Source organism: Anoxybacillus sp. PDR2, from assembly GCF_009834045.1.
In the GTDB taxonomy this organism is placed as follows: domain Bacteria; phylum Bacillota; class Bacilli; order Bacillales; family Anoxybacillaceae; genus Anoxybacteroides; species Anoxybacteroides rupiense.
The window spans coordinates 595,686-653,356 of record NZ_CP047158.1 but is presented as its reverse complement, the minus strand read 5'-3'; the positions used below and the strand labels follow the sequence as shown (position 1 = coordinate 653,356).

At 41.5% G+C, this 57,671-nt stretch carries 51 protein-coding genes and 3 riboswitches (1 of these 54 only partly in view); of the genes, 20 read left to right on the top strand and 31 right to left on the bottom strand.

Annotated features, from left to right (window positions below; translation table 11 throughout):
• The 6 genes from perR to GRQ40_RS03035 all read right to left on the bottom strand — a co-directional run.
• On the bottom strand, window positions 1–332 hold the 5' portion of the coding sequence (gene perR / locus GRQ40_RS03060) for a peroxide-responsive transcriptional repressor PerR (RefSeq protein ID WP_044741722.1). 118 nt of this gene lie to the left of the window's left edge; the window shows 332 of its 450 coding nt (coding positions 1–332); it begins with the start codon at window positions 330–332; the stop codon falls past the left edge of the window.
• Window positions 333–566: 234 nt separating this feature from the next.
• Complete coding sequence (gene bcp, locus GRQ40_RS03055) at window positions 567–1,043, bottom strand: thioredoxin-dependent thiol peroxidase (protein WP_066145241.1); 477 nt, start codon at window positions 1,041–1,043, stop codon at window positions 567–569.
• Between the two features lie 103 nt (window positions 1,044–1,146).
• Window positions 1,147–1,545 (bottom strand): potassium channel family protein, encoded by a 399-nt coding sequence (locus GRQ40_RS03050; RefSeq protein ID WP_044741724.1) that lies wholly within the window; start codon window positions 1,543–1,545, stop codon window positions 1,147–1,149.
• Between the two features lie 348 nt (window positions 1,546–1,893).
• Window positions 1,894–2,679, bottom strand: a complete 786-nt coding sequence (locus GRQ40_RS03045; protein WP_044741725.1) for an ABC transporter permease — start codon at window positions 2,677–2,679, stop codon at window positions 1,894–1,896.
• A 4-nt stretch (window positions 2,680–2,683) separates the two neighbouring features.
• Window positions 2,684–3,475 carry an ABC transporter permease gene (locus GRQ40_RS03040; protein ID WP_044741726.1) on the bottom strand — a complete coding sequence of 264 codons (792 nt, stop codon included), beginning with the start codon at window positions 3,473–3,475 and terminating at the stop codon, window positions 2,684–2,686.
• A complete protein-coding gene (locus GRQ40_RS03035) occupies window positions 3,468–4,475 on the bottom strand; it encodes an ABC transporter ATP-binding protein (protein WP_044741727.1) in 1,008 nt (335 codons plus the stop codon). The genes GRQ40_RS03040 and GRQ40_RS03035 overlap by 8 nt, the downstream gene beginning before the upstream one ends.
• 123 nt (window positions 4,476–4,598) lie before the next feature.
• On the opposite strand from GRQ40_RS03035, the gene GRQ40_RS03030 reads away from it, so the two are divergent.
• Both GRQ40_RS03030 and GRQ40_RS03025 read left to right on the top strand, forming a co-directional pair.
• Window positions 4,599–5,894 carry a glutamate-1-semialdehyde 2,1-aminomutase gene (locus tag GRQ40_RS03030; protein ID WP_066145244.1) on the top strand — a complete coding sequence of 432 codons (1,296 nt, stop codon included), beginning with the start codon at window positions 4,599–4,601 and terminating at the stop codon, window positions 5,892–5,894.
• Window positions 5,895–6,560: 666 nt separating this feature from the next.
• On the top strand, window positions 6,561–11,036 hold the full coding sequence (locus tag GRQ40_RS03025; protein WP_159720745.1) for a glutamate synthase-related protein: 4,476 nt from the start codon (window positions 6,561–6,563) through the stop codon (window positions 11,034–11,036).
• Here GRQ40_RS03025 and GRQ40_RS03020 read toward each other — a convergent pair.
• From GRQ40_RS03020 to GRQ40_RS03010, 3 genes are all read right to left on the bottom strand, one after another.
• Complete coding sequence (locus GRQ40_RS03020; protein ID WP_370514198.1) at window positions 10,990–12,801, bottom strand: IS1182 family transposase; 1,812 nt, start codon at window positions 12,799–12,801, stop codon at window positions 10,990–10,992. The genes GRQ40_RS03025 and GRQ40_RS03020 overlap by 47 nt on opposite strands.
• 291 nt (window positions 12,802–13,092) lie before the next feature.
• Window positions 13,093–13,926: a cytochrome c oxidase assembly protein gene (locus tag GRQ40_RS03015; RefSeq protein ID WP_159720743.1), complete on the bottom strand. Its 834-nt coding sequence runs from the start codon at window positions 13,924–13,926 to the stop codon at window positions 13,093–13,095.
• Window positions 13,913–14,419, bottom strand: coding sequence for a DUF2243 domain-containing protein (locus GRQ40_RS03010; protein ID WP_159720741.1), 507 nt, complete (start codon window positions 14,417–14,419; stop codon window positions 13,913–13,915). Before GRQ40_RS03010 ends, GRQ40_RS03015 begins: the two co-directional genes overlap by 14 nt.
• Window positions 14,420–14,847: 428 nt before the next feature.
• Here GRQ40_RS03010 and GRQ40_RS03005 point away from each other — a divergent pair, with 428 nt between their 5' ends.
• From GRQ40_RS03005 to GRQ40_RS18915, 3 genes are all read left to right on the top strand, one after another.
• The gene (locus tag GRQ40_RS03005) at window positions 14,848–15,915 is read left to right on the top strand and encodes an FUSC family protein (protein ID WP_066146800.1); all 1,068 of its coding nucleotides are present in this window, start codon (window positions 14,848–14,850) and stop codon (window positions 15,913–15,915) included.
• A gap of 552 nt (window positions 15,916–16,467) precedes the next feature.
• Complete coding sequence (locus GRQ40_RS03000) at window positions 16,468–16,821, top strand: hypothetical protein (protein ID WP_066146797.1); 354 nt, start codon at window positions 16,468–16,470, stop codon at window positions 16,819–16,821.
• An 81-nt stretch (window positions 16,822–16,902) separates the two neighbouring features.
• Window positions 16,903–17,451, top strand: a complete 549-nt coding sequence (locus tag GRQ40_RS18915; protein ID WP_082741637.1) for a VanZ family protein — start codon at window positions 16,903–16,905, stop codon at window positions 17,449–17,451.
• A 500-nt stretch (window positions 17,452–17,951) separates the two neighbouring features.
• Here GRQ40_RS18915 and nikC read toward each other — a convergent pair whose 3' ends face one another.
• The 10 genes from nikC to fabL form a co-directional block, all read right to left on the bottom strand.
• Entirely contained in the window at window positions 17,952–18,851 is a 900-nt protein-coding gene (nikC, locus tag GRQ40_RS02990; RefSeq protein WP_159719353.1) for a nickel transporter permease, read from the bottom strand.
• Window positions 18,852–18,873: 22 nt separating this feature from the next.
• A complete protein-coding gene (locus GRQ40_RS02985) occupies window positions 18,874–19,848 on the bottom strand; it encodes an ABC transporter permease (RefSeq protein WP_221212082.1) in 975 nt (324 codons plus the stop codon).
• A 94-nt stretch (window positions 19,849–19,942) separates the two neighbouring features.
• The gene (locus tag GRQ40_RS02980; protein WP_159719352.1) at window positions 19,943–21,547 is read right to left on the bottom strand and encodes an ABC transporter substrate-binding protein; all 1,605 of its coding nucleotides are present in this window, start codon (window positions 21,545–21,547) and stop codon (window positions 19,943–19,945) included.
• A 56-nt stretch (window positions 21,548–21,603) separates the two neighbouring features.
• The gene (locus tag GRQ40_RS02975; RefSeq protein WP_159719351.1) at window positions 21,604–22,572 is read right to left on the bottom strand and encodes an ABC transporter ATP-binding protein; all 969 of its coding nucleotides are present in this window, start codon (window positions 22,570–22,572) and stop codon (window positions 21,604–21,606) included.
• Complete coding sequence (locus GRQ40_RS02970; RefSeq protein WP_159719350.1) at window positions 22,538–23,563, bottom strand: ABC transporter ATP-binding protein; 1,026 nt, start codon at window positions 23,561–23,563, stop codon at window positions 22,538–22,540. The genes GRQ40_RS02975 and GRQ40_RS02970 overlap by 35 nt, the downstream gene beginning before the upstream one ends.
• Before the next feature lie 493 nt (window positions 23,564–24,056).
• Window positions 24,057–25,880, bottom strand: coding sequence for an IS1182 family transposase (locus GRQ40_RS02965; protein WP_236546390.1), 1,824 nt, complete (start codon window positions 25,878–25,880; stop codon window positions 24,057–24,059).
• A 158-nt stretch (window positions 25,881–26,038) separates the two neighbouring features.
• Window positions 26,039–26,575: a nucleoside tri-diphosphate phosphatase gene (locus GRQ40_RS02960; protein WP_044741738.1), complete on the bottom strand. Its 537-nt coding sequence runs from the start codon at window positions 26,573–26,575 to the stop codon at window positions 26,039–26,041.
• A 218-nt stretch (window positions 26,576–26,793) separates the two neighbouring features.
• Window positions 26,794–27,057 (bottom strand): YgaB family protein, encoded by a 264-nt coding sequence (locus tag GRQ40_RS02955; RefSeq protein ID WP_044741739.1) that lies wholly within the window; start codon window positions 27,055–27,057, stop codon window positions 26,794–26,796.
• Between the two features lie 309 nt (window positions 27,058–27,366).
• Window positions 27,367–27,549 carry a gamma-type small acid-soluble spore protein gene (locus tag GRQ40_RS02950; RefSeq protein ID WP_044741775.1) on the bottom strand — a complete coding sequence of 61 codons (183 nt, stop codon included), beginning with the start codon at window positions 27,547–27,549 and terminating at the stop codon, window positions 27,367–27,369.
• A 250-nt stretch (window positions 27,550–27,799) separates the two neighbouring features.
• On the bottom strand, window positions 27,800–28,549 hold the full coding sequence (gene fabL / locus GRQ40_RS02945; protein WP_159719349.1) for an enoyl-[acyl-carrier-protein] reductase FabL: 750 nt from the start codon (window positions 28,547–28,549) through the stop codon (window positions 27,800–27,802).
• Between the two features lie 73 nt (window positions 28,550–28,622).
• Between fabL and GRQ40_RS02940 the strand changes: the two genes are divergently transcribed.
• A complete protein-coding gene (locus tag GRQ40_RS02940; protein ID WP_044741741.1) occupies window positions 28,623–28,844 on the top strand; it encodes a hypothetical protein in 222 nt (73 codons plus the stop codon).
• A 133-nt stretch (window positions 28,845–28,977) separates the two neighbouring features.
• On the opposite strand, the gene mutY is transcribed toward GRQ40_RS02940, so the two are convergent.
• The gene (gene mutY, locus GRQ40_RS02935; protein ID WP_080860173.1) at window positions 28,978–30,069 is read right to left on the bottom strand and encodes an A/G-specific adenine glycosylase; all 1,092 of its coding nucleotides are present in this window, start codon (window positions 30,067–30,069) and stop codon (window positions 28,978–28,980) included.
• Window positions 30,070–30,219: 150 nt separating this feature from the next.
• On the opposite strand from mutY, the gene GRQ40_RS02930 reads away from it, so the two are divergent.
• Window positions 30,220–31,200 carry a metal-dependent hydrolase gene (locus GRQ40_RS02930; RefSeq protein ID WP_066146779.1) on the top strand — a complete coding sequence of 327 codons (981 nt, stop codon included), beginning with the start codon at window positions 30,220–30,222 and terminating at the stop codon, window positions 31,198–31,200.
• 237 nt (window positions 31,201–31,437) lie between these two features.
• Here GRQ40_RS02930 and GRQ40_RS02925 read toward each other — a convergent pair whose 3' ends face one another.
• On the bottom strand, window positions 31,438–31,707 hold the full coding sequence (locus tag GRQ40_RS02925; protein ID WP_066146834.1) for a YfhJ family protein: 270 nt from the start codon (window positions 31,705–31,707) through the stop codon (window positions 31,438–31,440).
• Between the two features lie 121 nt (window positions 31,708–31,828).
• Here GRQ40_RS02925 and GRQ40_RS02920 point away from each other — a divergent pair, with 121 nt between their 5' ends.
• Window positions 31,829–31,984: a small, acid-soluble spore protein K gene (locus GRQ40_RS02920; RefSeq protein WP_066146776.1), complete on the top strand. Its 156-nt coding sequence runs from the start codon at window positions 31,829–31,831 to the stop codon at window positions 31,982–31,984.
• Window positions 31,985–32,128: 144 nt separating this feature from the next.
• Window positions 32,129–32,290, top strand: coding sequence for a YpzG family protein (locus tag GRQ40_RS02915; RefSeq protein WP_080860116.1), 162 nt, complete (start codon window positions 32,129–32,131; stop codon window positions 32,288–32,290).
• A gap of 39 nt (window positions 32,291–32,329) precedes the next feature.
• Here the strand turns inward: GRQ40_RS02915 and GRQ40_RS02910 are convergent, their stop codons facing one another.
• A complete protein-coding gene (locus GRQ40_RS02910) occupies window positions 32,330–32,644 on the bottom strand; it encodes a YfhH family protein (protein ID WP_159719348.1) in 315 nt (104 codons plus the stop codon).
• 169 nt (window positions 32,645–32,813) lie between these two features.
• On the opposite strand from GRQ40_RS02910, the gene GRQ40_RS02905 reads away from it, so the two are divergent.
• Window positions 32,814–33,497 carry an SDR family NAD(P)-dependent oxidoreductase gene (locus GRQ40_RS02905; protein WP_159720739.1) on the top strand — a complete coding sequence of 228 codons (684 nt, stop codon included), beginning with the start codon at window positions 32,814–32,816 and terminating at the stop codon, window positions 33,495–33,497.
• Window positions 33,498–33,886: 389 nt separating this feature from the next.
• Here GRQ40_RS02905 and recX read toward each other — a convergent pair whose 3' ends face one another.
• A complete protein-coding gene (gene recX, locus GRQ40_RS02900) occupies window positions 33,887–34,702 on the bottom strand; it encodes a recombination regulator RecX (RefSeq protein ID WP_236546389.1) in 816 nt (271 codons plus the stop codon).
• A gap of 86 nt (window positions 34,703–34,788) precedes the next feature.
• On the opposite strand from recX, the gene GRQ40_RS02895 reads away from it, so the two are divergent.
• The 5 genes from GRQ40_RS02895 to GRQ40_RS02875 all read left to right on the top strand — a co-directional run bounded on the left by GRQ40_RS02895 (window position 34,789) and on the right by GRQ40_RS02875 (window position 38,683).
• Window positions 34,789–35,709 carry a TIGR01777 family oxidoreductase gene (locus GRQ40_RS02895; protein ID WP_159719347.1) on the top strand — a complete coding sequence of 307 codons (921 nt, stop codon included), beginning with the start codon at window positions 34,789–34,791 and terminating at the stop codon, window positions 35,707–35,709.
• Window positions 35,710–36,039: 330 nt separating this feature from the next.
• The gene (locus GRQ40_RS02890) at window positions 36,040–37,167 is read left to right on the top strand and encodes an amidohydrolase (protein ID WP_159719346.1); all 1,128 of its coding nucleotides are present in this window, start codon (window positions 36,040–36,042) and stop codon (window positions 37,165–37,167) included.
• A 244-nt stretch (window positions 37,168–37,411) separates the two neighbouring features.
• Window positions 37,412–37,972, top strand: coding sequence for a GNAT family N-acetyltransferase (locus GRQ40_RS02885; protein ID WP_080860124.1), 561 nt, complete (start codon window positions 37,412–37,414; stop codon window positions 37,970–37,972).
• Between the two features lie 109 nt (window positions 37,973–38,081).
• A complete protein-coding gene (locus tag GRQ40_RS02880; protein ID WP_080860125.1) occupies window positions 38,082–38,210 on the top strand; it encodes a YfhE family protein in 129 nt (42 codons plus the stop codon).
• Window positions 38,211–38,494: 284 nt separating this feature from the next.
• Complete coding sequence (locus GRQ40_RS02875; RefSeq protein ID WP_159719345.1) at window positions 38,495–38,683, top strand: YfhD family protein; 189 nt, start codon at window positions 38,495–38,497, stop codon at window positions 38,681–38,683.
• A 194-nt stretch (window positions 38,684–38,877) separates the two neighbouring features.
• Here GRQ40_RS02875 and GRQ40_RS02870 read toward each other — a convergent pair whose 3' ends face one another.
• From GRQ40_RS02870 to metE, 5 genes are all read right to left on the bottom strand, one after another.
• Window positions 38,878–39,102 (bottom strand): hypothetical protein, encoded by a 225-nt coding sequence (locus tag GRQ40_RS02870; protein WP_159719344.1) that lies wholly within the window; start codon window positions 39,100–39,102, stop codon window positions 38,878–38,880.
• Between the two features lie 413 nt (window positions 39,103–39,515).
• Window positions 39,516–41,177, bottom strand: a complete 1,662-nt coding sequence (locus tag GRQ40_RS18840) for a LuxR family transcriptional regulator (RefSeq protein WP_159719343.1) — start codon at window positions 41,175–41,177, stop codon at window positions 39,516–39,518.
• Window positions 41,178–41,723: 546 nt separating this feature from the next.
• Window positions 41,724–42,446: an EAL domain-containing protein gene (locus GRQ40_RS02860; RefSeq protein WP_159719342.1), complete on the bottom strand. Its 723-nt coding sequence runs from the start codon at window positions 42,444–42,446 to the stop codon at window positions 41,724–41,726.
• A gap of 682 nt (window positions 42,447–43,128) precedes the next feature.
• Window positions 43,129–43,220, bottom strand: a riboswitch (cyclic di-GMP riboswitch).
• A 493-nt stretch (window positions 43,221–43,713) separates the two neighbouring features.
• Window positions 43,714–44,193 (bottom strand): acyl-CoA thioesterase, encoded by a 480-nt coding sequence (locus GRQ40_RS02855; RefSeq protein WP_044741750.1) that lies wholly within the window; start codon window positions 44,191–44,193, stop codon window positions 43,714–43,716.
• The gene (gene metE / locus GRQ40_RS02850; RefSeq protein ID WP_159719341.1) at window positions 44,168–46,510 is read right to left on the bottom strand and encodes a 5-methyltetrahydropteroyltriglutamate--homocysteine S-methyltransferase; all 2,343 of its coding nucleotides are present in this window, start codon (window positions 46,508–46,510) and stop codon (window positions 44,168–44,170) included. Before metE ends, GRQ40_RS02855 begins: the two co-directional genes overlap by 26 nt.
• Before the next feature lie 301 nt (window positions 46,511–46,811).
• A riboswitch (cobalamin riboswitch) is annotated at window positions 46,812–46,992 on the bottom strand.
• Window positions 46,993–47,454: 462 nt separating this feature from the next.
• Window positions 47,455–47,660, top strand: a riboswitch (cobalamin riboswitch).
• Window positions 47,661–47,846: 186 nt separating this feature from the next.
• Between metE and GRQ40_RS02845 the strand changes: the two genes are divergently transcribed.
• The 5 genes from GRQ40_RS02845 to GRQ40_RS02825 all read left to right on the top strand — a co-directional run bounded on the left by GRQ40_RS02845 (window position 47,847) and on the right by GRQ40_RS02825 (window position 52,649).
• The gene (locus GRQ40_RS02845) at window positions 47,847–48,089 is read left to right on the top strand and encodes a hypothetical protein (protein WP_159719340.1); all 243 of its coding nucleotides are present in this window, start codon (window positions 47,847–47,849) and stop codon (window positions 48,087–48,089) included.
• Between the two features lie 23 nt (window positions 48,090–48,112).
• Entirely contained in the window at window positions 48,113–49,219 is a 1,107-nt protein-coding gene (gene mmgD / locus GRQ40_RS02840) for a citrate synthase (protein WP_159719339.1), read from the top strand.
• A 96-nt stretch (window positions 49,220–49,315) separates the two neighbouring features.
• On the top strand, window positions 49,316–50,764 hold the full coding sequence (locus GRQ40_RS02835; protein WP_159719338.1) for a bifunctional 2-methylcitrate dehydratase/aconitate hydratase: 1,449 nt from the start codon (window positions 49,316–49,318) through the stop codon (window positions 50,762–50,764).
• Between the two features lie 93 nt (window positions 50,765–50,857).
• Window positions 50,858–51,802: a methylisocitrate lyase gene (gene prpB / locus GRQ40_RS02830; RefSeq protein WP_159719337.1), complete on the top strand. Its 945-nt coding sequence runs from the start codon at window positions 50,858–50,860 to the stop codon at window positions 51,800–51,802.
• Between the two features lie 628 nt (window positions 51,803–52,430).
• Window positions 52,431–52,649 (top strand): hypothetical protein, encoded by a 219-nt coding sequence (locus GRQ40_RS02825; RefSeq protein WP_044741756.1) that lies wholly within the window; start codon window positions 52,431–52,433, stop codon window positions 52,647–52,649.
• A gap of 147 nt (window positions 52,650–52,796) precedes the next feature.
• On the opposite strand, the gene GRQ40_RS02820 is transcribed toward GRQ40_RS02825, so the two are convergent.
• The 3 genes from GRQ40_RS02820 to GRQ40_RS02810 all read right to left on the bottom strand — a co-directional run bounded on the left by GRQ40_RS02820 (window position 52,797) and on the right by GRQ40_RS02810 (window position 57,583).
• Window positions 52,797–52,907 (bottom strand): methionine/alanine import family NSS transporter small subunit, encoded by a 111-nt coding sequence (locus tag GRQ40_RS02820; protein ID WP_159719336.1) that lies wholly within the window; start codon window positions 52,905–52,907, stop codon window positions 52,797–52,799.
• A 17-nt stretch (window positions 52,908–52,924) separates the two neighbouring features.
• Window positions 52,925–54,418: a sodium-dependent transporter gene (locus GRQ40_RS02815; protein ID WP_159719335.1), complete on the bottom strand. Its 1,494-nt coding sequence runs from the start codon at window positions 54,416–54,418 to the stop codon at window positions 52,925–52,927.
• A gap of 402 nt (window positions 54,419–54,820) precedes the next feature.
• Window positions 54,821–57,583 (bottom strand): dynamin family protein, encoded by a 2,763-nt coding sequence (locus tag GRQ40_RS02810; RefSeq protein WP_159720735.1) that lies wholly within the window; start codon window positions 57,581–57,583, stop codon window positions 54,821–54,823.
• Window positions 57,584–57,671: the final 88 nt, after the last annotated feature.

Sequence of the window (57,671 nt, the reverse complement as noted above, 5' to 3'; positions counted from 1 at the left end):
GGATAATGAAAATCAACAATCTTGCCACACCGCTCACAAATGATATGATAATGGTCAGAAGTGACAAAATCAAAGCGGCTTGATGAATCACCATAAGTCAATTCTTTTACAAGCCCCACTTCTTTAAAAACGCGAAGATTATTATAAACCGTGGCTACGCTCATGTTCGGAAACTTTCCTTCCAAAGCCTTATATATCTCATCTGCCGTTGGGTGTGACATGGAACGAACCAAATATTCCAATATCGCATGACGTTGCGGAGTTATGCGCACTCCTGTTTGTTTCAACGTATCAAGCGCTTCCTTTAACATTGAGTTTTCGGGCACCGCCATGCACCTCGCTTTCTTATTAAAAAAGAATTATTATTTTATAATTTTTATAATTAGTCTACCGCTATTTCATGCCTTTTGTCAATATTCCTATCATTAATATAGTATATAATCTTATTGAAGAATTTTTCACAAAAAAATAAGCGGAAATATTTTCCGCAAAACATCGTTTCATTTATGAGGAGGTATGCCCTACATTTTTAATATATTCTCCTTATTTTCTTTTGGCATGGACATTTACCTAGACCCCGATAAATTATTTATGTACCCCAAAGCTTCCTCTACATGTCCTTTTACTTTAACATTTCTCCATTCTTTAATTAAAATCCCTGACTTATCAATGACAAATGTAGAACGCTCAATGCCCATATATTCTTTTCCAAAGCTTCTTTTCAATTTCCAAACCCCATATTTTCCAGCTACCTCATGCTGCTCATCAGCTAACAGCAAAAAGGGGAGTTCATATTTTTCAATAAATTTTTTATGGCGCTCAACCGGATCTGTACTTATTCCTAAAATAACAGCCTCTAAGCGGTTAAATTGTCCATGATAATCCCGAAAGTCGCATGCCTCAGTTGTGCAGCCCGGCGTCATATCTTTCGGATAAAAATAGAGCACCACATATTTTCCGCGAAAATCAGAAAGAGATACTGTTTTGCCATTGCTTGCCGGAAGCAGAAAATCTGGGGCAAGCTGTCCAATTTCAAGAACCATCTGCTCTTCCTCCATCTCAATTTTTATCAATGTATCGCTAGACCAACAGGTTTCGTTTTCAATCTCTTATTAGCGTAGCGAAAAAAAACGAATGTTTCAATGTTCATTTTTTATTCCCATCAATAACAAAACGAGTAATAAATGTAGCTGGCATAATATACCCTAATAAAGCTTCGACCACCGCAATCCATTTCCCAATTCCTACAGGAACAATATCGCCATAGCCGACAGACAACAATGTCGTAGCACTTAAATACAAGCCATCGAGTAAAATATGACCAAATCTGTTGGTCTCCTCTTCAATATTTCTTGTAAACACATTGTATCCGTTTATTTGCATCCACGCATATATCAGTCCAAACCCCAGCATCATTGTAAAATATAGTAAGAGCAGCGCAACAAAATTTTCCGCTGAGATATATGGCTTTCTTTTGGATTGTGCTACCCACATCGAAGCAATGCTTGCGTATAAAATAAATATAACGGCACCTAATACTAACATCGCAATCACCCCATACATATCTATACATGGATATGTGGGACAAAAAAGAGATATTCCATCCGCATACTTGCGCTTATATCTAACATTTGTACGGCCCTATTGTTGTTTTGAATTCTCGTTATTCACTTGACACAACACCGATTTCCCAAAGAATCAATGGGTTTCAGCAATCAAGGGCTCATCTCTACACTATGCGTCCCCCCATAAAAAACATAAACATCCAAAAGTGACCTACGTCTAAACAGAGCAGAATTCCTCTCCTTGCTTCCATATGATACACTCATCCGCCTGCGGCTTTGTTTTTTTATAAACTAAAAAAGACAGGAACCATGCGATTCCTGCCTTTTATTAATTTCCAGCTCCACGATACCGTTTGATACCTGCGTTCCATAGCAAAAGGGCTAAAACAAAAAAGGCCACTCCCATGACAGGGGTCAAAAAAGAGTACACATACCATTCTTTTTTGCCAAGAAAATAAGCAGATGGATACACTCCCACAAAAGCGAATGGCAGAACCCATGTTAATATATAACGAATCACGCGATTATAAATATCAATGGGATACCGGCCATAGTTGCTGATGTTATACATCATCGGCATAATTGAGCTTCTCGCATCAGACCAAAAGCTGATGGTCGCCAGCGCAATAAAAACACCTGCATATATGAACATTCCACCAATCACAAATAATAGAAAGATCGGGACATCATACCAGTGGAAATCTAGATCTAAACGCGATCCTGCATATCCCATAATAATGAAGCCTGTAACTGCTCCAAGCAGCGATTCAAGCTCCATTCTCTCCAATATAATTTGAAACAAACTGTGCACAGGACGTGTCAATACACGATCCAGCTCTCCGCGCACAATGTATCTCTCATTAAAATCCCAAATATTAAAAAAGGCACCAAATAAAGCGAAAGGCACTAGAAAAAAACCATAAATAAAAATCATTTCATCCCGCGTCCAACCATGCAGCAAATCTGTATGACCGAAAACGACAAGAATAAAGATCAAGTTCACAGCTTGAGACATAAGATCGGAAAAAAACTCCACTAATAAGTCTGTACGATACTGTAATTTCGTTTTTATATATTGTGCCATATATTGAAAAAAGACAGATAGATAAAACAAGCCATTACCCCCCTTGAATCACAAGCCGCTTTTTCGCTGCCTTCCAAAGCATATAAATAGGAAATAACAGCACTACACTCCAAATAACTTGAAACAGTAGCCCATTCACAACTGCCTGTCCTTGAAAGCTTTCAGTGAAAATCATGCTTGGAATATAGCTAATCGCTTGGAATGGAAAGTATTTCATGATTTCTTGCGCCCAATCAGGGTAAAAGCTAATTGGTAAAATCAGACCCGAAAATAAATCAATAATAAATCTCTTTGCCCTCAGCAATCCTTCATTATTCAGTGTAAAAAACGCTATTACTCCCGCAAGTAAATTCAGCTCTGAATTAATAATAAAGCTCAGCATAATAGATAGTCCAAAATACATCCATGTATGGATATCAGTTGAAAAATGAAGGGGTAAAAGCAAGGCGGTAATCACGACTCCGGGAAGCGAAAGAAATAACAAGCGGAAGATCCCTTCCCCCAATCCTTGCATCGTCTTCATGCCCAAGTAATTATACGGACGGATTAATTCCGTTGCGACTTGTCCTTCTCTAATTTCCATCGCAATTTCTCGGTCGATGTTATTAAAATAAAAAGCTCTAGCCATCCATGATATGGCTACATAAGTGGCCATTTTTTCAATAGACATCCCTTGAATCGACGATTTCCCGCTATAAATCGCAGACCATAGAAAATAATACGCTCCGATATTAATGCAATAAATAAGAATACCTGTATAATAGTTGGTTCGGTAAGCCAGCATCATCAAAAATCGAATGCGGATCATTTCCATATATTTATCCATGCGCAACACCTTCTTCATAAATGTTGCGAATGATTTCTTCTGTAGAGATTTCATACAAATTCAGGTCCTGAATCTCATAATGGTTCACAATACAGCTGATAATCTCTGATACATGGGCTTTCGGTACATGTGCAATCCAACTGTTGTCTTGTTCTCCCCTACTCCACTTCACACCCCAAGCAGCCGTTAAGGGATGCAGCTCTGCAGACGTAATTTCTTGAGAAAATGTAAACTGAATTTGCTTTCCTTCTCCCCAATTTTCTTTTAAGCGCTGGAGTGATCCATCATAAATGATTTTCCCCTCATCGAGCATAATCACGCGATCACACAATGCTTCAATATCCGAAATATCGTGGGTTGTCAATAAAATGGTTGTATTATATTTTTGATTAATTTCTTTTAAAAACTCACGAATCTTTAATTTAACTAATACATCTAAGCCAATTGTGGGTTCATCCAAAAATAAAAGCGGGGGATTATGAATAAGGGCAGCGGCCAATTCGCAGCGCATTCGCTGGCCAAGTGATAATTTGCGGACAGGCTTATCGAGCAGCGGACCGATATCTAATGTTTCAATGACATGCTCCATATGCTCTTTATAATCACTGTCAGATACCCGATACACTTTTTTTAGCAAACGAAACGATTCCTGTACGGCAATATCCCACCACAATTGCGAGCGCTGGCCAAAAACAACTCCGATCGTTCGCACAAACGCTTCTCTCTCTTTATGAGGATTCATTCCATTGACGCTTACTTTTCCAGCTGTCGGCGTTAAAATCCCTGTCAGCATTTTTATCGTCGTTGACTTTCCAGCGCCGTTTTCTCCAATGTATCCCACCATTTCTCCTTGGTTCACTGTAAACGAAATATCATGAACCGCCTGAATGATTTTATAATTTCTTGTAAATAAATCTCGAAATGCTCCCATCAGCCCGGAGCGGCTTGAATAGGCTTTAAATTCTTTGCGTAAATTTTCAACTTCAATTACGTTCCCCATACTTCTCTACCTCCACATAAGCAATAGTTTATCTAAAGTCAAAAAGAGAAACAAATGGTATGCTCAAGTAAATATGTTAGAATAAGAAGCGGTAAAGAAACTCTCGTAGGAGGCTTTTGAAATATGCAATTTACAAAATCTGAACAACTTTATGAAGAAGCTCTGCAACATATCGTCGGCGGTGTAAACAGCCCTTCCCGCTCTTACAAAGCGGTTGGCGGAGGGGCTCCTGTCGTGATGGAACGCGCACAAGGGGCTTACTTTTGGGATGTAGATGGCAATAAGTATATTGATTATTTAGCCGCATATGGCCCCATCATTACGGGACATGCCCATCCACATATTACAAAAGCCATTCAACGCGCGGCAGAAAACGGGGTGTTATACGGAACACCCACTCCTTATGAAATTACATTTGCCAAAATGTTGAAAGAGGCCATTCCTTCATTAGAAAAGGTACGCTTTGTCAATTCCGGAACTGAAGCAGTGATGACGACAATTCGCGTTGCGCGCGCCTACACGGGAAGAGATAAAATTATGAAATTCGCCGGTTGCTATCATGGACACTCAGATCTTGTTCTAGTCGCTGCTGGATCTGGCCCTTCGACATTAGGTACTCCTGACTCTGCTGGCGTGCCACAAAGCATTGCTCAAGAAGTGATCACTGTTCCTTTTAATGATATTGGCTCATTTAAACAAGCAATGGAAAAATGGGGGGAAGAAGTTGCAGCCGTTCTTGTTGAGCCGATTGTTGGAAATTTCGGCATTGTTGAACCGAAGCCAGGATTCCTTGAAGCCGTGAATGAAATCGCTCATCAAGCCGGGGCACTCGTCATTTACGACGAAGTTATTACGGCATTCCGATTTATGTATGGAGGGGCACAAAATTTGCTGGGTATTGAGCCTGACTTAACTGCACTTGGAAAAATTATCGGCGGCGGTCTTCCAATCGGAGCATACGGCGGCCGGAAGGATATTATGGAGCAAGTTGCTCCGCTCGGTCCAGCATACCAAGCTGGAACGATGGCCGGCAACCCCGCGTCTATTCTTGCTGGAATCGCCTGCTTAGAAGTATTGCAGCAGGAAGGGGCATACGAGCATCTTGACCGGCTTGGGGCCATGCTGGAAGAAGGCATTCTCTCTCATGCAAAAACACATGAGATTCCCATTACCATTAACCGCCTAAAAGGAGCTTTAACCATTTATTTTACAACACAAAAAGTGGAAAATTATGAACAAGCACAACAGACAGACGGAGATATGTTTGCTAAATTTTTTAAATCGATGTTAAAACAAGGGATCAACCTTGCTCCTTCCAAATACGAAGCTTGGTTTATTACACTTGCCCATACAGAATCAGATATCCAATATACGATTCAAGCAGTGGAAAATGCATTTAAATCACTCAGATATGAATAATTATACAAAAATGAACGGAAGCCCCTTATCTTCCGTTCATTTTTTATTTCTATTGTAATCGTTTACAAGTCTATTTTTACACTTTTCCTCAAATGAATACAACATCCATAAATATGAATAAATAATTGATTTCGCTTAATAAAAATGGTAACATAGACTATAAATTCTGAATATTTTTTATCTGCAGAACTAGTCGCTCTCATAAAATAAGCACCCTGAAAAATGGCTGCTTATCTGTCGCAGCCGGCAAACCATTCCTTGTTAGCGGCCCATTTATAAAGTTTTTATTTTTTACAAGATGAGGAGTTCATTCGGTGGTCGGATGGCCAAACAACGATATTTCACAGATTTTCACAGGATTCTATTACGTGAATATGTGATAAAGACAAATCATAACGTTTCGATTTTCCAGAGAGCAGGCTTTTCATCTCCGAGTTGCATTTATATATACAGGTTGGCTTGAAAACGCTTAGCAAACAAGGAGTGAAGATAAACAAGGCCAGTGATACAGGCTGAAAGCGTTTATATTGGCAATGGGCGCTAGCATATTCAGCAAACCCACATGATTCTAGATCCCCTGGTTGTTGGGGTTTTTTCTTAAACCAAACACTGTACACAGGAGGTGAAGGCCGAGAAGTGGATATCCCCCACTTTAAAGCCACTCAAATGAAACAACATTGGAGTCCAGCCCTTTTCAAGGATTTTCATCGTGCAGAACATGACGCATGCGGCATTGTGTCAGCTCTCGAGAAACGACGCATTCCAACAAAAGAAAACATTATGACCTGTATTCAAGCACTTGTCAAAATGAACCACCGCGCCGGATTTATCAATGGGGAAGGTGATGGGGTCGGCGTTCACATTGACTTGCCAAAAGCTCTTTGGATGGAAAAACTGGCAGCCGCTGGCCAAAATCCGGAGATAGCAAATGATCCTTCTTTTACAGTTGGTCATATTTTTATTAACCGAACAGCGGATGTTGAAAAAATAAAAGAAACGATAAAACAACAATTCCAGCAGTTTGGTTTATCCATGATCTTTGAGTCTGACCGCGTTACTCACTCGCGTGCACTAGGACCGATCGCTCTTCGTCAAGAGCCTGTTTTTTGGCAGGTGGCTCTGCTGCCTTCACAAAACGGTCACTACTTATCCCGGCGTCTTTTTGAGCTTCTTATCGATATCGAACAAGACGAAAATGTTCATGTCGCATCTTTGAGCCATTTTCATGTTGTTTATAAAGTAATGGGAGCAGGAGATATATTGCCAAAATACTATGAGGATTTGGCCAATCCCCTTATTGCTTCGACGATTACCCTTGGACACAACCGTTACTCAACAAATACGTTATCAAATTTTTTCAGGGTCCAGCCATTTAGCGCTCTAGGCCACAATGGCGAGATTAATACAATCGCTAAGCTTCGTGAAGAAGCATTGATGATTGATGTTCCCCTTCCAAAAGACGGAAGTGATTCACAGGATTTAAGCCGCACCATCGAAACACTGATTTGCCGTCATGACTACAGTTTGTTTGAAGCAATGGATTTAATGTTTCCGCCAATTATTAACGAAATCAAATCCTATCCTTCTCATTTGCAAGATTTATATACGTATATTCGGGAAGCATGGGGACACTTTTCCCAAGGACCGGCAGGCATTATTTCCCGCTATGGAGACGAAGCTGTCTTTAGTGTCGACTCGCTAGGATTACGGCCTCTTTGGAAATTAGAAACGGAAGATCGCTTCATTTTTTCTTCTGAGCCTGGCATTATTCCGACCAGTGAATATACAGGCGAACCAAAGCCCTTGGCACCTGGCGAAAAGATCGGGTTTAAATGGGGAGCAAACGGGGCGATCCAGATGTTTGAATATGCTGATTTTCAAGAGGAAGTATATGCGCGTTTTGCCAAGCGCTTCGACATTTCTAATTTTCGCAAGCGCCTTGAACCGCCTGCTTTGGCGAAACATGTATTTATGGCGTCCACAAACAAAGTGCATAATGGTCAGTATGCTGCTTTTGGATGGGACCGAGAACATATCCAGCTCCTTGAACAAATGGCGGAAAAGGGCGCTGAGCCGATTCGTTCACTCGGTCATGATGCTCCTCTTGCCGCTATTGATAACGGGCGGAAAAATCTCGCTGATTTTATTAAAGAAAGCGTGGCGGTTGTCACGAACCCAGCCATTGATCGCGACCGTGAAACCGAACATTTTTCAACACGCACCATCATCGGCAAACGTCCTGCGCTCTTTGGAGAGCAAGATGTATCTTATGCAATAGAGTTGGCTTCTCCTATTTTAGTGGAGGGCAAGCTTGGCCATGAATGCGCAGATTTATTGCAGCATCCTTCCTATGATCAAATTGTCCATTCGTTCCAAGCGAAAAAATTAGCCTATACGATTTCGGCAACCTTTTCAGCCGATGAAACGATCCCAGATGCATTACAGCGGCTGTCTGCCGAGGCATGCGACGCAGTCCGCTCAGGGAAAACATTGCTGGTGATCGACGACTCACAAGCGCATCAGCGCGAACATTTGTGGCTCGATCCATTGCTTGTCACATCCATGCTCGATCACTCATTAGTCGAACAAGGATTGCGCCGTCATTGTTCGATTCTGCTTCGCTCTGGGGCCATTCGCTCCTTACACGATTTCATTGTCGTTTACGGGTTAGGGGCTGATGCCATTAGTCCATATTTAATGATGGCTACAGTTGCTTCTGAAAGCACCCCTCTTCCGGTTGTTCATTTATTCAATGCTTTGAATAAAGGATTGGAAAAGGTCATTTCCACTATTGGCATTCATGAATTGCGCGGATATAGCCGCCTTTTCTCATCAATCGGCTTGCATAATGACGTTGCTGATACTTTAAAAATTGACAACTTCTTTGGGTCTGATTCTTTAACCCATAATTTTGCTTCATTAAAAGAGGACGCGATCGCCCGGTTAGCGGACTATGGCGATGAAAGCGCCAAGCCAAGAAAAACCTTCCACCTCTTCCCTCGCATTTGGAAAGCGATTGGAGAGGTTGCGCAAACTGGAGTTTATGACCATTATCGTGAAAAACTAACCGAATTGGAAACAGAAACACCGACAACCATCCGCCATTTACTTGATTTAAAGAAAACAAAGAACAGCCTTTTAGCGGAAAAAGTAGATATTAGTGTCGGTGAGCATAGTTTGCCATTTGTCATTGCCTCTATGTCGTTTGGCTCGCAAAACGAAGTGGCATTTCGCGCCTACGCAGAGGCGGCTGATCGTCTTAATATAATTAGCTTAAACGGTGAAGGCGGAGAAATTAAAGATATGCTTGGAAAATATCCGCGCTCGCGCGGACAGCAAATTGCTTCAGGGCGTTTTGGGGTCAACGCCGAGCTGCTCAACTCTTCTAATCTATTAGAAATCAAAATCGGCCAAGGAGCAAAGCCGGGCGAGGGAGGACACCTTCCCGGATCAAAAGTCACTGCCAAAATCGCCGAGGCACGCAATGCGACGATTGGTTCGGATTTAATTTCTCCATCGAACAATCATGACATTTACTCGATCGAGGATTTAGCGCAAATGATTGCAGAATTAAAAACCGCTAACGATCAAGCTAAAGTTGCTGTAAAAGTACCTGTCGTTCCAAACATCGGAACGATTGCAGTCGGCATTGCCAAAGCAGGAGCGGATATCATTACACTAAGTGGGTTCGATGGAGGAACAGGAGCAGCGCGCATCCATGCGTTACAGCACGTCGGTCTCCCTGTAGAGATTGGGGTCAAAGCCGCACACAACGCACTCCTTGAAGCGGGATTAAGAAATAAAGTCGAAATTTGGGCAGATGGCGGGATTAAAAGCGCTCTTGATGTCATAAAAATCATGCTGCTTGGCGCCAATCGAATCGGTTTTGGCACTCTTTCTATGATCGCCATCGGCTGTACAACGTGCCGCGGCTGTCATTTGGATACGTGTCACGTCGGCATCGCTACGCAAATCGAATCGGAGGCACAGGCAAAGGAGCATGGATTACGCCGTTTCGTACCGCGACAATTCAATGCTGCCGTGCAAGGATTAGTCCACTTATTTACTGCTTTTGGTCATGAATTAAAGATGTTAACGGCTTCGCTCGGCTATGAGCGGCTGCAAGATCTTGTCGGACGCTCTGATTTATTAGAGCAAACAAGGGGATTAGATCAACTGAATTTGGCAAGTCTGCTGAATGTATTAGAGATTGAGCAATTTTCTCAAAAAGAAGCAGCAGCTAGCTTAGAAGAACCGCAGCTGCTTGTAGCGGCTGGAGCAGAGTATTTAGACCACCGCGTAGAGGATCTGCATCGTTCTCGGGAATTTTCTACCGTTACATCGGAGCAGCGGGTTCTTGGCAGCCGTGTCTCTTGTCATCGCGTTCGCGGCCGCCTAGACGGCTCGTATAAAAAATTGCCAAACATCACATTGCGCTTTAAAAATGGCTCCATCCCCGGAAACGGTCTCGGCGCTTACAATAGTCATGGAATCGACATTCATGTAGATGGCGGAGCGCAGGATGGAATTGGCAAAACATCGTTTGGAGGCAGCATCCTCATCTTTAAATCAAAAGGAAAAGATGGAAAGTTTTATAACGGCTCTGTCGGAAAAGGATTTGGCTACGGAGCACAAAAAGGATTGCTTGTCGCTCAAGGAAATGCAGATGCGCGCGCAGGCATTCGCCTCTCAGGAGCGGACTTAATTATTGGCGGTCAAGTCACCGCGCCAATCCCGGAACAAGAGCATGGCAATATTGGGGCTCGCGCGAATATTAAAGGATTTGCCTTTGAATATATGACAAATGGACGCGGGCTTGTTCTCGGCGATCCAGGACCATGGATTTGTGCTGGTATGACAGGCGGGGTCGTCTATTTACGTCATCAACCGGAGATAGGGTTAACAAGAGCTGCTCTTGAACGCCGAATCGCCAAGGGGGCCCAAGTTCGTATTGAACCCCTCAACGGGCAGGGCCGAGCAGATGTAAAAGCGCTATTGTCTCAATATATCGCTTTACTCATCGAACATGAGCAGGAACAGGAGGCCGAGGCCCTAAAGCCTTTACTGGAACATCCTGAACATCATTTCTTCCAAATTAGTCCGACAAAAGAGCAAGCTGATCCTTCCGTTTCAACAGAATGATCATTTTTATCCACTTCCTACAAAAGGGGCTGTCTGATAAGTCCCTAAAATGAAACAAGTGGAGAAAAACGAGCCGTTTTTCTCCACTTGCTTTTGTATTTTTTCGATTTTTCTTCGAAAGTAGCTGGCGGATGCCTGCTACTTTCAGTATGTTGTGGGCTAACGCCACAATCCCAAACTCGACATGTACTTTGTCGAGGCCCCGCAAAGAAAATCTGCGGAACGACCGATTGCCCTTGATGTGACCGAACACACTTTCTACTTCGACTTTGCGCCGAGCGTAGATGGCGGCTTTCTCTTCACATTCAAGGGCTGTTTTTGCCTTCGCTTTCATTTCTTCGAAGACGGTATTCCAGTGAACTTGACGATTGCCCTTCGCCTTCGTGCATTTCGCTTTTAATGGGCAATCTGTACAATCTTCACATTCGTATATTTTGAAGCTTTGTTCATAACCAGATGGATTCTTTTGGTTTTGATATTTTTTAAATGTTACTTTCCTTCCATTCGGGCAAATAAAACAATCATCCTCTTCACAATAGGTCCAGTTTTTCGCGTTTTTGATATCCTTTTTGTCTTTGCGTGTCTGTTCTCGTACATAGGATCCATAAGGAATGAGAAAATCCAATCGAGGCTCTTTCTCATCACCAATCGCATATACATAGTTTTCTTCACTGCCATATCCTGCATCCGCGATGATGGTTTTGGGCATCGGTAAAGAAGTAGCCGCCAGTTTCTCCAAATGTGGGATAAAGCAACGTGTATCGGTTGGTCGTTGATGAATGGTATAAAACAAGATAAACTGATTCTCTGTCCCGATTTGCACATTATACCCTGGCTTCAGTTGACCATTTTTCATATGATCTTCTTTCATTCGCATAAAAGTTGCGTCTTTATCCGTTTTTGAATAGCTGTTACGATCGCCAAAGATTTCGTTCTGCTCCTTGTATTTGGCTAGTCGAGGTAAAAAATTTTCTCGAATCAGTTTTAAAGGTTTTTTCCATTTCTTGCGTTCTGCTCGTTTTTCCTTCCGAACTTTTGTATCGGATTCCTGTTCGATTTCCTCTGTTAGGATTTCGACTTTTTCTTCTAATTTTTGAGCGATGGCTTCCAAGTTCTGTTCCGTGATTTCTGGATCTTCGTTCGCCTCTTTTTGTGCTGTTCCTGCTTCTAATTGGGTTAATTCTTGAATGTACTGAAGTGTTTCTTGAATTTTTTCTTTTAATGTTGCTTCCCATTTCTCTGTTGATTTTTTCCACACGAAAGAATACTTATTGGCGTTGGCTTCCATCTTGGTGCCATCCAAAAAGTAGTTTTCCATTGTGATGTACTTTTCTTCAATCAATTTTAGAATCATGGCTTCAAATAACTCATCCATCAAGGCTTTCATCCGTTCTCCGCGGAACTCATTGATCGTGCGGAAATCGGGTTGTTGCATCGCAGCTAACCATATGGCAGGAAGATTTTCTTTTATTAGTTTTTCGATTCCACGGCAGGAATAAACCTTTTGGGAATAACTATACAGAATGATTTTCAGCATCATTTTGGGATGATAGGAACTTCTGCCACCACCTTTATAATGAGAAAACAATAGCTCATCTGGTACAGATTCCACCATTTCGTCCACTACTCGTGCGACGTGATGTTCTGGTATAAGGGCTTCAATATCAAAAATCACTTGAGTTTGACGATTGTCATAGGGTTTAAAAGTAGGGGCTAATGGTCTTTTAGAGGGCTTTTTTTCCTCTGTCTCTGGAAAAAGTGTCATTTGCGTGTTATAATTTTCAGTAGTAATCATTTGATTGCTCATAAAAATCGTCCTTTCTGGAATGTTGTGCTGGTACCTTCATTTTACAGGATAGGACGATTTTTTTGTGTACTTTTTTAAAAAATGAAAAAAATGAGAGGGGCTTCAAAAAGTCAGTTACCCTGACTTTTTGGACAGCCCCTTTTTGTTGATAATCCCGTATAAAATGAGCCTACAACCCCTAGCCGATGTTAAACTAAGGATAATGGCCATTTTTCTCCTTCAGCAAACCGTACCATGCGATCATAAGAATCAACCTTGATGATAATTCGAGACTTTTGAGCACTGCTCCATACGAGGTCGGGTAGCTTTAAACCACTGAAAACATAGCATGAAGATAAGAACAGCATCAATCACATCTCCACCGTAGTACATTAGCATCCCTCCCATTTCCGCCTGCTCTGTAGAGACGCCATGAGGCGGGTGAGCATAGATGTATTTGGATAAGATGCTGTGTCCAGCTAACGCAACTGTTAATACGACGGCCCGACAGACGAAGCTAGACTTATGCGGCATTGGATCAATATAAATCATAGACACGGTAAAAACATATCCAGCAAGGAATACATGTATATGTACCAATATATGCAAAAGCACATTTCGCTGCATCATAGCATACAAGTCAGTCGTATAAAGTAACCATAGTCCTCCGACATTAAGACAAGAGGCGACAACAGGATGTCCCAAAATACGAATCGGCCAACTCTTCAGCACGTTAGAAAGACGTCGGGCGAGAGTCACATTGAGTGTTCTCAGGACAAGAGTCATCGGCGCCGCTAACTCCATCAGAAGCGGAGCAAGCATTCCAAGTAGCAAATGCCCCATCATATGTGCTGTAAAATCCATATGAGCACGATTCGCTAGAGGGCCAATCACTGCGGCAATGGCGCACAGAACTCCAAGCGCCCAAAAGATCGTGCGATGGATTGGCCAGTGCTTATGGCGGCGATTAGATATAAATGCAGCGAAGATATAAACAACTAATAGCAGAAAAAACGGCAATGCCAATAGTAGCTGTGCTAGTATCCCATTTGCGTAATCAATATGGGTGCCATTGCTGTGATGAACGTAATTATTGATGTTCATGTGAATGCGTCTCCCTTGGCGGTTGTGAATCATTTCGTGCACGAATGATGAGAATCGCACCTGCTATCATCATACCAATCGCAATGATATTCCATGTCAAATCATAAGGAAGAAGATTCACATTATAGCGAATTTGATGCAACCGCATCAGCTTATGCTGGATTGTGCCATCGTATAACTGGAATATTCCTGCCCATAGCAGCACCCCTCCCCACCATCTAGTGAGCCGCAACGCGTTTCGCCGGCGAAGATCTGCGAGCATAAATAGCGATCCGACTGTCGCAAACCAACTAAAAGCATGGAACAAACCATCTGAGACCAATCCAATACTTGTCGTGGACTTGTCATAAAAATGGTGCCAGTGCAACAATTGATGAAAAACCGCTTCATCGATAAAGGCCACTAAACCAAGGCCGAACAAGAAGCCTGACCATAGGTTACGGGCTAAGTATGGGGAGCTAGTTGCATCATGTGAAGGATTCTTTAGATTCATCTTTCCGGCAGTCATATGATCCTCCTCTTGCCTATGTCAATCTACTTAGCACTTGAATTTTCACATCGCTTCTTTCCACAGCTTTTCCCGAATAAGCAAACTATAATCAACCTCAACAAGAAATCGACTCCAATAAATTGCACAAACAAAACATAATAGCCATCGTGTTTGCTCATAGATGCCTTCTTATCTACTTTACATAACTTCATTTTTTTAAGGGTGGCTGTCCCTCGCCGGATATGTTCAATCAATGGCGACCACCCATTATTCTGAATGAAAAAAACAGCCCAGCATATACATAATACCGCTGCTGTTCTTTTTCAGAATGAGGGGGATTTTCCTACTTGATATCCTTCGATAAACCCTGTATATTACTAAATTGTTCACAACTATAATTCCAGATAAAAAGGAAGGATACGAAAACGAATATGAAACTCGGAGCCCGCATTTTCAAAACGGGAATTGCTGTTACATTGGCGCTTGTTTTAGCCAGCATGTTGAAGCTTCCTGCCCCATCCTTTGCAGGTATATCGGCTGTGTTTGCGATGCAGCCAACGATTTATCGCTCTTACTTATCTTTGATCGAGCAATTGCAAGCGAACGTGATCGGAGCTGTGTTTGCGATTGTTTTCGTCCTGTTATTTGGGCACAATCCTTTTATCATTGGATTGACAGCCATTTTAGTGATTGCGCTTTGCTTACGGCTTCGGCTTGAGTCCACCATTTCCGTTGCATTAGTGACCGTAATTGCCGTCATGGAATATACAGAAACAAACTTTATTCAATTTGCTCTGATTCGTTTTTCAACCATTATGCTTGGCATACTCGCCGCCTTCATTGTGAACTGCATATTTTTGCCGCCAAAATATGAAAAAAAGCTGTATGACAGCATTGTTGAAAACACCGAGACGATTTTAAAATGGATTCGGATTAACACACGGCGTGCTTCTGAGCATCACGTTCTCAAAGAAGACATCGAAAAACTAAAAGAAAATATGATGAAGCTCAACCAGCTTTACTTAATGTATAAAGAAGAACGAATCTACTTCGCGAAAAAACGCTATCAAAAATCGCGGAAGCTCGTACTATACCGTCAAATGATTACAGTTACCAATCGAGCGCTAGATGCTTTAAGAACGCTTCATCGCTTTGAGAATGAGCTTTCCCAAATGCCACCTGAGTTTCAACAAACATTGCGCTCACAGTTGGATTGCTTGCTTCATTATCACGAGCAAATTTTGCTGAAGCTGGTCGGCAAAGTGAAGTTTCAAGCAGAATCTAAAATAGCGGATGAGGCATACGATGAAAAAAAGCGACTTGTGGAGGCTTTTTATCAATACAGTAAGCATGGAAATGAATATCATCTATTGTCGCTCGTTGGAACGATTATTACTTATGGAGAACAGTTGGAGCATCTTGATAAACTTGTGGAGAGCTTTCAACAATATCACAAAGATGACGAAGAACCTCTGCAGCTTTCCGGACAACAAGGATGATATCGCAAAGATGCCTGCCGCCATTTTTATCACAGAATCCATCATTTTAGAGAGGCAGCACCCTCATCAGAGAACCGCGCGCCTCTTTTTGTTTTCACGAAAAAAATCAGCGAGCGAATATAGCAAGCTTGATGTGTCAATTAGTCTGCCCTCCTTCAAACAACGTGAGAAAAGAATCTTGTTCAATGCTTGAAGGATGATGCGAAAGATGTGAATGCGAATCGATTCGTTGAACATAATATGTTAGATTGAACATGTAGGCCTTTCTTCGAGAAAAGAAAATTCAATGTTCTCCCTCTCTCCTTCTTTTTGTCCATGATGATTTCCATTTGGTCACCTTTCCCATACAGGAACATTCTCTTCTTGGTATCTTCTATGTTCCTCCACGCATAACTTTTCTAAAATCTCAAAAACAATTTGCAGTAAAGGGATTAAAATCATCCAATAAATCTATTTTTTGTATATGTATGAAGTTGATTTTTTGGAAGTATATGCTATTATAAATTATGGAAAGTGTTATAATTAAAGGAATGTATAAATAAGCTTACAAAGATGTTATCAGTCATCCCCCTATCATTTACAGCAGCATATCGTGATTCTTATTCATTTGACATTGCAACAAAGGTGACCGGTACAAAGGTTCATAAGCTAGCTAACAAAACAACTACTAGTTATACAGGAGGAGATACATACTGGTATAGTGGATCTGTCTCTTTCCAAAAATCTGACTATAAAGTAGAGCTATATAAATCCTGGCTCACTAATTATCGTTTTACCAAATCAGCAAACGGTTATTACGCTACTAAAAGTTGGGGAGTTGTTGCTGCCGGGGATTATACTGTCAATGTCACGAAAACTGGTGGCGAAAGCGACAAGGTAATCGGCAGTGGAAGCATCGACCAATAACGATATAAGAACAAGTCTAAATTCGATGACTTGTTCTTCTAATCTTTAATGAATTAAGGATGATTTACTTTGAGACTACTGATGGATATACTGCTATTTTCAGGGCCCATATTACTTTTTTACTTGTTCATTAGGCTTTTATTCATTCGAAAATCTAAATTAAGGATGATGAAAGAAGTTTCAAGGATTACTTTTCTTGCTTATATCTCTGCTTTAATTTTTATTGTTTGGATTGACCAGAGTACCCCGGTAAACTATCTCTTATATAATTTCGTCCCTTTCAAAACCATATTTACTTACATTGAAGATTTCATTTCCGGGACTAATCCATTCATTGCCTTTAAGAATATATTGGGAAATGTCCTCCTAACATTCCCCATTGGATTTTATTGTGTTATTTTTACACGCGGTCTTTCTAAAGCCAAATTAATTGGTCTATCAATAGTAGTCCCCCTCATAATCGAATGTGGACAATACCTTTTGTTTTTGACGAAATTAGGGGGGCTTAGATCCGTTGATATTGATGATTTAATTCTAAATTCCATTGGCATTATAACGGGCTACTATTTTACGATGTACTTATTACAAAAAAGCCATAAAAAGCAGCAACAAGTAAATAACTATAACTGAAAGATTCGTTAAAAAAGGAAAATAAAGCTTTAGCAAAACACAGGTTAAAATCTCTCATATAGCTGTAACCCAATTCCCTACTTGCAATAGAACCATAGTGTCAGCGAGAGGAGCTATGGCTCATGATTACGAGAGGGGAATTTTTATGATTAAAAGGGAAAGGCTATTTCCGATATCGCAAATGAAATGAGGATAGATCAGAAAACATTCCGAAAATTGATCCATTCTCTTTCCCATACAATGTTTGTCATACTTTAACTGAACCAATCTTTTTTTCAGCAGCGTCTTCTAACATAACGTGATCCATTCTACTGAATGTATCGACATGTCCCCCCTCCAATAAACAGGTGTGACGGTCGAGCGATGGAATAACATCGATTAAAGAACGATGAATAGATTGGAAAGCGCCTGTGTTTCAGCCTTCGTCATGGCAAAATTTTCAGCGACAATATATGAAAAAACGGCTATCCTTCGTTTAGGATAACCGTTTCGGTGATTCGTTAGCTTTTCATGCGCGGATCAAGCGCATCGCGCAATCCGTCTCCCATTAAATTAAATCCCAGCACCGTCAACATAATGGCAAGCCCAGGAAATACCATCGTCCAAGGTGCCTGTGTTAGAAAATCTTTTGAACTTGCTAGCATCGTTCCCCATTCCGGATTTGGCGGCTGCGCCCCTAAGCCGAGAAAACCAAGAGCAGCCGCTTCAATGATGGCAGTAGCGATCGCTAACGTTCCTTGCACAATAATCGGCGCCATACTGTTTGGCAAAATATGATGGAATAAAATACGAGCATCACTCATTCCTATCGCTCTTGCTGCCACGATATATTCCTCTTGCTTAATACTTAATACACGTGAACGAATCAATCGTCCAAAATTCGGAATATTAATGACCGCGATCGCAATCAATGCATTTTGCAGTGATGGCCCCAAAACAGCGACAATTCCGATGGCTAATAAAATACTTGGGAATGCCAGCATAATATCAAAGATACGAGAAATAATGGCATCTATCCATTTTCCGTAATAACCCGCTACAATACCGAGTAAAGATCCGACAACAACCGAACCGAGCACAGAAAAAAATCCAACCCAAAGCGAGATTCTCGCTCCATAAATGACGCGCGATAAAATATCGCGGCCAAAGTCATCGGTTCCAAAAAGATGCTCTTTCGATGGCGCCTGCAAGCGTTCGGAAAGGTTTTGCTCACTAATTTCATACGGAGCCAAAAGTGGAGCGAACACGGCTAATAAAATAAAAAACAGGACAATGGCCGCACCAACAAGCGCTATTTTATTTTTTTTAAAACTGCGCCATCCTTCCTTCCAAAGTGAAACCGATTCTTCTTTGTCTGGGTTAACAGGGATTGGCGCTTGATTTCGGGCTAATTCGGCCATTTTGTTTCACCCCTTTGCAAAATTAATTGTACTTAATGCGCGGATCAACAGCAGCATAAAGAAGGTCGACAACTAGATTAATAAAAATAAAGATCGTTGCTACGACTAAAATTCCTGATTGTATCACGGGATAATCACGATAGCCGATTGCTTCATAAATATAGCGCCCAATTCCCGGCCAACTGAAAATCGTTTCCGTTAAAATCGCTCCTCCAAGCAACAGCCCTGTCTGCAAACCAATAACCGTCAATACAGGAATAATCGCATTTTTTAGTGAATGCTTATAAACGACCCAAAACATGCTTAACCCCTTCGCTCTCGCTGTACGAATATAGTCGGATTTCATCACTTCAAGCATGCTGGAACGGGTTATTCTTGCGATAATTGCCATAGGAATCGTAGCCAAAGCTATACTTGGCAGGATTAAATGCTGCAATACTTGCATAAACTGCTCTGTATTTCCTTGCAGCAATGTATCGATTAAATATAGATGAGTAATAGGTTCTATCGGATTTCGCACTTCCTCACGCCCAGATGTCGGAAGCCAATCCAAATGAATCGCAAATACCCACTGCTCCATGAGCCCCAACCAAAAAATCGGCATTGATACGCCTACTAGCGCTAATATCATCGCTGTATAATCAAACCAGGAATTTTGAAACCAAGCGCTTATAATTCCTGCATTCACGCCAATCACGATGGCAATCAACATCGCCGCGATAGACAGCTCAAGCGTCGCTGCTAAATATGGCCAAATTTCTTGCGATACCGATGTTCCGGTTCGAATGGATTCTCCTAAATCTCCTTTTAGCAGTCCCCCTAAATATTTGACATACTGAACATACCACGGCTGATCAAGCCCCAGCTTATGCGTCAATGCTTCGACTGCTTCTTTCGTCGCTTTTTGTCCTAAGATGACCTGTGCCGGATTTCCGGGAATCGCCCGAATCATAAAAAAGACAACGAGCGACATTCCTAACAAAACAGGAATCACCATCAAAATTCTCCGCAGCGTATAAGCAAACACGCTATCACTCCTTCCTTGCGAAATTCAAAGGGAGAGGTATCCCCCCTCCCTCTCAACCTAGAATTTATTGAATCTCTACTTTTGTAAATTTATCGGTGCCTGTTGGATGTGGATTAAAGTTTTTAATCGTCGTTTTTCCTGCTAGCAGCGGTGTTGAGTGAACAAGCGGGATCCATGGTGCGTCTTCTTTGATAATTTCTTGCGCTTTTTTGTAAAGCTCATTCCGTTTATTTTCATCGCTGACTGTTTGCGCTTCAACTAAAATTTTGTGAAGCTCCTCATTGGAGTAGTACGTATAGTTGTTGCTGCCGATGCTGTCCTTATCTAGTAACGCGTATAGGAAGTTATCAGCATCACCATTATCCCCGGTCCAGCCAAGCAAGAATGAGTCTGCTTCTCCTTTCGCTGCTTTGTCTAGATAAGTCGCCCATTCATATGTGACAATTTTTGCCTTGACGCCAATTTTCGCAAAGTTGGCTTGCAACGCTTCAGCAATTTTTTTCGCATCTGGCATATATTGACGCGGAACAGGCATTGCCCATAATTCCATTTCAAATCCGTTTGGATAGCCGGCCTGTGCCAAAAGCTGCTTCGCTTTCTCTAAATCAAACGGATAGTCCTGAATCGCATCATTATAGCCAGGAATGCTCGGAGGCATCGGGTTTTTCGCAGGTTCTGCCTGCCCAGCATAAAACGCATCAATTAGCGCTTGTTTATCTACTGCATAGTTTAGGGCTTGACGAACAAGTTTGTTCTTCAAAGGCCCCCTCGTCGCGGTTAAACCAACGTAGCCCACGTTCATGGAAGGACGTTTAAACACTTGGAAATCCTTGTTTTCTTCAACCTGTTTTAGATCTGATGGATTCACATCTTCCATTAAGTCAATTTCGCCTTTTAACAGCGCATTTAAGCGAGCTGAGTTGTCAGGAATAGAGACGAAGATTAACTGATTTAATTTTGGGTATCCTTTCATCCAATAATCCTTATTTTTCTCAAGCACAATCCGCTCATTTCGCTTCCATTCTTTAAAAACGAACGGACCGGTTCCTACAGGATTTTCCGCAAACTTATCGCCATATTTTTCGATAGCTGCCGGACTGGCGATCGCAAACGGCGGCATTGCAAGGTTTTTCAAAAATGGCGCTTGTGGACGTTTTAATACAAACTGAACGGTATGATCATCCAGAGCTTTTACTTCTTTAATCACATGGCTTTCGTCATTTTTATATCCGCCAAACATCGATCCATAGTATGGGAATTGGTCGGCATTTCCATTAGCCCATCGTTCGAAATTAAATACGACAGCTTCAGCGTTAAAGTCAGTGCCATCATGAAATTTAACGCCTTGTCGAAGCGTAAATGTGTACGTTAACCCGTCTGGAGAGATATCCCATTTTTCAGCTAGTCCAGGCTGGACAGATGTGTCACCTTCATTATAGTCCAGCAGTGTATCAAAGATATTTTTCGTTACCTTCAATGATTCGCCATCTGTCACTGTTGCAGGGTCAAGTGCAACCGAGTCTCCCCCGCGCCCATATACTAGCGTGCTTTGTGACGATGTTCCTCCCTTCCCACCGCTGCTTGTCTTTTCTGATTTTCCACAGCCGACAAGCGCTACAGACAGTGCCAGCATAACAGCAAGCAATGTCATCAATGACTTTTTCTTCATAACATATTCCCCCTTTTTCCAGTAGCCTTATGTTTATGACTTCGTTGCTTTTCATCTCATTGATAAAGATGGCAAGCAACGTAATGTCCCTTTTCAACCTCTTGGAGCGTTGGCCTTGTCGTTTTACAAATGTCCATACAAGCGCTGCATCTTGTATGAAAAGCGCAACCTTTTGGCGGATTAGCCGGGCTTGGCAAATCCCCTGTTAAAAGTTGCCGTTCCTGCTGATATTCAGGATCTGGAATAGGAACGGCCGATAGCAGCGCCTTTGTATACGGATGTTTAGGAGATTCGTATAGTACATCACTATCAGCTAACTCTACCATCCGGCCTAAATACATGACTCCTACACGGTCGCTGATATGGCGAACAACTCCTAAATCATGCGCGATAAAAATATAGGTGAGCCCAAATTCCTTTTGCAAATCCTCCAGTAAATTTAATACTTGCGCTTGAATCGATACGTCTAACGCGGAAACAGGCTCATCGGCAATAATCAGCTTCGGCCGGGTCATCAAGGCACGGGCAATGCCAATTCTTTGGCGCTGTCCCCCGCTAAATTGGTGTGGATACCGCTTGGCATGATAGCTTCCAAGGCCTACAACCTCCAGCATTTCGTAAACTTTCTTCTTCCGCTCCTGCTTCGAGCCGATTCCATGTACAATTAGCGGCTCTTCAAGAATCTTTTCTACCGTATGGCGCGGGTTAAGAGAAGCAAAGGGGTCTTGAAATACCATCTGCATGTCGCGGCGCACTTTTCGTAATTCTTGCTTCGATAAATTTGTAATCTCTTGATTCTCAAACACAATTGAACCTTCTGTCGGTTCAATTAAACGCAGAAGCATTCGCCCCGTTGTTGATTTCCCACAGCCGCTTTCTCCAACAATGCCTAACGTTTCTCCTTTATACACAGTAAAAGTCAGATCGTCGACAGCTTTTACCTCGCCAATTTTTTTGCTGAAAACACCGCCCGTAATCGGGAAGTATTTTTTAAGATCTTTCACCTGCAACAACGGCTCGGTCACCCTTCGTTTCCTCCTCTCTTTGATGCAAAAAACAACGAACGCGATGCCCTGTTTGATCAATGGAGTATAGCTGCGGTGTTTCTTGAAAGCATCGAGCAAACGCATGCTCACACCGTGCTGCAAACCGGCATCCTTGTTTGATCGTTCCCGGTTTTGGAACATTGCCCGGAATCGAATAAAGACGTTCCTTTTTTTCACGAATATCAGGAACAGACTGAATTAAACCGATTGTATAAGGGTGTTTTGGTTGCTTAAAAATCGTATGTACGTCGCCTTCCTCGACAATTTTTCCTGAATACATGACAATCACTCGCTGGCACACTTCTGCCACGACCCCTAAATCGTGAGTAATCATCATAATAGCGGTCTGGAAGTTTTGGTTTAAATCCTTCATGAGCTTTAAAATTTGCGCTTGAATGGTCACATCTAACGCAGTCGTCGGTTCATCGGCGATCAAAACAGCCGGACGACAAGCCATTGCCATCGCGATCATGACCCTTTGCCTCATTCCTCCCGATAATTGGTGAGGATATTCGTCGATGATGTCTTCCGCTCGCGGAAGACCGACTAGCTTTAACATTTCAATCGACCGCAGACGCGCTTCTTTTTTTGTGAGGTCTGTATGTGTACGAATGGCTTCGATTAGTTGATTGCCGATCGTAAACAACGGATTAAGAGAAGTCATTGGCTCTTGAAAGATCATCGCAATTTCATTTCCCCGAATCGCTTTCATTCTTTTTTCCGGCGCATTGACAAGATTTTCGCCTTTCAACCAAATTTCGCCACCAACGACTCGTCCGATTCCTTTTGGTAACAGCCCCATAATCGATAACGAGGTCACGCTTTTTCCACACCCTGATTCTCCAACAATCCCCAAAACTTCCCCCTCGTTTATATAAAAATCGATATCATCGACCGCCGGAATTTCTCCATCATCTGTAAAAAAGGATGTTTTCAACCCTTTTACTTCTAGCACTCGCTGTTCACTCATGACGTCACCTCCTATCTAAATAAAAAAGAATAGTAGTACAATTCGGCCATTTTCATTTAAATTATGCCATGCATAGAAGAATAATACAATAATAATATTCTAAAAAGTTCAAATTATATAAATAAAACAAAAATAGCTGGATGAAAGAGGAAAACTATTCCTTTCCAATATGAAGAAAAGTATCTGCGAAATCTCCGATATGATATTAAAAATCCTCGCCGCGCAGCATGTCCGATCAATAACTGGTTGTGCACGCTCTCTTTGTATTTAATTTCCTTCAATAATGATGAATATTTTTTTACTTTATCTCTTTATCAATCCAAAGACAGCGGCTTCGTCTCTTACATACAACTACAAACCTACGGACAAAGGCAAATCACCTACTTGCCCTGATTGCACTTTGGAGTGACGCATTAAATTGTATCTATAGCCTATGTTCATTGATTTTTCGACATCCCCAATCATTTTCTGGACGTTTGAACAGTTTTATTTTTTATTTATGCCGCTTTTCCAATCTGAATCTACACGAAAAAATGGGGCTGTCTGATAAGTCCCTAAAATGAAACAAGTGGAGAAAAACGAGCCGTTTTTCTCCACTTGCTTTTGTATTTTTTCGATTTTTCTTCGAAAGTAGCTGGCGGATGCCTGCTACTTTCAGTATGTTGTGGGCTAACGCCACAATCCCAAACTCGACATGTACCTTGTCGAGGCCCCGCAAAGAAAATCTGCGGAACGACCGATTGCCCTTGATGTGACCGAACACACTTTCTACTTCGACTTTGCGCCGAGCGTAGATGGCGGCTTTCTCTTCACATTCAAGGGCTGTTTTTGCCTTCGCTTTCATTTCTTCGAAGACGGTATTCCAGTGAACTTGACGATTGCCCTTCGCCTTCGTGCATTTCGCTTTTAATGGGCAATCTGTACAATCTTCACATTCGTATATTTTGAAGCTTTGTTCATAACCAGATGGATTCTTTTGGTTTTGATATTTTTTAAACGTTACTTTTCTTCCATTCGGGCAAATAAAACCATCATCTTGCTCACAATAGGTCCAGTTTTTCGCGTTTTTGATATCCTTTTTGTCTTTGCGTGTCTGTTCTCGTACATAGGATCCATAAGGAATGAGAAAATCCAATCGAGGCTCTTTCTCATCACCAATCGCATATACATAGTTTTCTTCACTGCCATATCCTGCATCCGCGATGATGGTTTTGGGCATCGGTAAAGAAGTAGCCGCCAGTTTCTCCAAATGTGGGATCAAACAACGCGTGTCTGTAGGTCGTTGGTGAATCGTATAAAACAAGATAAACTGATTCTCTGTCCCTATTTGCACGTTATACCCTGGCTTGAGCTGACCGTTTTTCATATGATCTTCTTTCATGCGCATGAAGGTTGCGTCTTTGTCTGTTTTGGAATAACTGTTACGGTCGCCAAAGATTTCGTTCTGTTCCTTGTATGTAGCTAGTCGTGGTAAGAAATTTTCCCGAATCAGCTTTAAAGGTTTTTTCCATTTCCTGCATTCTTGGCGCTTTTCCTTACGAATCTTTGTCTCTGGTTCCTTTTCTATTTCCTCTGTTAGCGTTTCAACTTTTTCTTCTATCTCCTTAGCGACTGTCTCTAAATGATGTTCGGTGATCTCTTCACGTTGTTCGGTTTCCTTTTCTCCCGTTCCAGCTTCTAATGGTGTCAATTCATGAATGTACTCAAGTGTTTCTTGAATTTTTTCTTTTAATGTTGCTTCCCATTTCTCTGTTGATTTTTTCCACACGAAAGAATACTTATTGGCGTTGGCTTCCATCTTGGTGCCATCCAAAAAGTAGTTTTCCATTGTGATGTACTTTTCTTCAATCAATTTTAGAATCATGGCTTCAAATAACTCATCCATCAAGGCTTTCATCCGTTCTCCGCGGAACTCATTGATCGTGCGGAAATCGGGTTGTTGCATCGCAGCTAACCATATGGCAGGAAGATTTTCTTTTATGAGTTTTTCGATTCCACGGCAGGAATAAACCTTTTGGGAATAACTATACAGAATGATTTTCAGCATCATTTTGGGATGATAGGAACTTCTGCCACCACCTTTATAATGAGAAAACAATAGCTCATCTGGTACAGATTCCACCATTTCGTCCACTACTCGTGCGACGTGATGTTCTGGTATAAGGGCTTCAATATCAAAAATCACTTGAGTTTGACGATTGTCATAGGGTTTAAAAGTAGGGGCTAATGGTCTTTTAGAGGGCTTTTTTTCCTCTGTCTCTGGAAAAAGTGTCATTTGCGTGTTATAATTTTCAGTAGTAATCATTTGATTGCTCATAAAAATCGTCCTTTCTGGAATGTTGTGCTGGTACCTTCATTTTACAGGATAGGACGATTTTTTTGTGTACTTTTTTAAAAAATGAAAAAAATGAGAGGGGCTTCAAAAAGTCAGTTACCCTGACTTTTTGGACAGCCCCATTTTTTTGAACACTAGTATTAACTGCGATATGAAAGAAACTTCTCATACCACATGTCAATAAAATCAGGCGCAAACGGTCCTTTTCGCTGCTGGATCCAGCTAACGAGCTTTTGAACATTATTTTTTAAAATGCGATCGATCACAGCTGGATAATTCATCTCCTGTCGATGGCGCTCATACTCATCTTCATCTAAAAGATTATAGGTCATGCTTGGAAAAACTTTTATATCAAGATCATAATCAATATATTTAAGCGCCTCTTGATCCCAAACAAACGGCGAGCTTAAATTGCAATAATAATAAACGCCATCCTCGCGAATCATTCCGATAATATTAAACCAATGCTTCGCGTGAAAAAAACAAATGGCAGGCTCTCTAGTAATCCAAGTCCTTCCATCAGATTCTGTCACAACTGTTCGATCATTTGCTGCAATAATATAATTGGACGTTCCTTTTAATACCAATGTTTCTTTCCAAATTCGATGAATCGAACCATTATGCTTATAGCTTTGAATTTGGATAATTTCTCCTTCACGTGGATATTTTGTCGTCATTTTTCTTACCTACTTTCATATGGACACTTTCTATATATAATGATCCAACCCAAACCAATAAACCGTATTGAATTTCTCGCTTTTTTTGCCCTAGTCGGCAAGACTATTTACTTTCCGAACAAGTATGCCCTTCTCAAACAAGGGACGCTTGGTAGATACATTTGAATATATTATAAATAATTTCGCTCCGAATTGAAAACAAAAGAGCCACCAACTCATTATGATGGCTCGCCCGCATGACAATAATGGCGCTGGTAGGATCGAATGACTTCCTCCGTTTGTTTTTCAAATGTTTGCTGAATTTCTTTTAATTGCTGCTTCATTTGCTGAATTTCTTCTTGAACCGATTGCAGCTTCGCTTCATTTTGCAGTTCAATTAATTCTTCTTCTATGGATTGACATCTCTCAATTTCTGATTGCAAAAATAATAGCTGCTCCATCGTTTTTAGCTGCTCGCCGACTAAACGATCAAAAAGCTCCATACCCTTTCTCCCCTTTCATCATTCTATCTTAATACATTCGGGAAAAGAGCAGGAATTTCCTTTGACTATATCTGTAGAGTAGTGATAACTTTTGTCGAGCATGTAGATAAAAAAGCGCAAAACGTCCCGCCGAGGAGAGATTGCGCAGATAACTCAGCAAAACGGCTCAACATGTCGCTGCCACAGTGCGCAAACTGATGGCGCTTGAAGGTAGACAGCACCTTACGAACAGGATATAAAAAGGCACCCCTTTACCGAAAAAAGGAGTGCCTATAATGATATAGTCAAGCATGTTCACGCATTGGACGCTTAGCGTGATGATTTTTGTGATTTGCGCGCTTCAGCTTGAGCGTTTTGTTGTTTTACTTCTTGGACATCTGTTTCAGCAGCAAATTCTGTGCCAAATTGTCCTGCCGCACCAGCTTGAGCGTTTTGTTGTCTTACCTCTTGAATGTTTGTACCAGCAGCCGTTTTGTTTGGTTGTTTTGCCATCGTTATCACCTCCACGACTTTAATGTGTCCAGGAGGTGATTTTTTTATCCGCAAAAAATTACGCCGGCAGACGTAAATAAAATCAAGTTGAATTTCTTCGTCTGACAAGCGATAGATAGCAGCCAATGGAACGAAAAAACAGCCCATATCCATTCATGAACCTTCCCCCCGCTCCGTTAAGAGATGGAAGACTTCTCAGCGCAGTATGTTAAAAATTCGGATAGCCTAAGAAAAAAATGGATCAACCATGCTACATTAATAAAGATCTGCCACCATCCACAATAATGGTCTGTCCTCGTATCATTTCCGCTTGATCAGATAATAAAAATAAAACAGCATTGACGATGTCCTTCGGCTCGACCATTCGTCCGGCTGGCGTTTTGGCAACAGCATCAGCCAACAATTCAGCGCGATTCGGAAAATGTTTCAATGCGTCTGTATCAATTGCCCCGCCAGAGACGGCATTGACAGAAATATTTTTCGCCGCTAGTTCTACAGCTAGATAGCGAGTCAACGACTCAACAGCTGCTTTTGAAACCCCTACCGCTGTATAGTTTTCTAAATATCGGATGGAACCGAGAGAGCTAATGCTTACAATTTTTCCGCCTCCGACCTTTTCCATACGCTTTGCTGCTTCTTGCGCGCAAAAGAGCAAGGCCTTGCTGTTAATATGCATTGTCCAATCCCAATGGGATTCTTCCAATTGCATCGCTGCCCGCAATACTCCAGATGCAGCATTATTAATGAGAACATCTACTCGACCAAAAGCTTCGTCAATTTGTGCAAACATTTCCTGGATCTTTTCAACTTTTCCTACATTCGCTTTGACTACAAGCGCATGTTGACCTAATGCTTCAATTTCTTTCGCCGTCTGTAAAGCTGCTTCCTTGCTTCGCGCATAGTTGACAACGATATCGTAACCTTCCTGCGCTAATCGAAGGGCAATCGCTTTGCCAATTCCCCGGCTGCTTCCAGTCACTACTGCCACTTTTTTGCTCATTTCTTCCTCTCCTTTATTATGTATAAATTTACGGGCTATTTTTTACACTATTGAGAAAAAGGAGGAATAGCCCATGTATGTTGGTCGTGATATGACAGAACTTTCCATGATACCAAAATCGAAATGGAAAGATAGCGAACTCGCCTTCTTTCACCATTCATTCCAGCAAATAGCCCCGTATTTAAACGCGGAGGGACAAGCCATTCATCGCGAAATCATTGAAGAAATTGAAGCGCGCGGTGTAAAACGAACAGAAGCTACCTATACAAAAGGAACAAGGCCATCCTATGACTAAGGACGATTTTTTAGTCTGCCTTCCATCATTCACTCTCATGTTTTCACATCAGACGACTAGCAGACAAGAAGCGCAGTCATACAAAGTGCAGATCCGCCCAAGGCAGCAGTTGTTAACAGTCTGAGGCGGATTTTTATCCGCCTTCCTGTTTGAATTGCTTATATTCTTTCCAAATGCGTTGGTGTGACACAGGAAAAGCAAGCTGCTGAATCTCTTGCTCGCTCACTAGCTTTAGACGATCTGTTTCCGCTATATCGCCCATGATTGTACCACAATATACAACAATATTCCAAACCAAGTGGGAAAACACATGCTCTAAAGCGGCAAAAGGAGAATTTAGCTCCACGCAAGCGCCATATTCTTTTTTAAGAAAAGCGGTCAATTCTTTTTGCGGCTGTTCTTTTCCTACCTCACAGTTTGGAAATTCCCATAAATTCGCTAAAAGCCCTTCTTGATCCCGCTTATGAATGAGAATACGCCCCCGTTTATCCATAACAACAGCAGCAGCGATAGAAACCTCCTTCACTTTCGCTTTTTTTGTTTTCACAGGCAGCTCTTCTTGTCTTCCTTCTGCAAATGCTCGGCAATGGGCCTGAACAGGACAAAGCAAACAAGCAGGTTTCCCTGGAACACAAATGAGAGCTCCGAGCTCCATCAAAGCTTGGTTAAAATAAGAAGGATTCTCATGAGAAATAATCATTCTTACGATGTTTTCGAATATTTTCCTCGTTTTTACCTTTGCGATGTCTTCCTCTACTAAAAAAATTCTCGATAATACACGCATCACGTTGCCATCTACAGCTGGCTCTGGAAGCCCGTACGCGATGCTCAGCACCGCTCCAGTCGTATACGGTCCTACACCTTTTAGCTTTGAAAATTCCTCGGCGCTGTCAGGCACTTTCCCTCCGTACCGCTCCTTTACTTCTTTTACCGCGGCATGCAAATTGCGGACGCGCGAATAATATCCGAGCCCTTCCCAAGCTTTGAGCACTTTCTCTTCATCAGCAGTTGCCAAAGATTCTAAAGTGGGAAATTGCTCCATAAACTGATGAAAATAAGGGATGACCGTATCGACTCTCGTTTGCTGCAACATCACTTCAGATACCCAAATTTTATACGGATCACTGTCCTTTCTCCACGGCAAATCGCGCTGCTCGCGCTCAAACCACTGAATTAAATCACGCTGAAACGCTTCGATCTGAAATTCTTCAATAAATGGTTGCATTTGTTGGTTCACGTTTGCTCCTCCAAGATGTTAAACTAATGATAGTATAGTGTGGATGTACAAAAAATTTCAATCGTTTGGTACATACCCAATCATCTAAAGAAAAGATGGATATACTATGAAACAGAACACTATAAGGAGGCTTCTTCGTTGGACACAGGAACACATATTGTCATGGGAGTGGCATTAGGAAGCATCGCCACTTTAGATCCTGTTATTGCACATGATCCAGCTTTAGCACAAGCTGTTTTAATCGGTACGCTAATAGGCTCTCAAGCTCCTGATTTAGATACGGTTTTAAAGCTAAAAAATAACGCTAAATATATTCGCAATCACCGCGGCATCACTCACTCCATTCCAGCTTTATTGATTTGGCCTCTACTCATTACAGGAGTTATTGCTCATTTTTATCCTATATCCAATATGTTTCATTTATGGATCTGGATTTCAATCGCTGTGTTTTTTCATGTGTTTGTCGATATTTTTAATGCCTATGGGACACAGGCTTTGCGGCCATTTACAAAAAAATGGGTTGCTCTTGGCGTGATTAATACGTTTGATCCGGCCATTTTTGGAATGCATCTTGCTGGCATCGGACTTTTGTTTCTTGGCGCTCATCCAGGCTATACGTTTTTAGCGATTTACGTGCTGTTAGTCGGCTATTATATCATTCGCTTTCGCCAGCAAGCCATGATTAAAAAAGCGGTGATGGAAACCATTCCGCATGTGGAGCAAATCATTACCGTGCCGACCTTGCGTTTTCGTGAATGGCATTTAGCGATTACGGCCAAAGACCACTTTTTCGTCGGCCGTGCCAAAAACGGCGCAATCCATATTTTAGATACATTTGAAAGATGCCCAATTCCTTCTCATCCCGCGATTGAAGCAGCCAAAAAAGATGAAAATTTAGCAGCCTTTCTCTCTTTTTCACCTGTTTATCGCTGGGAAGTCAATGAATATAGCGATCATTATGAAGTTCGCTTTACCGACCTGCGCTATCGAAACAAAGGATACTATCCATTTGTGGCTGTTGTACAGCTTGATCGCCATTTTCATGTTGTCAGCTCTTATACAGGGTGGATTTTCAGTGAAGGAAAATTGCGCAAAAAGCTCGAATTAATTCCGGGCTAATAAGTGATTGAAATCCCCACAATCGCTTCACGTTGTAGACAAAGTCAAATGGGCTTTGTCTACAATCATTTTAACGTCCTCATTATCTTGTGCTGGCTGCATATCAGACCGGCTTGAAAACGCTTGGCAAGCAAGGAACGCAGCCGAGTGAAGACGCAAATCGAATCAAAACGTTTTAAGCGGACAAACAAGGTCAGCGACACAGGATGAAAGCGGTTGAAACCACCAACCACCTATTTAGTGCTTTAAATAGTCGTCTCGGTTTAGTAAATGCTTGTACTTAGGATTTGTGGCCTCGAATTCATGGAGCTTGGCACCATATTGCCTAATCCATTGTCGAACCACTCTTTCTGTTAATTCTTTTCCCTTATAGGAATAACCGGCACGCGCATAAGTAGCTTCAAAATCCTCCCATAATAGCTCTACCCACGTTCGTGCTTGTGCATATGCCAGCGCATCATTTTGGTCGAGCAACTCCTTTGTCAGCCGCTCAAAATATGCGTTCATTGTCATCGTTTTCCTCTCCTTTCCTGCCAAGATTTGAACACATAACATGTCGACAATTCGCTATACTAAAAATGTGTTGGCAAACAACACAAACAGGAATGACGAAAGGGGAAACAGAGTCATGCGCAATAAAGAACGCAACTTCCCTAACCAAAATCATAACAAATTAGAAGGCGAACCTCGTGCCAAGGCAGAATACGCTTCTAAGCGCGCAAATGGCACGATTAATACCCATCCGCAGGAACGCATGAGCGCTTCAAATCATCGGGATGAATAACGTCTTACACTTATTTAATGACGTCCATCGTTTTTCATCCGTTTCCATGTCTTGCTTATGTCAAGTTTTTTTACCTTGAATGTATCTATAGACGTCCATGACGAATTTTTCCGGCTTAGGCGTCTATACAGGAGGTGCCGGATCGTGAATCGTCATTCTCGAAAAAAATTTTACAATAATCTTTATTCCAATCCGTTTCAGCAGCCATGGGCGAACCCAAAGCATGCCCACTCCCAAGTTAATGGCGAAACGCAACAAACCGTCGATTTAATGATTTTGGAACGACAAACAAGAAAACAATCGTAAGCTTGCGTAACAGCCAGAGAGCTTTCACATCTCTGGCTGTTACGCCTTCATTAACAAAGAAATCGGCAAAGCCTCCTCTTCACCATCGCCATTCAATCGGTATCCCCATGCAAACACTCCGTTTAAATAATGAATTTTAAAAAAAGAGCCAGGATCTCCATCAATTTCATATATATCTCCGGGCTGAAAATCCTCTGGATTCAATAAATACGCCTTTGCCATAGCGATTTTCCGCTCATAAACCGCTAATTCATTCACCATTCCCATTTGTTCTGCTTTGCGCGCCTTTTCCGTCAGTGCGGCTATTTCTTGCTTCAGCTCATATTCTGTCATCTCGCTATACCGTTTTTGCATTATCTTTCATTCCTCCTCGCTTTTCATTATAGTATAATTTGGACATCTTGATCTCCTAATAAAAACCTGTTATGATTTTCAAGTTGTATACATGGATGAACGGATAGGCTATAAAGCCATTATTCAAGCCACGATGGATAAAGAACAGCAGTCAACGGAGGATAAGCATATGGAAGCAATCGTCATTACAGGGGCAGGAACAGGCCTAGGAAAGCAATTAGCTTTGAAATACGCTAAGAAAGGGCATCCCATCATTTTAATGGGGAGACGAGAGTACCCTCTTTTCGCCGTTAAACAAGAAATTGAAGCAAATGAAGGCCAAGCATTTATTTACACATTAGATATCCGAAGCTATGAAGACGTTTGCCAAGTATCAGCACAAATCATCCAGCAGCATAAAATAGGGTGTCTAATTAATAACGCTGGGATCGGGCATTTTGGTTCTCTCGCTTCCCTCACATGCGAACAAATTCATGAAATGATCGAAACGAATGTTTGCGGAACCATTTATATGACAAAAGCTTTTCTTCCCTATTTTCAAACATTGCCTAAAGCAAAAATCATCAATATTATCTCGACAGCCGGACTGCGAGGAAAAGTAAATGAATCTGTTTATGTAGCCACTAAATTTGCAGTTCGCGGATTTACTGAAAGTCTTGTTAAAGAGCTTGAGAACACTCCTATTTCTATAACAGCCGTATACATGGGAGGAATGGACACGCCTTTTTGGGAAGGAACCGATCATATTCAAGACCGTTCCCGCCTTCTTCCTCCTGAACAAATCGCTGAGTATATTATTCAAAATGAAAATGGACAGGCTGAAATGATCATTGAATCGAATAAGTTGTTATAGCCATCCATATCAGTGATCGTCACATCCCCATTTCATATGCCGGTGGAACATTGGCTTCTGATCACGTCAGCAAAATATATCGCTCCAGCTGGTTTTATTCATGAAGGGGGAAGCTGCATAAGAGCGTTGCAATAAATCAATGAATTTTCCAACGCCATCCCATGGCTTTCATCGTTTCCTAGTCGACTTAAATGCCCGCTCATATCGTTTTTTACAGATGCCATAAGAAGTTGGGACTGATGGCCGCTTCAAAAGCAGAATCTCATTTTTTTCGACGGTCGGTGTTTAATCGCCCGACCGTCGACCGCTCGCGTAGAAACAAATGTTGAGAGATCTGTTGCATCTCATGCACACCGAGCCCCACAGATAAACATAGGCTTATTTCTACTTCATTGATTTTCCTCTTCTTTTAGCTTATTTAGCATTTCATTAATTTTTTCAAGCGAAAAACCTTTTCGATATAGCGCTTGCTTCATTTTTTGCTCATATATCAAACCATTATAAGCCTGATAACGACGATGGGCCTTCCGCGCATGGTGCTCAAGCGCCTCCCATTCTTTTGCTTCGTCTGGAGCTTGTGCATGCTCATCCGTTATTTTTTGAGCCATCCATCGTGGAAATCCTTTGCGCTGCAATAGCTGTTCAATATATTGCTTCCATTCATAAACAGAACGATGCTTGGTCTGTTTCATCGCTTTTTCATATAGCTTTTTGGCAGCTTCTAGCTGGCGATCCTCTGTCAATAACAACAAGGACTGTTCAATGAGGTCTTCTGCAATCCCCAAACCTTCAAGCTCTCTGCGAATAACGGCCGGCCCCTTTAAAGTGGTTTTTATTTGTGTTTGGACATAAGCTTGCGCAAACTCTTCGTCATTTACATATTGATGTTTCCTTAATTCATGTAGCACGTCGCGGATAACCGCTTCCGTTTTCCCTTTTTTCTTTAGATGATTGACCACTTCTTGTTCAGAACGCATGCGATACGAAAGAAAATGAAGCGCTATTTGATATGCTTTTTTCACTTCATCTGCATATACTATTTCTTGAAATGTAAATTCATCCACTTCCATTCCTTTTTTCAGCCGAAACTCAATCAGCACATTTTGATCCACACTAAACGAGAAACGTTCTCCATTTTCCTTAAGTGCATGAATCATCAAACGTTCCCGGTTTTCTTGCTGCACCTCAATTTTAATAATAAGCATGATCAACCCTCCATCATTTATGATATCAAAAAAGGAATCAACCATCGATAAAGCGAACTATGTAAAAAAGAAAAGAGGTGGATGAATTGAACATTGCAATTGCTGGAGGAACCGGTTTTGTTGGGAAAGCGCTCACACATTACTTACAGCAAAAGAATCATGAATTATACATTTTGACAAGAAGAACCCCTCCCACATCTTCGTTGCCAAATGTCCATTATATACAATGGATGACAGCTAAAAGCCGCCCAGAAGCCGCGCTTCCCTCACTTGATGCGATCATTAACTTGGCTGGAGAATCCATTAACAGCGGAAGATGGACAAAAAAACGAAAAGAGCGAATCGTCCAAAGCCGATTATCTTCCACGAAAGAAATCATTCGTTTTATGCGCCTTTTGCCTTCTCTCCCCCGTGTGTTCATTAACGCTAGCGCGATCGGCATTTACGGAACTTCCTTCACCGATACATTCACCGAAAACACGGAAATGATTGGAAACGATTTTCTTGCGCAAACCGTCAAGAAATGGGAAAAGGAAGCAAGTCAGGCCCAAATACTCGGAACTCGTACCATTTTTGCTCGTTTTGGCATCATTATCAGCAAAAACGGAGGAGCGCTTGGAAAAATAGCGCTCCCATATCGCTGCTGGATGGGCGGAACAATCGGATCGGGGAAGCAATGGGTCTCATGGATTCATATAGAGGATGTTGTTCGAGCCATCGAATATATGCTAACCCATGAACAGCTTGTCGGACCTGTCAATCTAACAGCACCGTCTCCTGTTACGATGGATGAATTAGGGAAAACAATAGCTTTCGTTCTAAAGCGCCCTCATTGGTTGCCTATTTCCGAACCAATGCTGCGGTTGCTTTTAGGAGAAAAGAGCAGCCTCGTATTAGAAGGTCAACGAGTCATTCCCAAAAAGCTACAAGAATCAGGATTTTCGTTTTCTTTTCCTTCTCTTGACACGGCACTGCTCCATCTATTCAAAGACAGCGGCGAATCATAGGCGCAGACTGTCGTAGCTATTTCCTATCATCAGAATATAGCTTTGGAACATTTGGCTCTTTCATATGAGATTCTTGCCGTTTTTCAATAGTGGAATGACGAGATCCATGGATGGATCTTCAATCTTTTTACACATCCGTTTGATAAACGCAAGTCCCAAATTGCCTCTGGCCGTCAACAAGGTAACTGCTCCGCCTTTTAGTTATACGGCCATGATTCTTTATCGATGGCGATAACACTCAAGTGATCGCTCCGTCTGAAGTTTTGGAATTCTTCATCACAAACCCGTGCTTAAAGAACAGATCAAACACGGACAACAAGGGAGTTGGCGATGAAAAAACGATTATTAACCAATGCAACGATTCATCCTATCACAAGTGCGACGATGCATCAGGCAGATTTACTTATAGAAAATGGAAGAATCAAAGCAATCGGCTATCAATTATGTCCTGATGAACAAACAGAAGTGATTGATTGTGGAGAAAAGCATTTATTTCCTGGTTTCATTGATGTTCATACACATCTTGGCTTGTATGACGAAGGAACAGGCTGGGCAGGAAACGATGCCAATGAAACGATCGAAATGATGACACCTCATATTCGAGCGATCGATAGCGTCTATCCTTTTGATCCCGGCTTCCGTGATGCTATTTCTCATGGGATTACAGCCGTTCACATTATGCCGGGCAGCGCCAATGTGATCGGCGGAACGACTTCCGTTATTAAAACATATGGAACAAACGTTTCTCGCATGTTAATAAAAGAAACGGCCGGTTTAAAAATTGCGCTCGGGGAAAATCCAAAGCGCATCCACAGCAATGGCAGCGAAGCATCCATTACCCGCATGGGCATTATGGGAATGCTTCGTGAAACCTTTTATAAAGCAAAATATTGCACTCATCCTGAAGATTTGCGCACGGCCCCAATTGTTCGTGCACTCAAACGAGAAATCCCTGTACGCATTCATGCTCATAGAGCTGATGACATTATTTCCGCTATCCGCTTCGCAGAAGAGTTTCATCTCGATTTACGTATTGAGCATTGCACAGAAGGACACTTTATCGCCAAAGAATTAGGTGAGAAAAAATTAAAAGTATCGGTCGGGCCAACCTTGACACGCCGCTCAAAGGTCGAACTGACAAATAAAAGCTGGATGACATATAAAATTCTTCATGATGCCGGTGTCGAAGTGTCAATAACAACCGATCATCCCTATACGCCTATTCAATATTTAAATATTTGTGCTTCCGTCGCTGTCCGTGAGGGACTGGAAGAGCAAAAAGCAATCGAAGGGATCACGATTCTTCCAGCACGCAATTTAGGAGTGGATGACCGCATCGGCAGCCTAGAAGTTGGTAAAGACGCGGATCTTGTTCTATGGAATGCCCATCCGTTCCACTACTTGGCAAAACCTATTTTCACCATGGTAAATGGGGAAATAATATACACAAAAAATTAACAAAAAAGCTATTTCCTTTTTACACATAATCATGTATGATGAAGGAAGCCATTACATGAAAAATGGACCTACAATTAGATAATGACGCTTCAAATCAAGGGAAGGCAAATGGTGCGCCACCAGCCGAGATGCTGGTTCTAGTGGGTTCGATTCCCACCCCGAAATTTTTTGATTGAAATACATTAAAAAATTTCGAGGGTGGTTTCCCACGTGCAAGCTGCCCTCAAAACAGGAGGGAAATGCAATGTTAAAAAAACGTGAATTGCAGGATTGTCAAGCTCTTTACGAACTAATGGTGCACCCTGAGGTCTTCCCTTTTGTGCGCCAAAAAGCCCATTCCTATGAGGAATTTCTCTTTATTACTAAACAAACCATCGAAGCTGAAGAACGCGGTGAGCTCATTTCGCGGACCATTTTAGATGAATGGGGCAATCCGATCGGCACGATTAGCTTGTTCGATGTTCAAGATGGAGCAGGATTTTTAGGAACATGGCTAGGCAAGCCTTATCACGGCCAAGGTTACAATCAACAAGCAAAGCAGGCATTCTTTAACGAATTATTTTATGAACTTTCTATTCAAACCATTTTTATGAGAATTCGCAAAGTGAATGTCCGCTCGATAAAAGCAGCAGAAAAACTCCCTTATGTCACATTAGCAAATGAAAGAAGGAAAAGCTTATTTGACGAAATCAACCAAGGTAAGGATATCTATCATTTATACGAAATTTCAAAAGACAACTACACACTTTATACGATGCGCTGTCCTCTGCTTTTAGAAGAAGAACAGCAAAGAAAAGAAGCGTAGACAAAGAGGAACTCTCACAGTTGGCTGAGCAGTTCCTTTTTTTGCATAAAATGAAGGCGGATAGGGAAAAATAACAATGAAAAAACTGCCGTAAAGCGAGGGCGAAACGATGAATGAGAAACGAAAACGCGAAAAAACAAAAAACACCCTGTCTAGCGCTCAAGAAGTGATCTATTCACGCGAGTTCAAATTGGCTGATCGAGCCGGGGGCTATACAGCAAAAAAAGCCCGTCATTAATCCAATCCTGCTATTGACAGCTGTGTTGATGATCCTAATAACAACCATCTGACATCGTTTGATGCTTAGCATTCCTTTTCTCGAATAACGAACGCCAGCGGGCAAATGAATGGGCCTTCTGGCGTTTTTGTCTGAGAAAAGAAGGCAGAAACGAGACCATCCTGTATTTTTTAGTAAAATAATGGATCATCAACACTTATGTACTACTTATACTTTTTCCGCGCTGTGTCATCCTAAACATGAATCAAGATTGATTCATCCTAGCTATGAAGGGGGCAGTTGTTATGGGCAGATCTCACGGACAACGCACACGCGACAAAAACAAAGCATCTCTTCCACAAGCTCCAAAACAGCTCAAATCGGATGGTTTAGATGTTGAATATTCACGTGAACTTGCCGATCATGAAGATTTAGAAGCTGAAGCACGCGCAGCTGCTTCCGGAATTCGTCAAAGTCAAAGACGAAACAACTAGAAACTGTTTTTAAAAAACAGAAGCAATCAGGTTGTAGACAAAGTCCACATAGACTCTGTCTACAACCATTTTAACATCCCTCATTTGTTTGGGATCAGTGTGGTTCGATCGCCCAACTCGTGAAAGCGGATCACCAATCGATATCGATCATGTGACGCTCCACTAGTACTATGGGTTCCGTTTCTTCTTCATGATTAATCGTCAGTTCCATTTTCGCTTTCATGTAAATCTTGTAGTTCTAAAACGGATTCAATTCTCATCCATTCCGGGCGCAGACGATATTCTTTTATTTTTTTTGTAATGACTTGCTTTATCGCCTCTTCTGGCGAATGAGCATACACAAGGCTTCTTCCTTGCAAAACGCTTCCATCCTCTACGAACGAATTCCAGCATACACGGTACGTTTTCATTTTGTTCACCTTCTGACCTTCTGGTACTTGCTAGCCTCATCTTATTTTCAAACATTCACCATCTGCCATTTCCCCATATCCCCGCTCTACAAAAAAGCCTCCTGTCAGCTATATGCAAGTTATCCCATGAATCTTGCGATAAAAAAAGGAGCTTGTACATGCTTTGATTTTCTTCATTACTACCTAATTACATGGTTCCTTTTTCCTTTAGAATAGACAGAAGCTTCCAAGCTGCTCCTCTATTTTTTCATTCACGAAGAAAAATCGACATTTTTTGCAATCTATGATCGTACAAATGTCACCTTGGTCTGTTCATTCTAATCACAAAATCACGAAACCGATGCACTTCTTTGCACCGCTACATCTTTTCATCAATACATTTACTAAATCCTTTTATAAATAATATATGGTGGCTCTCCATCTTAAAGAATGTTTTTTTCAAAATTTAGCTGATAAACCTTTGCGATGAGCTGGGAACGATCTTTTACTTCTAATTTTCTAAAAATATTCGTGATGTGATTTTTAACCGTATGTATACTAATATATAGTTGTTCCGCAATATCACGATTGCTTAGCCCTTCTACAACATATTTGAGTACATCCAGTTCTCTTGGCGTTAGCACTTGGGAAAACACCGCTTGATCAACACTTAACGATTTGTCTTCAGAAGATGGGAGCAACTTTTGTAAATGAATGGCCATCATGTTTGTCAGTAAAGCAAGGCAGACTTCCCGCTCTTCTATCTGTTCGGGCTGCGTGACATATATAGCAAACACCCCTTGAACATGCTTGTTAATATAAAATGGACACTCAATGACCATCATCCGCCCCATTTCGATCGAGCGCGGTACCATACAAGCGTGCATTGGCTCATTGTGCAAATAATGCTTCCTTACATATTCAAGGTAATAAGATAAATCGCTTTTTTTGTGTGAAGTTTGAGAATCAGCAATGATTTTTTGCTCATTATACTGCTGAAGGACAATGACACTTTGCTCGCCGTCCATTAAGTCAAGCGCGGCATTCGCAGCTAGCTGCAATATTTCATCGCTATGTTCTTTTTCTCTCATCGATGCGCTTAGTTCATTTAGCTTTTTTAAGCCAAGAAAGTGCTGTTTCGTGCATACCAGCTGTTCGTGGGATAAGCATGCTTCCATTAATTTCACAAGCAAATAACCTTTTTCTTTAATCTCTTTAGAAAATCGTATTTTTTCTTTACTTCCAACAAAAATAGCCCCTGATACGATCCCATTTTGCTTAATTGGATAAACAAACAGCGTTTTTAACTCGTTGCGGTCCGTCCAATCGCCAAGTTTAAGCTTCGCTGATATGTTTTCTAAATATAACGGCTCCCCTTCTTGAATCAGGCGGTGGATGATCGGATGATGTATCGTATAAACAGGTTGCAGCCAGCTTTGTTTTTCCTCTTGACTTACGAATTTCTGGATCACAAAACGTTGGCGGTTCATACGCTTCGCATAAGCTGTGATATGAATAGATGGGTGGAGCTGTTGAAGCATGCGTAAATATGTTTGGATCGGTATCGATGGAAAAGAATTCGATTTCACAGCACGTTGCAGCAATCTAACCGGCTTGCGATATTCCTGTTTCAGCAGCTCATTTTCGAGTAACTTAGCGCAAACAGAGGCCATTTTTTCCATCATATAGAGCTTGGAACGAATGCTGGACAGTGAATGCGCAGGCGTGTTCGCCGAAAACTTTTTCTGTTTTGTCCCGTCTTCCGTCTCATTAATTTGTGCCTTTCTATTTTGTATAACAAATGGCCCAGCCCAAATTAATGCCTGCGACTGTCCTCCTACAACAACAGGCGCAACCAATCCCTTTACTCCTTGAAATGTTAGATCAATCACGGCCGGAGCGGTCAGCTGCAAATAAGATTTCCATCGTTGCCGCATCACTTGTTTTATTTCTTCCCTCTCAGAAGTAAGCAGGCATTGAGAAAATGGATCGATATTTGAAATAGAGGTTAATGATGTTTGCTGAGAATCTATAATCACCATCGGCAGTCCAACGAGAGAAGCATAGGCTTCTTGAACGCTTTGCAACAATTCATTTACATTCAACCTTACTTTCCTCCCTGTTTTTTTGTTCATACTCCATCGACTTCATAGGACCATAAAAACCCATTCATAAGCTATCTTACCTACACACATCTCTCTTTGCATGAGAACATTTAACCAATACGCCTACATTTTCATTAAAAAATGGCACACGCGTCAAAACGCTCGTACCTTAAGAAGTAAAAGGATGGATTTTCAATTTTGATTTTCCAAGACTCGTATGGCTTCTTTTACCTATAAAACGATCCACAACAAACAATGGGAACATGGATTACGCCATGTTTTTTCTAATTGGACAAACGAGATGATGAATAGTGATGTAACCTAGCGTGTTAAAAGTTGTATGGATGTGAAGTTTGCGTCATTCTCCCCTTCTACCAAATGTGATGAGGGCAAGTTAAAAAAGTGTCTCTGATGGTAGAAAATTTTTGGATCCATTGTCCCGTCTTCAAGATGTATTTTCATTTACATGAACAATCCGTTGCTACATTTGTTACTAAAGCTACATTGTCATGATAAGCCGAAAAGCGCAGACATCTCTCCACACTTTCAAAGCTCTTGCGGCTTAGCTAAATAATACCCTTGACCAAAATAGATGCCTAATGATTGGGCGCATTGCATGTCTTCTTTTGTTTCAATTCCTTCCAATATCATTTTTGTTCCCTCATTAAAAAATTGCATCGTTGATAAGATGGCCCTTTGCTTTTTATGGCTTTTTGCTAAATCCTTTGCAAAATAACGGTCGAGCTTGATTACCTGCGGTTCAATCTCGATCAACGCTTGAAGCGAATATTCTCCTTTTCCTAAATCATCTAACGCCACGACAAATCCTTTTTTCTTTAGTAAATACACATTTTGCAGCATTTCATCTAAGTTTTGAATTCGTTCCGATTCGTTAATTTCCAAAATAATTTGCTGATGAGCAAGTGAAGCTGCCTGCACTAGCTGTTCCAATGTTTCAAGAAACATTGGTGCTGCAACTGTCGAAGGATACACATTCAGCGACAAAAACAAGTCATGTGTATTGGCAGCCTTGATATAAGCTGCAAAACACTTGATAGAATTAGTAATGGAAGCCATATCAAGTTCGTATAAATAACCGTTCTCATGTGCATCATGAAAGAGTAAATCCGGGCTTTTCACAAATGGACAACGCAACAAGCTCTCATATCCAACGATGCTTTGACCAGGCAGATAATAGATCGGTTGGAACGCATTCGTAAATAAATGATCATCGATAATTCTTTTCACGGATTGTGTAGTTATTGCCACTAGTCTCCCCCTCCATTGCATTCGAACACTGCAATATACAAAAGCACATAGTATAAACATACGGATACAAATATCCTACGGTTTAGATACGAATTTCTCAGCATTCAGGCCGACATCATATAATCCTTCATAGTGAAATAGCGAATCGGTCATAGATAGGGCCAGATTAGAAAATCGGCATAAACAAGACGCTTCTATCGACTATATCAATACAACTTCAAGATGGAACGAATGGTGTCTGTCAACATCCATAGTCAGAGGCAAGACGGTGACTTGCCTCAGTCACGTTAAAGCGTGACTGAGTGCCGATCAACAAACTTTAGTGTCAATTATCCAAAAAACAATGAATAGTACTGGCGTTCTCGCTTTTCTGCTATAGTCAGCAAGTCTAACGGCATGCCCTTTTCGAACCATGGATACTCGGTGAACTAATTCATTTGTCCACAGGCGGCGTTCATGGCTTGAGGGAAGAAGCAAAAAAGCAACATTAAGCCGTATCATGCTGTTTTTAAACAAAATAATGGATCATCAACACTAGTGTTAGAACCATTGACTTTAGACCTATTATGGAAATTAGTCTGAACGAAATAAAACTGCCCTCTATATCGAATTAAAAGAGGGCAGTTTTTACATACTATTCCAGTTAAAAACAAAAACCTTCTTTATTACTTTCATCCATAAGAAGGGCAACTGGCTGGCATGTCTATTTGAACAATAGATTTAGCCCCTTTAGCTTTGCGTCCTACCCTTTCGAGTAGTTTGCCGTTTCTATATTCAGTTTTTCAGAATAAGATGTATAAAACATACAAGCTTTAACTCTTCTATACTAACACTATTAAACAGAATATACAAATCATGATGCTAAGATTTTGTTGTATTTTGTCATATTAAGTAATATTTTGTCTAAACATGCAAACAATTCAATGATAGCATACATAATATGAAAAGTGAATCGATTTTTTTATTTTCTCCAATTCAAGACAAATCGCTCTCTCCCTATATACCCGAAATGAAGTATGTAAAACTGAAAGATGTAGTATCTTGAAAAATCTTCAGATTGTAAAAAAGCATCCCCCGTATCTATGCCAATGTTAACATGTCAATAAGATGATTATCCTCATATAGAGGAAAATGATAAATAACAGAAACTGAGATTTATTTCATAAAACAAAAAGATAGAGCCGAAACGAAATCGGCTCTATTTTGTGCATCCAGATGGGATATAAGGCTATAAACGGTTGACTGCTGAACGACACACCTTTTTCACTTACATTTTCCATCTCTGCTTTCTTTTCTTCCTTAACATATACCGTTCCTCCGCATCCCTGTATTGCTGTTTTTCCTCTTCTGTTTCTGGGATCACGGCTGGCACAGAAGTTGGTTTTCCTGATTCATCTAACGCAACAAATGTTAAATAGGCATGAGCTGTTACTCTCCTTTCTCCTGTCAATAAATTTTCCGCCTCTACTTTCACAAATACTTCCATTGATGTTCGATGGGCCCATGTTACATAGGCCTCTAAATAAATGGCTTCTCCTGCCTTGATCGGAGCAAGAAAATCTACAGAATCGCTTGAAGCTGTCACCACTGGCTTCCGGCAATGCCTCATCGCCGCAATACAAGCAATTTTATCAATATATGCCATAACTTTTCCGCCAAAAATAGTATGATGATGGTTCGTATCTGATGGGAGCACTAAATCGGTTAATAGTGTCCGTGACTCACTTGCTCGTTTTGACTGCGTCATAGCGTTTTCCTTCCTCCCATTCTTTTTTCTCTTCCAGCAATCTCGCACGCACCAACTTGGCAGCAGCCACCATATTTTTTAAAGAGGCTACTGTCTCTTGTTCTTTCCGCGTTTTTAGCCCGCAATCGGGATTGACCCAAAATTGTTCCGGGTTCAAGACTTGCAGAGATCTTTCAATCATTTCCGCCATTTCCGCTACAGACGGAACTCGCGGACTATGAATATCATAAACGCCTAATCCAATTCCTTTCGGATATGTTTCTTTTGCAAAAACAGAAATCATTTCACCATGGCTTCTGGATGTTTCAATTGAAATTACATCTGCATCCATTTGATTGATGACAGGCAGATAAGACGAAAAATCACAATAGCACATATGAGTATGAATTTGCGTCTCATCCTTTACAATGGAAGTGGCTACACGAAACATCCGTACAGCCCACTCTAAATATTCCTGCTTCTTTTCTTCTTTTAGAGGAAGTCCCTCAAGCAAAGCGGGCTCATCCACTTGAATGACTGAAATTCCTGATTCCTCTAGTGCTTTGATTTCGTTTCGCAACGCAAGGGCAATTTGCTCCGCTACTTTATGTCGAGGCAGATCATCACGAACAAATGACCAATTTAAAATAGTGACAGGACCTGTGAGCATTCCTTTGACTATTTTTTCTGTTAACGATTGTGCGTATACACTTTCCTTAACCGTCATCGGCTGCAAAAATTCGACATCGCCGTATATAATCGGCGGGCGAACGCAGCGCGAACCATATGATTGCACCCATCCATTTTCAGTAAAGGCAAAACCCCCTAATTTTTCGGCAAAAAATTCGACCATATCGGTTCTTTCAAATTCACCGTGCACCAAAACATCTAATCCTATTTTTTCTTGAATATCGATCCATCTCTTAATTTCCGCTTCAATAAAGCGCTCATATTGCGGCTGGCTCCACTCGCCTTTTTTGAGCTTTTGGCGCGCTTTCCGCACTTCTGCTGTCTGTGGAAAACTGCCAATTGTCGTCGTTGGCAATATTGGAAGCTGGCTTATTTCTTGCTGCTTCTTTTGCCGTACCAAATAGGATGATGCTCTCTCAAGCTGCGCCTTCGTTAGGTTCTCGCACTCCTTGTGCACGTTCGCATTATATCTTGAAGCATCCTTTTTCCATAAATGAAGCGCTTGTTGATTTTGAGCATAATAATGAGCGCGCTTTCCTTCGCCATCGATGAATCGTTCTGTTAAATACACAAGCTCCTCCAGCTTTTCATCAGCAAATGCCAGCATCTGCTGCAAGTTCAAAGGCAATGTTTTTTCGTATGTTGTCGTAACAGGGACATGCAGCAAGCTATTTGATGGCTGCAGCCATAACCGTTCAGATGGGACAGAATGCAAAATTTTTTCCACGAGACGGCTGGCTGCCGACAGGTCGGTCCGCCAAATATTGCGTCCATCAATCACCCCTGCCGCTAGCACTTTATCTTCTGGAAAACCGCTCTTCGATAAATGGCGCAAATTTTTCTCTAGGCCATAAACAAAATCAAGGCCAATCCCGCTAACAGGAAGCTTGATTAGTTCTTCATACCAGTCTACTGCCTCAAAGTATGTCTGCAACATCATCTTTAAGTTAGGAGCAGCTTGAGGCAACCGCTCATAAACAGATACAAATTCCTCCATCTCTTTTTTGGTTAAGGAAGTAGCAAGAATGGGTTCATCAATCTGTATCCATTTTACCCCCTCGCGCTCCAGCTCCTTTAGTATTTGCTCATAAAGCGGAAGCAGCAATGATAGAAAATAGGAAAATTGCTTTTCATCATAGCCTTTGGAAAGCTTCATAAACGTATAAGGTCCGATCAAAACAGGTTTTCCTTCAACTCCTAATTTCTCCTTCGCTTCCCGAAAATCCTTTAATGGTTTGTTTTCTGTTATATGCAGGCGGGAGCTTTGTTCCTTGCTCCATTCTGGAACAATGTAATGATAATTGGTGTTAAACCATTTCGTCATTTCGCATGCTGGTGCTTTTTCATTGCCGCGCGCCATCGCGAAATAAACTGAGAGAGGAACCTCTCCCCCCTGATAATCGAAACGTTCAGGAATGAAACCAAACATAGCCGCTGTATCAAGCATATGATCATAAAGGGTAAAGTCGCCAACCGGCACAAGATCAATCCCTATTTCCCGCTGCTTTTTGATATGGTTTAGACGAATGGACTGCATCGTGTCCAAAAAAATTTTTTCGTCTATCTCTCCATTCCAGAAAGATTCTAATGCTTTTTTCCACTCTCGTTTTTCCCCAATACGTGGATAGCCAAGATTGCTTGATTTCATTTCCTCACTCTCTCCTATCATTTTATTTTTATCGTTTTTCCACTCTCTACCTGATCTTTAGGCGGGACTTGCCTGATAGGAAATCTATGTTGTCCATTCGATGGCTCGGTTTCCCGTTCATCCTTCCAGCTGAGTTGCTCTTCTCCTCACATCTCCCCGCATTCACCGCGATTTGACGTCATGTTTCTTTTTCCGAATAAAAAAAAAGCATTCCTAACGCTCCAACGGAAGCTAGAAATGCCATAAAAAAGGATTAATCCCTTTGTCCATGATGAACACCTCCCTATCCTCCGTAGGTAAAAGCAGTGTTGTCAGAACAGGCAGGTCTCCTGACTTAAGGATCATTGCTTTCCGCTCGCCTTCCCAATCTTTGATCAGTGGCAGTAAAGCGGAAAGCTCCTCTATTACAGTGGCGGGACCGTGCCGGAATCTCACCGGTCTTCCCTTTTCATCCGCAGGGAGCCTTGGACTGGGCCATTTAGTCTTGACTCACCTTTGGAACCTGTTCCCACATTTATTTTCTTGTTCGCCAAGAAAAAAACGCTTCAAACCTCCATTCTAAGCCTGTCATGAAGTATCAGAAAAATTTTACAATAACCCTATCATTCTTCGAAAAAATTGTCAAGGAGATTAAGTCTTCTGATTCATGGCGCAAATCTAATTTCGACAGAAGTCGATCGCTTTTATTAAGATTAACCATTCAAAAAGAGCATTCCAGTTTCAAAGCGTAACAAGTATCAACCAATAAGCTGTAGACCGTGTTGTTCGAATGCTCAACCGTCGAAATCGGAGCATCACCTTCTCATTTTTCATCCTTAAGTTATATCTAGATAACTTTCATGATCGAACACTGTCGGAAGCAGCCCAGGCCACCTGTTAGAAAGTTAAGAATTTTTTTGTTTTCGTCTCAGAAAAAATATGATATAGTGAACTTGAAAATTGAATAACTTTGGTTAGGATCAGGTATCGGTAAGCAAAAGAGCGCTTGACCGGTTTAAAAGGGAAGTTCGGTGCAAATCCGACGCTGTCCCGCAACTGTAAATGGGAGCAACCTGCCAAAACCACTGTTGAATGCTTGACATATCAACGGGAAGGGGCTAGGAAGCGATGAACATAAGCCAGGAGACCTGCCTGATTCGGTCCACACCAAAAACCTACGAGGATAGGGGGTGTTGAGGAAGCGGAAAAAATATATGTTTTTTTGTATATGTTTTTCATAGGGAATCGTATGCGCTTTTTCAGCATCTTCATTTGCGAAGATGCTTTTTTTATTTGCTTCAAGCGCATGTCCATCATTCGAATCGTATTGGAACTTGAGAACGAAAGGACAGACATCATGCACAACACATTCGGAACAAAGCAATATTTTTTGGAAGCGTTTAAGCAAACGGTCATGAACAATTTTACAATACATCCACCCGTTTCTTTAATGGATCTGTACGATCATTATCAATCGGAAATTGCCGTCCGCCTCCCTTTGTCAGAACAGCCATCATGCCGTGCTAATTTGCAGCAAGCATATCAAGAAATACGACAAGAACTTGTTTTCAGCAAGGAGGCGGCAGACGAAAGCAAATGATTTTAAATTAAGGAGGGATCTTTTTGGAATTTCGTCCAGGATTAGAAGAAATCATAGCGGCTGAAACGAAAATTTCATTTCTTGATGTGGAGAATGAAGAAATCGTCATCCGGGGATATGATCTGATCAAGCTTGCAGAAACCAAAACATATACCGAGGCAGCACATCTGCTTATTGAAGGAAAACTACCGTCACAGCCAGAAAAAGAGCGCTTTGAAATGCAGCTTCACACACAAAGAACACTGCCGCAAGAACTGGTGAAAATTTTGAAGCAGCTGCCGCAAACTACCCATCCGATGGATGCACTGCGAACCGGTATTTCCGTTTTAGCCAGCTTTGACCCACATCTCGATGAACGAACAGAAGCGGCTAATAAAGAAAAAGCGATTAAGCTTTTGGCTCAAGTACCTGCCATTATTGCAAGCAGCCATCGCTTGTTGCATAACCAGCCAGTCGTTCCATCGCACCAAGAACTCTCTTACAGCGCCAATTTTCTATATATGCTGACAGGGAAGCAACCAAGCGAGCTGGAAGTGGAAATATTTGACCGTTCGCTCATCGCTTATATTGAGCATGAGCTGCCAAACTCGACATTTACAGCGCGCGTCATTTCCTCCACCCACGCCGATTTGTACGGAGCATTGACAGGGGCTGTGTCATCGTTAAAGGGGCATCTTCATGGAGGAGCCAACGAGGCCGTGATGTATATGCTCAAAGAAGCAGAATCGCCAGAAAAATACAAACAGCTGCTCTATCAAAAGCTAGCCAATAAGGAACGAATTATGGGATTTGGTCATCGCGTATACATGAAAAAGATGGATCCACGAGCCTTGCTTATGAAAAAGGCGCTTCAAGAGCTTAGCGAAGTCCGCGGCGACACGACTCTGCTCGAAATGTGCGAGGCGGGAGAAACAATTATGAGAGAAGAAAAAGGACTCTATCCAAATCTAGATTACTATGCTGCTCCTGTCTATTATTTGCTTGGTATTCCAATTGAGCTTTACACACCGATTTTCTTTAGTGCCCGAACCGCCGGCCTTTGCGCCCACGTGATTGAACAGCATAACAATAACCGGCTATACCGCCCTCGCGTCAAATATGTCGGAGAGCGCCACCTGCAAGTGAACTGAAAAAGCAGATTAAACGCTCACCCGAAGAGGAATTGGGGCCAGCAATTCCTCTTCTTTTTATCATAATATAAATGGAGTCTAGAAAGGAAGAGATTCATGAGTGAAGTTTTAATAAAAAATAATGAAAAACAACAAACAGACGAATTGCTCGTTCAAATTGCGGATTATGTTCTTCATGGAAAAATCGAAAGTCATGAAGCATTCGAAACAGCCCGCTATGTCCTATTGGACACGTTAGGCTGCGGCATTCTTGCGCTCCGCTATCCGGAATGCACAAAACTGTTAGGCCCCATTGTGCCAGGGACCGTCGTTCCTAACGGCTGCCGCATTCCCGGAACTTCTTTTGTTCTTGATCCCGTCCAAGGCGCATTTAATATCGGCTGCATGATTCGCTGGCTTGACTATAATGATACATGGCTAGCTGCGGAATGGGGACACCCTTCTGATAATCTCGGAGGCATCTTAGCCGCTGCCGATTATGTAAGCCGCCGCAATATTTCGCAAGGAAAAAAGCCGCTGAACATGAGCGATGTGCTGAAAGCGATGATTCAGGCCCATGAAATTCAAGGAGTGCTTGCACTGGAAAATAGTTTAAATCGCGTAGGATTAGACCATGTACTCTTCGTTAAAGTGGCGTCGACAGCTGTTGTCACCAAGCTTTTCGGCGGGGGGCGCGAAGAAATAATCAATGCCCTATCGAATGCTTGGCTCGATAACTCCAGCCTGCGTACATATCGTCACGCCCCAAATACAGGATCGCGAAAATCGTGGGCTGCTGGAGATGCAACAAGTCGCGCTGTTCGTCTTGCACTCATGTCATTAACAGGTGAAATGGGATATCCAACCGCTCTTTCCGCACCAAATTGGGGATTTGAAGATGTGCTATTCAAAGGGCAAAAGTTGAAGCTTGCTCGTTCTCTTGGATCATATGTAATGGAGAATGTTCTTTTCAAAATTTCTTATCCTGCTGAGTTCCATGCCCAAACAGCAGTCGAGTGCGCCATTGAGCTCCATCCTGAAGTGAAGGATCGCCTGGACGAAATTGAGGAGATTATCATTACAACCCATGAATCAGCTATCCGCATTATTGATAAAATCGGGCCATTGCATAATCCAGCTGATCGCGACCATTGCCTTCAATACATCACAGCGGTCGGTCTTATCTACGGAGATTTAACGGCTGATCACTATGAAGACGAAATCGCGCAAGATCCAAGAATCGATGCGCTTCGCGAGAAAATGACCGTTATCGAAAATAAACAATACAGCCGTGACTATCTTGATCCAGAAAAGCGTTCGATTGCTAACGCCGTACAAATTCGCTTTCAGAATGGCAGCGAAACAAGGCAAATCGTCCGCGAATATCCGATCGGACATCGTTTCCGCCGCCAGGAAGCAATCCCTAAATTATTAGAAAAATACACGAAAAACCTTGAAACACGTTTTCCAAAAAAACAGATTGACCGCATCTTAGACATTTCTCTCGATCAAGACCGGCTCGCAGCTACCCCTGTACATGAATTTGTCGATTTATTTGTCATTTAATCATTTAAAAATACTAAAGCAGGTTTCTCTTGAAGCTAGGAGAAAATGAATGCTTATGCCTTGGAAAACTCATAGGAAAGGGAGGGAGCTCCTTTGGTTTGGATTGTCGAACGTGAATCAACACAACACGAACTTGCCGAACGATTTCGCTATTTAATGAACGCTCCAGAAATTTTGCAAATTCCAGGCGCTCATGACGGAATGGCGGCCCTTATTGCCAGAAAAGTCGGCTTTCAAGCTCTTTATTTATCAGGAGCAGCGTTTACCGCCAGCCGTGGGCTTCCTGATTTAGGCATTATTACTTCAGAAGAAGTGGCACAGCGAGCACGAGAGCTAGTTCGTGCGACCAATTTGCCGTTGCTAGTGGATATTGATACAGGGTTTGGCGGCATTCTTAACACGGCACGCACAGCAAAAGAAATGGTGGAAGCACGTGTGGCTGCCGTGCAAATCGAAGATCAGGAACTGCCAAAAAAATGCGGCCATTTGAACGGTAAGAAGCTCGTTTCTCCAGAAGAGATGGTACAAAAAATTAAAGTGTTGAAGGAAGTAGCCCCTTCACTTGTGGTCGTGGCTCGCACCGATGCGTATGCCGTCGAAGGAATTGAGCAAACGATTGAACGGGCACGCCGATATGCGGAAGCAGGCGCAGATGCCATTTTTCCAGAAGCATTAACAAGCAAAGACGATTTCGCTAAGATGAAACAAGCCATCTCGATTCCGCTGCTCGCAAATATGACAGAATTCGGAAAAACTCCATATTATACTGCTGAAGAGTTTGCAGCTCTCGGCTATTCTATGGTCATTTATCCGGTCACTTCGCTTCGGGTTGCTGCAAAAGCGTATGAGCGCGTATATGAAGCGATTTTAACAACCGGCACGCAAAAAAACGATCTTGACCAGATGCAATCACGCAAAGAATTATATGATGTCATTCATTATTACGATTTTGAAGCTCTCGATCAGACCATTGCAAAAACCGTTCTTCCTGATGATGACTTGTCAAATGAAAGAGAAGCTGATCAACAATACAAATGAACACATGTTTTCCCTGACTCCATAAGTAAAGGCGCACTCTCCTCATGTTCATCACTGATGAGCATGAGGAGAATAAATTATAGACAAAGTCAATGCTGACTTTGTCTATTGATGCTTTCAAAACGGTTGACAGATAAGCACCACAGCCGAGCGAGGATGCAAACGGAACAAAAGATGTTTATATGAAGGTTGTTTGTCAACAATCTAGCATTTGCGTTTTAGTCCTGCTTCTTGATCGCTTGTCCTCTCCTATTCCTCTATCTTTTTCCTCCATGATTCAATATTTCAAGGTAATAAAAAGAAGCCCTATGCTGATGACCGGAACGCTAATCTATCTAAATGATAGATTTCTCCGTAGCTAGAATTGCAGCTGGATTTATATGTAAAATAACAGGGGTGTTGATGATCCAGTAAAAACCCATTGACATTGCTTGATTCCTAGCCTTTCTGTCGTAGTCGGCAAGCGAATGGCTCATCAACACTTGTGATAAAATCATATTGAATTTTTTGGCCTTATACAGAACCACCCCAGCATCAAATCGTACGAATAGAAGATGAATCCTTGCCAAGCATTGAAACGTACTGCATACATAAGGGAAAGATAAGAAAAAAACGGAGGTGAAAAAGGATGAAGCCCGACGTCAAAGAAAAAATAAAAAATTGGTTATTAGTGATTATGATTTCAGCACTTGTCGGTTCATTTTTATTGTTCTTTTTAGGCTATTATCGGACAGGGTTAGCTGTTGGAGCCGTGTTTATGTTTCTTTCCCTGTTTTTGGGACAATGGTATTCCGCTAAAAGGGTAGATGATTTATATCATTCCGAATACAAAAGAAACAAAAGATAACGAGCCATTTTCGATCTACTCAACGATATACATCCATAGAAATAATCTCTTCCTTATCTGAAGCTTTTGCTGTCCGCGATCGCTTCTATACAAAGCAAAAAGGACAGAGAGCGTTTTTCTCCCTGTCCTTTAAAATATAATGACGTTTCAAGCTTTATTTTCTCTTGCTTTTTTTACAGCATGCGTAATGCTTGCTGCAAGTCCTCCCCAAATCACTACAATTCCCACGATCATCATGACTATGGCACTTGTTTCCATGTATTGAAACCTCCTCCCTAGTCTACTTTAGATGTTGCCCCTGCAGGCCACCGTTTTGCTGAAAACATCCATCCAACAAGTACGACCAGAGCCGCAACAATCCAACCAAACACTGTCACAAACCAAGTTTCATAACCGCCATAGTTTTCCGCAATGTTCGTTCGAATATTATCAAACATCATGTAGCCTAGCACAAGCGGTGTAATGACACTTAAGCAAATTTTCCACCAAGCTCCTAACATAATATCTGAAATAGCGTTAGCATGCGTTTGCAAATGATTCAGTTCACGCACAATCCATGCAATGAAAATGACCTCAACCAATCCTGCTAAGGCAACCCCGAAAGTATTAATAAAGTAGTCAATTGTATCAAGGAAATAAAGCCCGCCTTTAGAAGCAAACAAAATCGACAAAATAGCGGCCAAGCCCCCGCCTATCGCTACTGCTTTATGACGGGAAACGCCAAACTTTTCTTGAATTCCTGCCACATACGTTTCTGAAATCGAAATCAGCGAAGTTAATCCTGCTAATGTTAATGATAAAAAGAATAGAACGCCAAAAAACTGATTAAATGCCGGAAACTCATTGATAATTTGCGGGAAGACAACAAACGCCAGACCGACGCCGCCAGAAACGACCTCTTCCACAGTTTTTCCTTGCTGCTGTGCTAAGAAGCCCAACACACTAAAGACTCCGATTCCTGCCAGCAACTCAAAGCTGGAGTTGGCAAATCCTGTAATAAAAGCATTGTTTGTCAAATCTGACTTCTTTGGAAGATAGCTTGAATAAGTAATCATAATGGCAAATGCAATAGATAAGCTAAAGAAAATTTGGCTGTAAGCAGCGATCCAAACTTTTCCTTCTAAGATCCGGTCCCAGTTTGGCTTGAAAAATGTATTTAGCCCTGTTGCTGCTCCATCCAATGTCACGGCTCGAATGACAATAATTAAAAATAACACGACTAATGTGGGAAGAAAAATCTTATTTGCTGTTTCAATCCCCTTCTTAACTCCATTAAATAAAACGATAAGCGTAACCGCCCAAACAAGAATTAATGGAATAAAAACACCTGGAACAATTCCGCCAAACTGTCCTGGGGTTTCCACAATCTTCAAATAGTCTCCAAATAAGAATTTCTCCGTATCGCTTCCCCATTTTAAATTAAATGAAAACACAGTATAGGACATCGCCCAAGCGATAATCACCGCATAATACGTAGAAATAACAAAAGAAATGAGTACTTGCCACCAACCAATCCATTCGGCCTTTTTGTTGATTCTTAAAAAAGATAAAGGCGCAGAACCGCGATACTTATGACCAATCGTAAACTCCAGAACAAGAATAGGAATCCCTGCTGTCAGTAGAGCAAATAGATAGGGAAGAAAAAACGCTCCGCCACCATTTTCGTAAGCAACAGCTGGAAATCTCCAAATATTCCCCAATCCAATAGCAGATCCTGCAGCAGCTAAAATAAATCCAGCGCGTGTCCCCCATTGCTGTCGATTTTCCATGCCAATAGCCCTCCTTTAATTTGTTAGTTTTTTGGCTGAACACCCTCTCTTTTTGCCATCTCCAACAAAAATCAATCTGAATTAATAGTTTTTTCATATTTTTTAAATTATATAAAAATTATACTCTTTTCTATTATCACTGTCAAAATAATATTTCAGAAAATATACTTTAATCAGTATATTCCAAATTCAGCTTGACACATTCTTTTCATCAGCATGGAATTTGAATTGTTTTTTACGTTTAGGCAGCGAACAATGCTATCTTAAACTCAAAAATATTAAAAAGAATCAATTGTATTATCTATAAAAATGTATAAATATAATATTTTGTTTAAAATAATAAATCGTCGATTCCCTTGCTGAGAATCGACGATTGGAATCAGACACAATCATCCAGTTGTTTTAGCTCGGCTTGGTTACGCTTGAAAAGCCCCTGTTTGCTGATACGACCATCCATTCATACTGGCGCAGCTTGACAGCAAATAACGTGAGCGGATCATGATACATTTCTGGATTTGTTTTCATCTTTTCTAAATCTTTTTCTTTTTTATAAATCTCTGTTTTCATTTCATCCACTGTCTGATTGAGCGCAGCAAACGATTTACGGAAGAAAATAGAAATATCGCGCTCAAGCGTTTTTTCAAACAGCTCGAACTGCAGAAGCAGCTGCTTGATAATGGATTCTGTCACATCGATATAATCCTCATTTTCAACAAATTGTTTATATCTATTATATAACATGAGATTATTTTGCTGGAATACTCCAAACAATTTTCCGGCACCTTTCAATAATATTTGATATGGGGTACGGCGCAGAAAAATATTCACTTTTTCCAGCTCTACACTGCTCGTCATTCGATCAGCATCACGCTGCCAGTCATCAAGCACTCTAAAATCGCATAGCAGCTGAAGCCGTTCTTCACCAAACAATTTATTAAATCCTTCGCCCATTTCATGGAGGAACGCTTGGCAATCGTTCAGTTCATCATTCGCTGTGTCAATCCAATCTTGCAACAAACGATACAGCTTCGGCAATACGCGTTCATGTACATGAGCGTCGATTCTTCGATTCATTTCATCATTTAATTCTAAATGAATGCTGCGGAAATCGCTGTCTTCTTGAATCATCTCAGAGCATCCGCGCAAAATCTCCGGAATCTTCTCCGTTAAATCTTCCTTGACTTCCGCTAATACTTTATCGAAGGTCCTTGTAATCGTCCGCACTTTTTCATTTTTTAAATCCGCCAACTGATTGATGGCACCGCTTAGCTTTGCCACCATCTCTTCATTCCAGCGAATGGAGTCCGCTAATTTTTCCTCCATTTCTGTCCATTTACTCAATAAATGATGAATAAACTGCTGGGTAAATATTAGCATCTTTTCGACCCTGTCCGCTTCTGTAACGCCATGGTTCAGGCTTCTAAAAAATTCGTGAATCTCATGCTGCTGCTTCCGGCTTCTTAAATAAGAGGAATAGGCCAATACCTTTGCGTTTGGAAAATAAGCCTGCACCCTTGAGCGTGTCTCCTCTAAAATGGCAGCTGCTTCATGCTCATCATAAATTTCATCCATTTTGTTTACTAGAAAATGCACAGGAAGATGCGGCGCGCACTCCCGAATATACATAAGAATTTCTTGTTCATTTTCAGTAAACGGATCATTCACATCCAATACAAATAAAACGCTATCCGCTAAGTGCAAATAGTTTTCTACCGCTTCTTCCAGTCGGCTTCGATGATTAAATCCAGGTGTATCAATAAGCGCCAGGCGATTCTCTTGTAAAATAGGCGCTGGCAGTGAAAACTCCATAATGGAGCTGTTCATTTGCTTGTTCAGTCGTCTATCAATCGCTTCCTGAAACTCGTGAAAGTTTAAAGTAATTAGCTCATCATCTGATACCTTTCGAATCTCCGTTTCTTCTCCTCCTCTAAAGACAATAATAGAAGAGGTCGGAGCCGTTAAAATATTTTCGCCAAGAAGTGAATTGACAAACGCAGATTTGCCGTTTCCTGAAGCTCCCGCTACAAAAACACGGTATGTCTGCAAATCCATCAATTCCTGCATCAGCCATCTATAGCGGTAGCCACGGTCTGCCTTCTGCGACTCCGCCCATCTAATAATCGAATTAAATAATTCAAGGCTGTATTCTAAGCCGTCAAATTCATTTTTCGCTTGAAAGATAAGATCTTCGGCCTCGCGGACAATCTCGTCATTTAAGCTGTTCGGAAATTTCTCACTCCATGCCAGCACAGCCGCAGAAGCAAACAAAACATAGGAATGATTGGCGATTTTGATCCAGTTTGTTAAAAGATTAGGGATAAAATTCTCCACATCTCTTAATAAGTAAGCTCCGCTAATTAATTCAAAATACGTATCCTGATACAGTTCGGATAATCTTTTCCACGATTGCTTGCGGTTCGCTCCTAAATGAAAGAATAACTCATTAAATTCCTGAAGCCATGAAAAATAGGCCCGATCATTTTGATAATGAGTCCATAGCGCTTCCGCCAGCTGTTCAAATCTTCCTTGATCCAATTCATACAATACAGCTAAGCACTTTAAAAAATACGATGGCTCGAAAAGCTTTGTATAGCCGCGTTCTGCATAATCGATTAACATATCAAACCAACGCTGCGACTCTGTCCGAATGGCCTCATTTGCCGCCAACTCGATTGCGCTTTTCCAATCTCGATGCTTTTCGAAAAAGCTACGAGCCATTTCGGTCACATCTCCATAATCAGGATGAAACGCTACCGCTTGTTTAATAATTTGATCCGCTTTCTCCATATTGCCTTGATCGATATACAAGGAAAACAGCTGCAGCAACACCTCTGCTTGCAAAACGGCGCTTTCTGCTTCAATCGATTTATAAATCTCTTCAGCCATCGACAGCTGTCCAAGCTCATAATAACAATCAGCAATGTTTTTCTTCGCCCACGGCTCTAAGTCATTGTGGGTATTTTCCCATTTAAAAATCGCCGCTTCATAATCCTTTTTGTGAAAATATACCTCTCCTTGGGCAAAACGAATGGCCGAGATATCAGCTGTACCGTCTTTATATCCTTCAAGAAATGCCTCTCCAAGTAAATGAACGGGATCCTTCTCTCCCGGCGTCATAAATGTTTCATAAAATGTTTTTTTGATCAGTTGATTCTCCAACATCATTCTTATCCCCCGATCTCTATATTTCATTGTCTATCATCCTTATAGACGATATCATCTTCATGTGAGGCATGATGATGAACGATGACAA

Coding starts and splice junctions, on each gene's coding strand:
- bcp (WP_066145241.1), bottom strand. CDS start 1,043: ATGGTTCTTGAAATTGGACAGCTTGCCCCAGATTTTCTGCTTCCGGCA.
- GRQ40_RS03050 (WP_044741724.1), bottom strand. CDS start 1,545: ATGTTAGTATTAGGTGCCGTTATATTTATTTTATACGCAAGCATTGCT.
- GRQ40_RS03040 (WP_044741726.1), bottom strand. CDS start 3,475: ATGGATAAATATATGGAAATGATCCGCATTCGATTTTTGATGATGCTG.
- GRQ40_RS03035 (WP_044741727.1), bottom strand. CDS start 4,475: ATGGGGAACGTAATTGAAGTTGAAAATTTACGCAAAGAATTTAAAGCC.
- GRQ40_RS03030 (WP_066145244.1), top strand. CDS start 4,599: ATGCAATTTACAAAATCTGAACAACTTTATGAAGAAGCTCTGCAACAT.
- GRQ40_RS03025 (WP_159720745.1), top strand. CDS start 6,561: ATGAAACAACATTGGAGTCCAGCCCTTTTCAAGGATTTTCATCGTGCA.
- GRQ40_RS03020 (WP_370514198.1), bottom strand. CDS start 12,801: ATGACACTTTTTCCAGAGACAGAGGAAAAAAAGCCCTCTAAAAGACCA.
- GRQ40_RS03015 (WP_159720743.1), bottom strand. CDS start 13,926: ATGAACATCAATAATTACGTTCATCACAGCAATGGCACCCATATTGAT.
- GRQ40_RS03010 (WP_159720741.1), bottom strand. CDS start 14,419: ATGAATCTAAAGAATCCTTCACATGATGCAACTAGCTCCCCATACTTA.
- GRQ40_RS03005 (WP_066146800.1), top strand. CDS start 14,848: ATGAAACTCGGAGCCCGCATTTTCAAAACGGGAATTGCTGTTACATTG.
- GRQ40_RS03000 (WP_066146797.1), top strand. CDS start 16,468: ATGTTATCAGTCATCCCCCTATCATTTACAGCAGCATATCGTGATTCT.
- GRQ40_RS18915 (WP_082741637.1), top strand. CDS start 16,903: ATGGATATACTGCTATTTTCAGGGCCCATATTACTTTTTTACTTGTTC.
- nikC (WP_159719353.1), bottom strand. CDS start 18,851: ATGGCCGAATTAGCCCGAAATCAAGCGCCAATCCCTGTTAACCCAGAC.
- GRQ40_RS02985 (WP_221212082.1), bottom strand. CDS start 19,848: ATGGTGATTCCTGTTTTGTTAGGAATGTCGCTCGTTGTCTTTTTTATG.
- GRQ40_RS02980 (WP_159719352.1), bottom strand. CDS start 21,547: ATGAAGAAAAAGTCATTGATGACATTGCTTGCTGTTATGCTGGCACTG.
- GRQ40_RS02970 (WP_159719350.1), bottom strand. CDS start 23,563: ATGAGTGAACAGCGAGTGCTAGAAGTAAAAGGGTTGAAAACATCCTTT.
- GRQ40_RS02965 (WP_236546390.1), bottom strand. CDS start 25,880: ATGAGCAATCAAATGATTACTACTGAAAATTATAACACGCAAATGACA.
- GRQ40_RS02960 (WP_044741738.1), bottom strand. CDS start 26,575: ATGACGACAAAATATCCACGTGAAGGAGAAATTATCCAAATTCAAAGC.
- GRQ40_RS02955 (WP_044741739.1), bottom strand. CDS start 27,057: ATGGAGCTTTTTGATCGTTTAGTCGGCGAGCAGCTAAAAACGATGGAG.
- GRQ40_RS02950 (WP_044741775.1), bottom strand. CDS start 27,549: ATGGCAAAACAACCAAACAAAACGGCTGCTGGTACAAACATTCAAGAG.
- fabL (WP_159719349.1), bottom strand. CDS start 28,549: ATGAGCAAAAAAGTGGCAGTAGTGACTGGAAGCAGCCGGGGAATTGGC.
- GRQ40_RS02940 (WP_044741741.1), top strand. CDS start 28,623: ATGTATGTTGGTCGTGATATGACAGAACTTTCCATGATACCAAAATCG.
- mutY (WP_080860173.1), bottom strand. CDS start 30,069: ATGCAACCATTTATTGAAGAATTTCAGATCGAAGCGTTTCAGCGTGAT.
- GRQ40_RS02925 (WP_066146834.1), bottom strand. CDS start 31,707: ATGAACGCATATTTTGAGCGGCTGACAAAGGAGTTGCTCGACCAAAAT.
- GRQ40_RS02920 (WP_066146776.1), top strand. CDS start 31,829: ATGCGCAATAAAGAACGCAACTTCCCTAACCAAAATCATAACAAATTA.
- GRQ40_RS02910 (WP_159719348.1), bottom strand. CDS start 32,644: ATGCAAAAACGGTATAGCGAGATGACAGAATATGAGCTGAAGCAAGAA.
- GRQ40_RS02905 (WP_159720739.1), top strand. CDS start 32,814: ATGGAAGCAATCGTCATTACAGGGGCAGGAACAGGCCTAGGAAAGCAA.
- recX (WP_236546389.1), bottom strand. CDS start 34,702: ATGCTTATTATTAAAATTGAGGTGCAGCAAGAAAACCGGGAACGTTTG.
- GRQ40_RS02890 (WP_159719346.1), top strand. CDS start 36,040: ATGAAAAAACGATTATTAACCAATGCAACGATTCATCCTATCACAAGT.
- GRQ40_RS02885 (WP_080860124.1), top strand. CDS start 37,412: ATGTTAAAAAAACGTGAATTGCAGGATTGTCAAGCTCTTTACGAACTA.
- GRQ40_RS02880 (WP_080860125.1), top strand. CDS start 38,082: ATGAATGAGAAACGAAAACGCGAAAAAACAAAAAACACCCTGTCTAGC.
- GRQ40_RS02875 (WP_159719345.1), top strand. CDS start 38,495: ATGGGCAGATCTCACGGACAACGCACACGCGACAAAAACAAAGCATCT.
- GRQ40_RS02855 (WP_044741750.1), bottom strand. CDS start 44,193: ATGACGCAGTCAAAACGAGCAAGTGAGTCACGGACACTATTAACCGAT.
- metE (WP_159719341.1), bottom strand. CDS start 46,510: ATGAAATCAAGCAATCTTGGCTATCCACGTATTGGGGAAAAACGAGAG.
- GRQ40_RS02845 (WP_159719340.1), top strand. CDS start 47,847: ATGCACAACACATTCGGAACAAAGCAATATTTTTTGGAAGCGTTTAAG.
- GRQ40_RS02835 (WP_159719338.1), top strand. CDS start 49,316: ATGAGTGAAGTTTTAATAAAAAATAATGAAAAACAACAAACAGACGAA.
- GRQ40_RS02825 (WP_044741756.1), top strand. CDS start 52,431: ATGAAGCCCGACGTCAAAGAAAAAATAAAAAATTGGTTATTAGTGATT.
- GRQ40_RS02820 (WP_159719336.1), bottom strand. CDS start 52,907: ATGGAAACAAGTGCCATAGTCATGATGATCGTGGGAATTGTAGTGATT.
- GRQ40_RS02815 (WP_159719335.1), bottom strand. CDS start 54,418: ATGGAAAATCGACAGCAATGGGGGACACGCGCTGGATTTATTTTAGCT.
- GRQ40_RS02810 (WP_159720735.1), bottom strand. CDS start 57,583: ATGATGTTGGAGAATCAACTGATCAAAAAAACATTTTATGAAACATTT.